Genomic DNA, 55,621 nt, shown 5'->3' on the forward strand with positions numbered 1-55,621 from the left:
CCTGGGAGCTGATCAAGCGCGTCGACGTACCGTACCGCGTGGTGATCAACGAAGGCGTGGAACTGGCCAAGGTCTTCGGTGCCACCGACGGCCACAAGTTCGTCAACGGTGTGCTGGACAAGCTCGCCCCGGCCCTGCGTGAAGCAGAAGTCAAGGCGAACAAGCGCTGATCCTGGCGCTGCCTGCCCATGGGTGAGTTCGAGCTGATCAACCATTACTTCGCCGCCGCGCCCTGTGCGCAAGGCGGTGAGGGCGTGGCCCTGGGCATTGGCGACGACTGCGCCCTGCTGGACCTTCCACCCGGTGAACAACTGGCGGTGTCGACCGACACCCTGGTCGCCGGCGTGCATTTCCCCTCCGTGTGCGACCCGCTCCTGCTGGGCCAGCGCTCGTTGGCCGTGGCGGCCAGCGACCTGGCGGCCATGGGCGCGACCGCCATCGGCTTCACCCTCGCCCTGACCCTGCCCGACGTCGGCCCTGACTGGCTGGCAGCCTATGCCGACGGCCTCAGCCGCATGGCCCACCGTTGCCGCATGAGCCTGATCGGCGGCGACACCACCCGTGGCCCGTTGAGCATCACCGTGACCGTGTTCGGCCGGGTGCCGGTTGGCCAGGCGCTGCGCCGCAGCGGTGCGCGCCCCGGTGACCTGCTGTGCGTTGGTGGCTCGCTGGGCAGGGCGGCGGGGGCCTTGCCGCTGGTGCTGGGCGAGCGTGAAGCACCGGCCGAGCAGGCCGAAGCGTTGCTGAACCAGTATTGGTCGCCGATGCCCCAGCTCACCCTCGGCCAACTGCTGCGTGGCAAGGCCACGGCGGCGCTGGACATCTCCGATGGCCTGCTCGCCGACTGCGGGCATATCGCCAAGGCATCGGCGGTAGCGCTGGAGGTGAACCTGGTGCAGGTGCCAGTGTCTCCTGCTCTGGAGGCATTCCTCGGGCTGCACGCGGCCCGCCAGGCAGCGCTCACCGGCGGTGACGACTACGTGCTGGCCTTCACCCTGCCGCCTGCGGCGCTAGCCTCGCTGACGGGCCTAGGCGTGGTCGAGGTGCACGTCATCGGCCGTGTGCTCGAAGGCCAGGGCGTGACCCTGCGCGATGCCCAGGGCCAGGACATCACCCCCGCCCAGCGGGGTTATCAACATTTTAGGGAGACACCGTGACCGACCACCCGAACCAGGTGCCTGCGGAGTTCGTTCCGCCATCGGTCTGGCGCAACCCGTGGCACTTCATCGCCTTTGGCTTCGGCTCCGGCACCCTGCCCAAGGCCCCCGGCACCTGGGGCTCGATGGTGGCGATTCCGTTCATCCCGCTGTGGCAGATGCTGCCAGACTGGGGCTACTGGTTGCTGCTGGGCGTCATGATGCTGTTCGGCTTCTGGCTGTGCGGCAAGGTCGCCAACGACTTGCGCGTGCACGATCATGAAGGCATTGTCTGGGATGAGATGGTGGGCATGTGGATCACCCTTTGGCTGGTGCCGGAAGGGTGGCAGTGGATCCTTGCCGGGTTCCTGATGTTCCGTTTCTTCGACATCCTCAAGCCATGGCCGATTCGCTGGATCGACCGGCATGTGCATGGCGGTGTCGGGATCATGCTCGACGATATCCTGGCCGGTGTGTTCGCCTGGCTGGGCATGCAGCTGCTGGTGTGGGCGGTGGGCTGAAACAAGGAGTGCTTCGATGGCCATAAGGACTGTGCTGCTGGCAATGATGCTGGGCCTTGCCCCCTGGGCAGGGGCGGCCGACGCTGTTCCGAAGCAGGTCCACCTGGTCAGCGAAGAGTGGATCGACTACACCAACGCCGACGGCACCGGGGTGGCCTGGGACGTGCTGCGCAAGGTATTCGAGCCGGCCGGGGTCAAGGTGATGACCCAGAGCGCGCCGTACAGCCGCGCGGTCGGGCTGGTCAAGCGCGGCGAGGCCGATGCCTGGGTGGGCTCGTACAAGGACGAGAACGACGACAACCTGTACCCGCGCTGGCACTTCGACATGGACCACATCTACGCCCTGGGGCTTGCCAGCAAGCCGGTGCCGACCCTGGACACCGTGGGCCAGTTCCGCCTGGCCTGGGTGCGTGGCTACGACTACGCCAGCTACCTGCCCAACGCGCACAACTTCCGCGAAATCCAGCGCCGTGAAGGTATCCTGCCAATGCTTGAGCATGAGCGGGTGGACTTCTACATCGACGCCCAGACCGAGGTCGACTACGTGCTCGGCCAAGCACCCCAGCCACAGCGTTTTCGCCGTACCCACGTGGCCGAGTTGCCGCTGTACCTGGCGTTTTCCCGCAACGACCAGGGCAAAGCCCTGCGCGACCTGTTCGACAAGCGCATGGCCGAGCTGGTGCACAGCGGCGAATTGAAGCCGATTTTCGAGCACTGGAAGCAGCCGTATCCGTTCACTGCCGACAGCAAGCCGCAATAACACCAAGGGTTTATGGCCTGGAGCGGCCTTTGTGGGAGCGGGCTTGCCCGCGAAGAAAGCGACGCGGTGCCTGGCACGGGCTTCGCCCGTGTTCGCGGGCAAGCCCGCTCCCACAGGGATCGCGCCTATTTCAAACGCTGTGCAAGTAAAGATAAGCATCGAACTTTTCGATCTTACCCCTCGGTATTCAGCCTGCGCACAGTCGCCAACCTGCTGATACAATCGGCTCACGAGAATTTTCCTACTTGCACCAGGAGCACAACGTGCCCGTCGTCTTTGTCGCCGCCTCAAAACTCCCGACTCCCTTTGCGATCTTCACCATGCATGGCTTCCTCGATGAAGCCACCGGCCGCGAGCACGTGGTGCTCAGCCTGGGTGATATTGCCGACGGCGAGCCGGTGCTGGGGCGCCTGCACTCCGAGTGCCTGACCGGCGATGCCTTGTTCAGCCAGCGTTGCGACTGCGGTTCGCAACTTGAAGCCGCCCTGCAGGCCATCGCCCGCGAAGGCCGTGGCGTGCTGCTGTACCTGCGCCAGGAAGGCCGTGGCATTGGCCTGTTGAACAAAATCCGCGCCTACGAACTGCAGGATGGTGGTGCCGACACCGTCGAGGCCAACGAGCGCCTGGGCTTTGCCGCCGACCAGCGCGACTACGCCATGTGCCTGCCGATGCTGGAGCACCTGGACGTGAAATCGCTGCGCCTGATGACCAACAACCCGCGCAAGGTCAAGGCCCTGACCGACATGAACATTAAGGTTGCCGAGCGCGTGCCGCTGCACACCGGCCACAACCCGCACAACCGTTATTACCTGGCGACCAAGGCCGGCAAGCTTGGCCACATGCTGGGTAACGAACACCAGGGCGAGGTGCCCCAGGCGTGACACGCGCCGAGGTGAAGCGGCGCCTGGCGCTGGCCTGGTGGCAATACCTGGCGGTTGGCCTGGTGCCGCTGCCGGTGATGGCCTGGGCCTTCGGTGGGGGTGATGCACTGATCCCGGTGCTGGCCATGCCGCTGTTCATCGCCGGTGCTGCCACCATGTTCCTCAGCCTGCCGCGCTTCGGTGCCTACAAACGTGCCCTGATCGCCACCTCGAACGTGCTGGGTACGGCTGAAGAGCCGGCCGCCTGGCTCACCCTGGCGCGGGTGCGGCGCATGGCCATGCTGTATGCCTGCTTCCCCGCCTGGGTGGCAGCGTTGTCGGTGCTGGTGGGCCTGGAGGCGGTTGCGCAGATCCTTCTGGCGCTGTCCACTGCCGTGCTGCTCTACCTCTACCGCATTCCCCGCCAGCTCAGCTGATGCGCTGGCTGCTTGGCCTGCTGGCGCTGCTGGCGCTGCTGGCCTGCACCGCGCAGGCTGGTGAACCGTTGCGGGTGGTCAGCCTGGCGCCGTCCATGAGCGAAATCATGCTGGAGCTGCAGGCCGATGACCTGTTGGTAGGCATACTCGACGGCGGCGAACGCCCAGCAGCCCTGCGCGGCCTGCCGTCGGTCGGGCGCCAGGGGCAGCTCGACATGGAACGCCTGCTCAGCCTGCGGCCTGACCTGCTGCTGTTGTGGCCCGGCAGTGTCGCCCCGGCCCAGCGCGACCAGCTCAAGCGCCTGGGTATCGCCACCTACAGCGCCGAACCCCACGACCTGAACCAGTTGCTCGAACAGATCGAAGCGCTTGCCGTGCAGGTTGGCCGTGGCGAGCGGGGCCGCGAGTATGTGCAGGGGCTGCGCGAGCGCCTGCAGCAGCTGCGCCAGCTGTACCGCCGTGACAAGCCGCTGCGGGTGTTCTACCAGGTGTGGGACCGGCCCTTGTATACCCTGGGTGGGCAGCAGGTGGTCAGCGATGCGCTGACGGTGTGCGGGGCGCAGAATATCTTCGCCGACCAGCGCCTGCCGGCGCCGCAAGTGAGCGTGGAGTCGGTGCTGCTGCGCGACCCCCAGGTGATTCTGGCTGGGGACCCGGCGCAGCTTGCCAGTTGGCAGGCCTGGCCGCGGCTCACGGCCGTGGCCCGCAATGGCCTGCTGGTGGTGCCAGACAAAGGCCTGGAGCGGCCCAGCGGGCAGATGATCGAAGCCACCGCGCGCCTGTGCGCGCTGCTGGCGGCTAAAGTGCCGGCGTCCAGGTGACGCTGAACAAGGCCGTGCGGCCTTCTTCGCGGTAGCCGTAGCCGCTCCCCTCATAACTGTACAGCGCCCGGCTGTAAGCCTTGTCCAGCAGGTTGTCCAGTTTCACTTCCAGCTTCACTTCGTCGGTTGCCATCCACCCGGCACGCAGGCCGAGCAAGCCGTAGCCGCCCAGGCGGTTGCGGTTGGCTTCATCGTCGTAGCTGGCGCTGACGGCCTGCCAGCTGGCGCCCAGGTTGAAGCGCGCGAGCTGGCGGTCCACATCCAGGCTCAGGGTGCGCCGGGCACGGCGGGCGAGGGTATGGCCGCTGTCGCGGTCGCGCGGGTCGGTCAGTGCCAGGCCCAGCTGGCTGTGCCACTCGCCCCAGCGCTGATCCAGCGCCAGCTCTAGGCCATTGATGCGGGCGGCGGCGACGTTTCGCGGGATCGAGCCCTCGCCGAAGATGATCGCGTCACGCAGGTCGGTACGGTACAGCGAGGCTTCCAGGCGGCTGTCACGGGTCAGCTGGCTGCGCCACTGCAGCTCGTAGCTTTTCGAGCGTTCGGGCTTGAGGCCCGGGTTGCTGAAATCCGGGTAGTACAAGTCATTGAAGGTCGGCGCACGGAACCCTTCGCTGTAGGACAGCAGCACGTCGTTGTGCGGGTTCAGCGGCACGCTCAGGCTGCCGCTCCAGGTGGTCTGGCCACCGAACTGCTGGTTCTGGTCACGGCGTACGCCCAACTCGGTGGAGAATGCCTCGCCGCTGTAGCGGTGCTGGATGAACGCGGCGCGGTTCCAGCGGCTGTCCTGGCTGAAGTCGGTGCTGCCGTGCACGCGGTCCTGGTACCAGTCGCCGCCGACCAACAGGTTGTGCCGCTCGCCCAGGGCCAGGTCGTTCTGCCAGGTGAGCTGGTCACGGTAGGTGTTGAACACGAAGCGCTCGTCGCTGAGCGTGTCGCGCTTGTCGTCGCGGTTTTCGCTGTGGCCCAGTTCCAGGCGCGAGTGCCACTGGTCGGTGAGCTGGGCGTCCAGGTAGCTGCCCAGGCTGCTGACGTTGAAATCGGTGTAGGGCTTCTGCCCGACGCTTTCGAAGCTCACCGGGTCGAAGCGGCCGAACGGGTTGTCGTATTCGCTGCGGCCCTGGCTGTCGAGCAGGTTCAGGCCGGCCTCGAAGCGTTCGCTGAAGGTATGGCTCAGGCTCAGGTTGAACGAGCGGTTGCGGTAGGCGTCATGGTCGCCATCGCTGGCGAACGACGGGCCGGTCGAGTCGATGCCGGCGGTTTCGTCCAGGCTGGCGCCAAGGTTGAAGCGGGTGGCGGCATCGCCGCCAGACAGCCCCAGGCTGCGCTGGAACGTCTGGTTGCTGCCGGCGGCCAGGCGCAGGCGCGGTTGCAGCCCGGGGCCGCTGCTGCGGCGGGTGAAGATCTGGATCACCCCGCCGATGGCATCGCTGCCGTACACCGCCGAGCGCGAGCCGCGCAGCACTTCGACGCGCTCGATCTGGTCGATGTCGAGAAACTGCAGGCCGCTGTCGCCGGAGGTGGCATTGGCGATGCGCACGCCGTCGACCAGCACCAGGCTCTGGGCGGCCTTGGTGCCGCGGATGAAGATGCCCGGCAGGCTGCCGCGCCCGCCCGTTGGCGCCACTTGCACGCCCGGCACGCGGGTGAGCAGGTCGGTGACACTGCTCGGTTGCAGGCGGTCGATGTCGGCGCGGGTGAAAACGGTGTTGGCGGCACTGGTGGCGGTGCGCGATTCGACCTGGCGGTTGGCGCTGATCAGGGTGTCGGGGAGCTTGAGGGCGTCGTCGCGTTCAGCGGCCAGCAAGGGCAGGGGGAGGCACAGCAGCGGGGCAAAGGTCAGAATTTTCATGGGCAGTACACTAGCATTCGCGGGGCAAGCCCGCTCCTACAGATGTGTCATCGACCATTTGTGTGTAGGAGCGGGCTTGCCCCGCGAAAGGGCCCTAGAGCCCAAGCTTGGCCATGCGAGCTTTAACAGCCGCTTCGATGCCAGCCGCATCCAGCCCACATTCGGCCAGCATCTGCGCAGGCTTGGCATGCTCGACATAGATATCCGGCAACCCCAGGTGCAGCAGCGGCTTGACCACGGCCTCGTTGGCCAGGAACTCGCCGACGGCAGCGCCAGCGCCGCCCATGATGGCGTTTTCCTCGATGGTCACCAGCAGTTCATGCTTGGCGGCCAGCTCCAGCACCAGGGCCTCGTCCAGCGGCTTGACGAAGCGCATGTCGACCACTGTGGCGTTGATCTGCTCGGCCACCTGCAGGGCTTCGGCCAGCTGCACGCCAAACACCAGCAGGGCAACCTTTTCGCCCTGGCGGCGAACCACGCCCTTGCCGATTTCCAGCGGTTCGAGGTCGCTGCTGATCGGTGCGTTCGGGCCGGTGCCACGCGGGTAGCGCACGGCGGCCGGGCCGTTGTAGAGGTGGCCGGTGCTGAGCATCTTGCGCAGCTCGTTTTCGTCGCTTGGGGTCATCACCAGCATGCCGGGGATGCAACGCAGGTACGACAGGTCGTAGCTGCCCGCGTGGGTCGGGCCGTCTTCGCCCACCAGGCCTGCGCGGTCGATGGCGAACAGCACATCGAGGTTCTGCACGGCCACGTCGTGAATCAGCTGGTCGTAGGCGCGCTGCAGGAAGGTGGAGTAGATCGCCACCACCGGCTTGCTGCCTTCGCAGGCCATGCCGGCGGCCAGGGTAACCGCGTGCTGCTCGGCAATCGCCACGTCGAAGTAGCGCTGCGGGTAGCGTTCGCTGAAGGCCACCAGGTCGGAGCCTTCCTTCATGGCCGGGGTAATGCCCACCAGGCGCTTGTCGGCGGCGGCCATGTCGCACAGCCACTGGCCGAACACCGCGGAATACTTGGGCCCGCTGGCCTTCTTCGGCGCCGCCGGCTTGTCGGCCGGTTCAAGCTTGGTGATGGCGTGGTAGCCGATGGGGTCGACCTCGGCCGGGGCGAAGCCCTTGCCCTTCTTGGTCACCACATGCAGGAACTGCGGGCCCTTGAGGTCGCGCATGTTGCGCAGGGTGGCGATCATGGTCGGCAGGTCGTGGCCGTCGATAGGGCCGATGTAGTTCCAGCCCAGCTCTTCGAACAAGGTGCCGGGCACCAGCATGCCCTTGGCGTATTCCTCGGTGCGGCGGGCAATTTCCCAGGCCCCGGGCAGGCGCGACAGCACTTTCTTGCTGCCTTCGCGCATGCTGGCGTAGGTGCGGCTGGAGAGGATCTTGGCCAGGTAGTTGGACAGGCCACCGACATTGCGCGAAATCGACATGTCGTTGTCGTTGAGGATCACCAGCATGTCGGCGTTGACTTCCTGGGCGTGGTTCAACGCCTCGAAGGCCATGCCGGCGGTGAGCGCACCGTCACCGATCACCGCGATCGACTTGCGCGCGCTGTTTTGCAGGCGGGCGGCGATGGCCATGCCCAGGGCGGCGCTGATCGAGGTGCTGGAGTGGCCGACGCCAAAGGTGTCGTACTCGCTTTCGCTGCGCCGCGGGAAGGCGGCGATGCCGTCCTTCTGGCGCAGGCTGAGCATGCGGTTGCGCCGGCCGGTGAGGATCTTGTGCGGGTAGGCCTGGTGGCCGACGTCCCACACCAACCGGTCGTCCGGGGTGTCGAAGACGTAGTGCAGGGCGATCGTCAGCTCGATGACACCCAGGCCGGCACCGAAATGCCCACCGGTCTGGCCAACGGTGTAGAGCAATTCCTGGCGCAACTCGTCGGCCAGGGTCTCCAGGTCGGCTTCGGCCAGCCGGCGCAGGCCGGCAGGCGTGTCAGCGCGGTCGAGCAACGGCGTGACCGGGCGTTCGCGGGGGATCTCTTGAAACGTCGTGGGCATCAGGCGAGTCGTTATAGGTGTGTGAAGACGCGGCAGTTTACCCCATTGTGGGAAATACTGCCCATTCATGCGGGTGCTACTGGGGCTGCTGTGCAGCCCTCCGCGGGCAAGCCCGCTCCCATAGGAGATCACCTATCCCTGCAGGAGCGGGCTTGCCCGCGAAGGGCCGCAAAGCGGCCCCGATCAATCAATGGCGGCGTTCGACGATGTAACGCGCCAGCGCCCGCAGCGGCTCGGCCTTTTCACCGAACCCTTCCAGTGCGACCAGCGCCTGGTCGCGCAGTTCGGTTGCATAGGCCTTGGCGGCGTCCAGCCCCAGCAACGCCGGGTAGGTCGGTTTGTCACGGGCGATGTCCGCGCCCTGGCGCTTGCCCAGGGTGGCGGTATCGCTTTCCACGTCAAGAATGTCGTCCTGCACCTGGAACGCCAGGCCGATGGCCTGTGCATACACCTGCAGGGCATCCAGCTGCGCCGGCTCGGCGCGGCCGCTGGCCAGGGCGCCGAGGCGCACGCTGGCTTCGATCAGGGCGCCGGTCTTGTGCCGGTGCATGTATTCCAGGGCCTGTTGGTCGAGCTTCATGCCTACCGAGCCGAGGTCGATGGCCTGGCCGCCGACCATGCCCGCCGGGCCTGCAGCCTTGGCCAGGGCCTGGACCATGGCCAGGCGGATGCTGTCGGGCTGCGTGCTCAGGCGCGGGTCGAGCAGGGCGCTGAAGGCCAGGCTCTGCAGGCCGTCACCGGCCAGGATCGCGCAGGCTTCGTCAAACGCCTTGTGGGTGGTTGGCTGGCCGCGGCGCAGGTCGTCGTCGTCCATCGCCGGCAGGTCGTCGTGCACCAGCGAGTAGGCGTGGATCAGCTCCACCGCGCAAGCGGCGCCGTTGGCCTGTTCGGCCGGCGCACCCAGGGCTTCGCAGGCGGCGTAGGCGAGCAGCGGGCGCACCCGCTTGCCGCCGTTCATCACGCTGTAGCGCATGGCCGCGTAGAGCCGTTCCAGCTCTTTGGACGGGGCGACGAACAGCGGGTCGAGGGCTGCGTCGACGCGCGCCTGGCAGCTGGCCTGGTACTCGCCGATCATGCTTCGGGCTCCGCGTCGAACGGCTGGGCAGCCAGCTCGCCGTCACGCTCCAGCAGGATTTGCACTTTCTGCTCGGCCTGGGCCAGGGCGCCCTGGCAATCGCGGGTCAAGGCGATGCCTTGCTCGAAGGCGGCCAGCGAGTCTTCCAGCGACAGTTCGCCGTTCTCCAGGCGTTCGACCAGGGCTTGCAGGTCGGCGAGGGATTGTTCGAAATCGAGGGAGGCTTTTTTGCGGGCCATGGCGACAGTCTCGGTGGCGGGTCGGAACGGCGCGACGTTAGCAGAGCGGGGCTAGGGGAGCAAACTTCCGCTGGATTTGCCGGCCCATTCGCGGGCTGCCTGACGTGCGCGCGCCCCGGTAGGAGCGAGCGCAGCTCGCGATTGGGCCGCAAAGCGGCCCCATACGCTCAATCAGGCCGGCTCGGCCTCCAACGCCACCATGGCCTCACGGCACCGCGCCAACTCTTCGATGGTCAGCACCGGCAGGTTGTACTGCCGTGCATACACCGCCACCTGCTCACCACGGGCCATGCTGCCATCGGGGTTCATCAGCTCGCACAGCACCGCCGCCGGGCGCAACCCGGCCAGCCGCGCCAGGTCCACCGAGCCTTCGGTGTGCCCACGGCGGGCCAGCACACCACCGTCGCGCGCACGCAGCGGGAACACATGGCCTGGGCTGACGATATGGCGTTGCTCGGCGGTGGAACGCAGCGCCGCCTCGATGGTGGTGATGCGGTCCTGGGCCGAAACCCCGGTGCTCACGCCTTCGGCCGCTTCGATGGTGACGGTGAAGCCGGTGCCATGGCGGGCCTGATTGTTCTGCACCATTGGCGCCAGTTGCAGGGCGTCGACGGTGGCCTCGTCCAGGCACAGGCAGACGATGCCGCTGCAGTCGCGGATCATCATGGCCATGGTGTCCAGCGACAGGTTCTGGGCGGCGGCCACGATGTCGGCTTCGTCCTCGCGGTCGTCATCGTCGAGCAGCAGCACGGGGCGGCCGGCCTGGAAGGCGGCAATGGCGGCGGATACGTTGGGGAATTGTTTGTGCAGCAAAGGGGACATGAAACGCTCCTCGTGAATGATCGATGAACGTCTCGGGGCGAACAAAATGCGCGCGCAGGGGCGCCCGGATGGCCCCTGCTTTACGCCTTCTTTCATCCGGACTATGACCGTCGGCTCTGGAGTTGCACCAGATCTGCTGACCTCCGGCATGGCCGGAGCGCTCGCGGGCTCATCTTTCGATTTACCGCCGGTGGGGACTTTCACCCCGCCCTGAAGACCGGGGCAGCATACAACATCTGTGCGCCCCCCGGTAGGCGCGAGCGCAGCTCGCGATCAGGGCCGATGCTGGCTTACCGAGCCATCTCGTCAATCACCCTGCCCAGCGAAGCCGGCAACATCGCCCCATGCCCCAGCCCCTCGAACCGCTCATAGCGCACCTGCACCCCAGGCACCTTGGCCAGATCATCCGCCAGCGCCACCGCTGGCCGCTCCGCCCCCGGCTGCAAAGGCCCACGTGGGTTCGCTGGTTCCTCGCTCCCACGCATCAGCAACACGCGTGGCCGGCTATTCCCCAGGCGCTGCGGCAACCCCTGCGCCTCGCGCACGATCGCCCCGTCATGCCACCACAGCGAAGGGCTGGCTGCGGCATAGTCGCTAAACGCCTCGGGCCGGGTGAACAGCGCATGCAGCACCGCCAACCCGCCATAGGAATGCCCCCACAACGTTTGCCGCGCCAGGTCAATCGGCGCCACACCTGCCACCCTCGGGCGCATCTTGCTCACCAGCAGGTCGAGAAACGCATCCACGCCACCGCTGGGCTCACCGGTCAGCGGGTCGCGCTGCTCGGCATTGCCTGGCAGCCTGGGGGTGTAATCGAAGGTACGCCCGGTACGCTCGATGCGCTGTTCGGTCTGGTACCCCACCGCCACCAGCAATGGCGCCTGGCCAGCCGCCAGGCGGTCAAGCTGCTGGCGGCCAAGTGCCCCTAGCGCGGCATTGCCGTCGAGCATCCACAGCACCGGATAACCTGCGGCCGGTGCCGGGCGATTCGGCTTGCCAATCCACAACCGGTAGTGCCGCTGGCCGTCGGCCGAATCCAGGTCGAGCTGGCTGAAGCGGTAGGCCAGGTCCTGGCGCTGCAGCAGTGACGTGTCCATCTTCTGCTCGTGCTCCGGCTGGGCCAGGGCGACGGGGGCCACCAGGGCCAGCGTCAAGGCCAGGGACAGGGTCATCTTGCTCATCGGGAGTCTCATCGGCGCCGTGCGGGAAGGGCCCGATGATAATCAGTACCGATTGAGCGTAAAGCGCCTTAACTTTCTAAACACTCCTCGCTCGCGGGCAGCAGTACATGCAGGCACAGCCCGGGGTGCGCGTTGCTGGCCCAGAGCTTGCCGCCCTGCAGTTCGATGGCGCGGCGGGCGATGGCCAGCCCCAGGCCAAAGCCTGCACCACTGTTTTCAAGGCGCTGGTAGGGCTTGAAGATGCGCTCAAGGTCCGCGTGCGGTACGCCGGGCCCCTGATCGCTGACGCGCAGGTGCCAGTAGCCTGCTTCACGCCAGCCATCGAGGCTGACCCGCCCGCCTGCGGGTGAGTGGCGGATGGCATTGCGCATCAGGTTTTCCAGCGCCTGGGCCAGGCTGTCGAGGTGCACTTGCACCCGGCAGTCGGTGCCCAGCGAGCAGGGCAGGCGGGCAGGGGCCCAGCCGCTTTCGAAGCAGATGTCCTGGCACAGGGCCTCCCACACCGACACCATCAGCACCGGCTCGGTGGCCAGCTGCGGTTGCTCGGTGTCCATCCAGGCCAGGTCCAGGGTGTCTTCGAGCAGCTTCTGCATGTCATTCACCTCACGTTCCAGGCGCTCGCGCAGTTGCGCTGGCGGCAGGTCGCTGTCATGGGCGATGCGCAGCCGCGCCAGGGGCGTGCGCAACTCGTGGGACAAGGTGCGCAGCAGCAGGCGCTGCTGCTCCAGGCTCTGGCGCAGGCGCCCGGCCATGTGTTCGAAGGCCTGGGCCAGCTCACCCAATTCGTCGCGGCGCTCTTGCAGGGGCAGGCCCGGGCTTTCCAGGTCGTCGGCGCGCAGGGCGTCGGCGCGGTCGCGCAGGCGGTTCAGCGGCACCACCAGGTGACGGTACAAGGCCAGGCCCAGCAGCAGCGCCAGCAGCGTGGGGGCCACACCGTGGGTGATGACGTGGGTCCAGGGCGTAAGGCCGGTGGGCAGCAGGCGCTCGGGCAATTGCAGCACCAGGCGGCCGGCCTCGGGGTGCTGCGGGAACTCGATGCTGACGTAGGGCAGCTCGTCCTGCAGGCGCCGGCTCATCGGCCAGTCGAGCTTGCGCATGAAGGTCAGGTGGCTGGCCTCCTCGGCGTCCAGCGGCGTGGTGCCGAGGCTTTGCAGGTGCGGGCCGAGCAACACCACCCAGGTGTCCTCGGCCTTTTCCAGCTGCCGGCGAAAGGCCTCGGCGCCGTTGGCGCCGCCCGCTTGCCAGGCGTCTTCGGCCTGCTGGGCGTAGCGCGCCAGGTAGTCCTGGTCGGCCTGGGACAGGAAGTAGGTGCTGCGTTCCACCGACAGGCCCCAGGTCCAGATCAGCCAGGTCAGCAGCAGGCAGAAGCTGACTTGCAGGGCGGCGAGTTTCCACAGCAGGGGGTGGCGACGCATCAGGCTTGTTCCGTGTTGACCAGCAGGTAGCCCTGGCCACGCACGGCCTGGATCTGCACATGCTGGGCGGCGATGTCGACCAGCTTGCGGCGCAGGTTGCACACGTGCACGTCAAGGCCGCGGTCCAGGCGGGTGTAGGCCCGGTGCAGCACGGTCTGGTAGAGGAACGGCTTGCTCAGGGCTTCACCGGGGTGGGCGCTCAAGGTGGCCAGCAAGCGAAATTCCGAGGCCGTAAGGCCTGCGGCCTTGCCCTGGTGCAGCACGTCCTGCAGGTCCTGGTCGAACACCAGCTGGCCGGTTTCGGCCTGCGCAGGGGTGTTGCGCCCGAAGGCCACGCGGCGCAGCAGGGCGTCCACCCGGGCATCCAGCTCGGCCAGGCTGAAGGGCTTGGGCAGGTAGTCGTCGGCGCCACGGGTAAAGCCGCTGATGCGGTCCTGCTCGGCGCCCAGCGCCGACATCAGCATCACCGGCACGGCCTGCTGGCGGCGCAGCTCGTCGAGCAGGCTGAGGCCGTCGATGCCCGGCAGCATGATGTCCAGCAGCACCAGGTCGAAGTGGCTCTGGCGCACCGCGCTCAGGGCCTGGGTGCCGGTGGCGCAGTCATGCACCTGGAAACCGCGGTTCAGAAAGTGGCGCTGCAGGTCTTGGCGCAGGCGGGGGTCATCTTCGACGAGCAGGAGAGAGGTGGGCATCGGGCGTCTTGAATGAGAATTCATATCAGTTGGCGATCATCCCATTGTGGGCAGGCGAGGGCAATCGTCCCGTGCCCACGGCATGTGTTAAGAAGGTTAATCCTGCTGCACCCCTGGTTTTGCTCCGGTATCGTTCGCAAAAAGCAACGTGTTTCGTTTGCGATTCAATATCATTTGGGCTAGGGGCGTGTCATGAGTGGTTGCAAAGGTATGGGGAACCCGGGGCGGGTTCGTGGATGGCTGGTGCTGGGCTTGCTGGCGCCGTTTTCAGTGTCGGCACTGGCTGAAACGGTCGCGAACCAGGCTGCGGCCGACGGCTCGCTGGACCTGCCGGCACTGACCATCGAGGGCAACCGCCTGTACGACATGCTGCCCTCCGAAGCCACCGGCGGCTACAGCGTCGACGCTGCCACCGTGGGCACCAAGACGCCGGCTGCGCTCAAGGACATCCCCCAGTCGATCACCGTCTACACCCAGGACTACGTCAAGGACCGCCAGTTCGTGCACCTGGACGACCTGGCCAAGTACACCGCCGGCCTGCGTACCCTGACCAACGACAGTGGCCGTTCGTCGATCTACGCCCGTGGCTACGAGTACAGCGAGTTCAACATCGACGGCCTGCCGGCACCGATGGCCAGCATCTTCGGCACCGTGCCGTCATTGGCAGCCTTCGACCGGGTCGAGATCATGCGCGGCCCGGCGGGGCTGTTCAGCAGCACCAGCGAGCTGGGTGGCGTGGTCAACATGGTGCGCAAGCGCCCCACCGCCGAATTCCAGGGCCACATCGAGGGCAGCTATGGCACCTGGGACACCAACCACGAGGAAATCGACCTGAGCGGGCCGCTGGATGAGGCCGGCCGCGTGCGTGGGCGCTTCATTGCCTCGCGTGACGACACCAATGGCGAGGTCGACTACAACGCCAACACCAGCAATAGCTACTATGGCGCGCTGGACATCGACCTGGACGCAGACACCACCCTGTCGTTCGGCCTGATCCACGAGGTGAAGAACATCACCCCGCACAACGGCTACCCGGCCACGTTGTCCGGCGAGGTGCCCGACTTCAGCCACTCGCGCTTCCTCGGTGCCGACTGGAACTACTTCGATGGCAAGACCACCGACCTGGTCGCTGAGCTGACCCATCGCTTCGACAACGGCGGCTACGGCCGGGTCGCTGCCCGTGGTTCGCACCGCGACACCAACTACCTGTATGCCTTCACCGCGACCAACGCCACCACCGGGGCCAACTCCGAGCGTGCCAGCGCCCGTGACTTCACCCAGGACACCTACTCGCTCGACGCCAGCTACAGCCAGCCGTTCGAAACCTTCGGCCAGGTCAGCGAATTCGTGGTGGGTACCGACTACAAGAACTACGACACCGAATACCTGAACGGCACCACCAACCTGGGTAGCATCAACGTCAACACCTACTCGCCGACGCGCTTCAACAAGCCATCGCCGAACTACAGCACCGAAACCGGCATGCAAGAGCAAGAGTACGGCCTGTACTCCAAGGTCACCTTCCGCCCGGTCGAGCGCCTGGCGCTGATCGCCGGTGGCCGTTTCAGCTGGTACAGCGGCGATTTCTACACCACGACGCTGAGCAGCGGCTCGACGGTCGACGACAGCAAGCGAGTGAGCGGCCGCTTCACCCCCTATGGCGGTGTGGTGTACGACCTGACCGACAACCATGCGCTGTACGCCAGCTACTCGCAGGTGTTCAAGCCGCAGTCGGACACCGACGGCAATGGCCGGGTGCTCAAGCCGCGCCAGGGCGAGCAATATGAGTTCGGCCTCAAGAGCAGCTACTTCGGTGGCGACCTGAACACGCGCTTCTCGGTGTTCCGCCTGACCGACAAGAACCGCGCCAGCACCGAATACGATGCTGACGGTGTCGATACCGGTTTCTCGGTGGCCTCCGGCAAGACCCGGGTCAAAGGCGCCGAAGTGGAAGTGAGCGGCAAGTTGACGCCGAACTGGGAGCTGCTGGCCGGTTACACCTGGATGGAAACCGAGACGGTCAAGGGCGATGCGGAGACGACGTTCTTCATCATGCCGCGCAACCAGGCATCGCTGTGGAGCAAGTACACCATCAGCCAGGGGCCGCTGACCGGTTTGGCCATTGGCGGTGGGGTGTCGGCGATGAGCAACTTCTACGCTGAGAACGGTGGGGTGCGCATCGATGCGCCGGGGTATGCGACCGTGGATGCGATGTTGTCGTACCCGGTGACCTCGAAGCTGACCGCGACCTTCAACGTCAACAACCTGTTCGACCGGGATTACCTGTCGCGGGTGGGGTCGACCTCCACGTTCAACTTCTATGGGCCGTCGCGCAGCATGATGGTCGGGGCGCGGTATGACTTCTAAGTTCAGGTGTTCGTCGGCAGATGTGCAGCGCCTATGACATCGAGCGCCGCCCGCGCGGCGCATCGCGAGCTGCGCTCGCTCCTACGGTTTCTGCACAAATCCGGTAGGAGCGAGCAAAGCTCGCGATGCGCCGCGCAAGCGGGGCTCTATCTGACGGGCATTAAAAAGCCGGCTTGTGGCCGGCTTCTCGGGGACGGTTCCGACTAATTTATGGTAAGCCGCAACCGCCTTAACTGTGTGGCCATCAAGGGCCTGAAAGAGATGGCTGACGGTCGTGTGGAACGTCGCCGAGCCCTCTGGAACGCGGTTTGCACCGGCCGGGGCTGAATGTGCCGCGTAGCATACAAGGGCTGGGCCAAGATGCCCAGCAAAAATTGGCACACGTTGTGTCACCCCGGGCGGCGCTGGCGGAAATGCGACCAGTGGAATACCCAACCCAGCACTTCCAGGCCCTGCACCAGGCATTGCGTGGGGGTGTAGCGCTCCACCATGTAGTTGCCCTGGTTGTGGCTGTGCAGGCACAGCAGGCGGTTATGCCCGATGCTCAAGCTGTGTACCCGCAGCTTGCCATTGTGGCGCAGGGCGTAGGTTTCGCCGTCGACCACCTCGGTCTGGCTCAGGTCCACTGCCAGGATCGCATCGCGAGGAATCCACGGGGCCATGTTGGCTGCCGGCATGGCCACGCAGATGGCGCTGTCTTCCGGCACGCCCAATACCTGCAGCGCTTCGGCCGGTAGCACCATGTGATAGCCGTCGACCCCCACCAACTCGCCTTCGTGCACCACATGGTAGGGCACCTGCAACAACGGCGCCCCAGGGCTGGTCAGGGTGGTTGGCGCCACCTCCCGGGCCGGGCGCGACGGGCTCATGCGCAGCAGCGGGTTGGGGTGCTTGGGGCCTTCGCCGGTGCGCAGCCAGCGCCGGTGCACACTGAACAGGTCGGCCAGCTCATCGATGCGGGCCAGGGGAATGCCGCGCTTGAACCAGTTGTTCACGTGCTGCGACGTGACGCGGCGCTGGGCGGCGAAATCGGAAGGGGACAGGCCACATTCTTGGAGCAGGGCCTTGAGGCGATCACCGGATGTGTTCATGGCGGCGAGTGTAGCGGCGCGGTGCCAGCAGGGGTATCAACCCAATGTTGACGCAGGCTGTAGGAAAACGCCCAAGATGTAGGAGGCTGGTGTAGGACGCCGTAGGAATTTTTACCTTTTACCTGCAAAACGCCCATAAAAAACCCCGCCGTAGCGGGGTTTTCCTGCAAAACGGTATCAGCCTTTGTAGGCAGCAACCGATTTGGTGATCGCAGCGCGGGCGGCGTCAGCGCCTTCCCAGCCTTCGATCTTGACCCACTTGCCCTTCTCCAGATCCTTGTAGTTGGCGAAGAAGTGCTCGATCTGCTGGATCAGCAGGGCTGGCAGGTCGGTGTATTCCTTCACGTCGACATACAGCTGGCTCAGCTTGTCGTGAGGAACGGCGATGACCTTGGCGTCGCCGCCGCCGTCGTCGGTCATGTTCAGCACGCCAACTGGGCGCGCGCGGATCACCGAGCCAGGGGCAACCGGGTACGGGGTGACGACCAGCACGTCGAGCGGATCACCGTCGTCGGCCAGGGTGTTCGGGATGAAGCCGTAGTTGGCCGGGTAGAACATCGGGGTGGCCATGAAGCGGTCGACGAACAGGGTGTCGCTGTCTTTGTCGATTTCGTATTTGATCGGCGCGTGGTTGGCCGGGATCTCGATGGCGACGTAGATGTCGTTCGGCAGGTCTTTGCCCGCCGGAATCTTGCTGTAGCTCATTGGGCAGTGCCCCCGTGTTTGATCAAAAAAGTGGCGGCGATTATAGGCACATTCCGCCAGGCCATGCCACGCCTGGCCTGATCTGCGGCGTGAGTGGCGGGCGCATCAGGCGTGGCTTTCACGGTACTCCGGGTGCTCGGCCTGCAACTGCTCAAGGCGCGCCAGCGGGTCTTGCCGGTAGAACAGCGACAGCTGCTGGTACACCTGTGGATACGCCTGGTGCAGCAGGTCGGGGGCGCTGAAAAAGTACTCGCTGGTGACGGCGAAGAACTCCGCCGGGTTTTCCGCGGCGTACGGGTCGATGGCGGTTTGCGCGTCGGGGTCGGCGTCGAGCTGGCGGTTGAGGTCATCGAAGGCCTGTTGCATGGCCGCCGCCCAGTCTTCCACACGCATGCCTGGGTGCAACGGCGGCAGGCCGTTGGCGTCGCCGTTGAGCATGTCCAGCTTGTGCGCCAGTTCGTGAATCACCAGGTTGTAGGCTTCCCACCCGCCGCTGGCCAGTACCCCGGCCCAGGCCAGGATCACCGGGCCTTGTTGCCAGGCCTCGCCACTGTGCTCGGCGTCCCACACATGCTCCACGCCGCTGGCGTCGCGGTGGCGCTGCGGGCTCTTGAAGTCGTCGGGGTAGAGGATGATCTCGTGGAAACCCTGGTACCAGTTCAGCTCGCCCAGGTGCAGCAGCGGCAGCTGGGCCTGGGCGGCGAGGAACAGCCGCTGCTGGTCGTCCAGTTCCACCCCGGGCAGGGTGGTCAGGTGCTTGTCGAGCAGGAACAGGATGCAGGCCTCACGCAGCCACTGGTCTTCGGCGGCGCTGATGCCATCGAGCATGGGCAGGCGCTCGCGGATGGCCTGCCATTGCTGCGGCGCCACCGGGTAGCGCGCCAGGGTACGCTTGCGCCGCCAGGCGCTGAACGACCACATGCCCGGTCAGTGGGCCGCCGTGCGGCTGAAACGCCCGCGCAGCAGGCCGAGGATCATCGGTACCAGCGACAGCACGATGATGCCCACCACCATCAGCGACAGGTGCTGCTTGATGAACGGCACGTTGCCGAAGAAGTAGCCCAGGGTCACCAGGCCGCCGACCCACAGCAGGGAACCTGCCACGCTGAAGGTCAGGAAACGTGGGTAATGCATGTGGGCGATGCCGGCGACGAACGGTGCGAAGGTACGCAGGATCGGCAGGAAGCGCGCCATGGTCACGGTCTTGCCGCCATGGCGGTCATAGAACTCGTGGGTGCGCTGCAGGTAATCGCGGCGGAAGATCTTCGAATTGGGGTTGCTGAACAGTTTTTCCCCCGTGGTGCGGCCAATGATGTAGTTGGTGCTGTCGCCCAGGATGGCCGCTGCCATCAGCAGGCCCGCCAGCAGGACAGGGTCCATGCCGCCACCGGCGGCCACGGCGCCGGCAATGAACAGCAGCGAGTCGCCCGGCAGGAACGGCATCACCACCAGGCCGGTTTCGCAGAAGATCACGGCGAAGAGGATGGCGTAGATCCAGGGGCCGTAGTTGGTGACCAGCAGATCGAGGTAGGTATCGAGATGCAGGATTAAGTCCAGCGGGTTGAATTCCATGTACAGCACCTGTGTTCTGACCCGCCGATACGGGCACGCAATGACGGGCTATGCCCTGGGTGTTGGCATCATTTCCTGGCGTGGGGGTAAAAATTCACACGCGACAGAGGGGCATTATACGGCGAAGTGGAAAACCTGCCCGGTGAGTTTGTAGCGGGGGGTTACCGCATGAGCCTGCACCAGCCTCTTCGCGGGCTTGCCCGCGAAGAGGCCGGTGCAGGTCACTCGTGGCTGATCGGCAATACGTAGTTTTCGAACTCGGTGTCCTTGCGGAAGCCGATCGACTCGTAGGTCTTGCGCGCCACCTCGTTGTTGGCGGTGGTCGATACCCGCATGCGCACGGCCTGGGTTTCCCGGGCCATCTTCTTGGCTTCACGCATCAAGTGGTCGGCCACCAGCATGCGCCGCGAGTCCTCGGCGACGAAGATGTCGTTGAGAATCCAGACCCGTTTGAGCGAAAGCGAGGAAAAACTCGGGTACAGCTGGCAAAAGCCAAGCAACTTGCGCTCATCGTCCAGGGCTATGGCCAGGTAGATCACCGATTCGCCACGCTTGAGGCGCTTTTCCAGGAAGGCGCGTGAGCTGTCTGGGTAGGGAAGCTCACCATAGAACTCGCGATAGCGGACGAACAGCGGGGTGAGCAGGTCGAGGTGTTCCAGGGTTGCCTTGATAATGCGCATGTGCGGCCCTCAGAGTCCATTTGGGGAAACAGCGGATTGCCAGCGGTTCTACAGGGGGGAATCCTGCCCCAATGCTGGCCTTCTGCGCAATCCGCCTTCCGTGACAGCTTGTTTACCCTTCACCAAGCAGGAAATTGCCGCGGGCACCTGCCGGTTGCTCGCTGGCGATACTGTGGACTTCGGCTTCATCCTTCAGGTTCACGCCCGACAGCTGCCGGCGGCAGGCTTCGCGCATCAGGTATAGCAGGCGGTGGGCGGCCATGCCGTAACTCAGGCCCTCCAGACGAATATTGGAAATGCAGTTGCGGTAGGCGTCGGTCAGGCCAACTTTCGGCGCATAGGTGAAGTAAAGGCCCAGGCTGTCGGGTGAACTGAGGCCTGGGCGCTCACCGATCAGTATCACGGTCATGCGTGCCCCCAGCAGTTCACCCACTTCATCGGCCACCGCCACCCGGCCTTGCTCCACCAGCACCACCGGCGCGCTGCGCCAGCCATCGGCGCTGGCCTGCTCCTCGAAGCGCGCCAGGAACGGCAGGGTATGACGGTGCACGGCCAGGGCCGAAAGGCCGTCGGCGACCACGATGGCCAGGTCGACGCCCCCGGGGTTGGCCTGGGCATGCTGGCGCAGCGTGGCGGCGGAGTCGTCGCTCAGGCGCCGGCCCAGGTCTGGGCGCTGCAGGTATTGGTGGCGATCGCTGGCGGCGCTGTGCAGTACCAGGCTGTCACGGCCGCGTGCCGTGAGCTGTTCGCACAGCGCCGCGTGGTCGAAGGCCAGGTGTACGGCATCGCGGGCCTGGGCATGGGCGAACTGGAAATCCAGTTGTGCGGCGGTGGGCAGGCTGGTGCCGCAGCGGCCCAGGGCGATACGCGCCGGGGTCAGGTCGCGCAGGGCCAGCCAGGGGCTTTGCGGGTGCGAGGTGGGCGTACGGTGTGCCATGGTCAGCTCCTATGCCAACTGCGCCAGGGCCTGGCGGAACGCCGGCGGCAGGTTGTCGCCAAAGCGCACGCGGCCATCGGCCTGGGTGAAGATGCCGGTGCGCTGCAGCCAGGCCTCGAATTCCGGCCCGGGCTTGAGGCCCAGGGTCTGGCGCGCATACAGCGCGTCGTGGAACGAGGTGGTCTGGTAGTTGAGCATGATGTCGTCCGAGCCCGGAATGCCCATGATGAAGTTGATCCCGGCCACGCCCAGCAGGGTCAGCAGGGTGTCCATGTCGTCCTGGTCGGCTTCGGCGTGGTTGGTGTAGCAGATGTCGCAGCCCATCGGCACACCGAGCAGCTTGCCGCAGAAATGGTCCTCCAGGCCTGCGCGGATGATCTGCTTGCCGTTGTACAGGTATTCCGGGCCAATGAAACCGACCACGGTGTTGACCAGGAACGGCTTGAAGTGGCGGGCCACGGCGTAGGCGCGGGTTTCGCAGGTTTGCTGGTCGACACCGTGGTGGGCATTGGCCGACAGGGCGCTGCCCTGGCCGGTTTCGAAATACATCAGGTTCTGCCCCAGGGTGCCGCGCTTGAGCGACAGGCCGGCTTCGTAGCCTTCCTGCAATACATTGAGGTTGATGCCGAACCCGGCGTTGGCTGCCTCGGTACCGGCAATCGACTGGAACACCAGGTCCAGCGGCACGCCGCGGTTGATGGCCTCGATCGAGGTGGTGACGTGGGTCAGCACACAGGCCTGGGTGGGGATGTCGTAGCGCTGGATGATGGCGTCGAGCATTTCCAGCAGGGCACAGATCGAGGCGATGCTGTCGGTGGCCGGGTTGATGCCGATCATGGCATCGCCGTTGCCGTACAGCAGGCCGTCGAGGATGCTGGCGGCGATACCGGCCGGCTCGTCGGTGGGGTGGTTGGGCTGCAGCCGGGTCGACAGCCGCCCGCGCAGGCCCATGGTGCCGCGAAAGCGTGTGACCACGCGGATCTTCTGCGCCACCAGCACCAGGTCTTGCACGCGCATGATCTTCGATACCGCGGCGGCCATTTCCGGGGTCAGGCCGGGGGCCAGGGCGCGCAGGCTGTCCTCATTGGCCTCATCGCCCAGCAGCCAGTCACGCAGGCCGCCAACGGTCAGGTGGCTGACCGGGGCGAAGGCCTGGGCATCGTGGGTGTCGACGATCAGCCGGGTGATCTCGTCCTGTTCGTAGGGGATAAGCGCTTCATTGAGAAAGTGCTTCAGGGGGATGTCGGCCAGCGCCATCTGCGCGGCCACCCGCTCGCCGTCGTTGGCCGCGGCGACCCCGGCCAGGAAGTCGCCGGAACGGGCCGGGCTGGCCTTGGCCATCACGTCCTTGAGGCTGTCGAAGCGGTAGACCAGCTGGCCTACCGTGTGTACGAAAGCTGTCATACAGAATCTCCAGGGCCGCGGGCTGGCCCGCGGCAGGTGGCGGCAATCAGTGCAAGGCTTGTTCGGCCTTCTGGATCGCGGCGAATTCCTCTTCCGGTGTGCCCGCCACCAGGTGGTGGCGGCTGTAGAACGCAAAGTAGGCGATCAGCACGGCGTAGATCACCGCTGCGCCAATCACCACCCGTGGGTCGACCAAGAAACCCGCGACCACGGCAATGCAGGCCAGCACCAGGGCCAGGCCCGAGGTGAAAATGCCGCCCGGGGTGCGGTAGGGGCGTTCCATCTTCGGCCGGCGAATGCGCAGGGTGATGTGCGCGGCCATCATCAGCACATAGGACAGTGTGGCACCGAATACCGCCACCAGGATCAGCAGGTCGCCCTGGCCGGTCAGCGACAGGGCAAAGCCGATGATCCCGGGAATCACCAAGGCCATGACCGGCGCCTTGCTCTTGTTGGTTTCCGAGAGTTTGCGCGGCAGGTAGCCGGCGCGCGACAGGGCGAAGATTTGCCGCGAATAGGCGTAGATGATCGAGAAGAAGCTGGCGATCAGGCCCGCCAGGCCAACCAGGTTGACGAAGCCGCCCATCCAGGTGGAACCGCCGTAGGCCTTGGCCAGTGCCTCGACCAGTGGGTTGCCCGAGGCTTTGAGCGCTTCGGAACCGGCGCCGCCGGGGCCGACAACGAGAATCAGCAGGGCAAAGGCCAGCAGCACCAGCATCGCGCCGATCAGCCCGCGTGGCAGGTCGCGCTTGGGGTTCTTGGTTTCCTCGGCCGCCAGTGGCACGCCTTCGACCGCCAGGAAGAACCAGATCGCGTAGGGAATCGCCGCCCACACCCCGACATAGCCGAACGGCAGGAAGCTGCTGGCACCCGCGGCGTTCGTCTGGGCGATGTCGAACAGGTTGGCTGCATCAAAATGGGGCACCATCGCCACCAGGAACACGGCCAGGGCGATGGCGGCGATGGCGGTAATGATGAACATCAGCTTCAGCGCCTCGCCGACGCCGAAAATGTGGATGCCGATGAACACCACGTAGAAGGCCAGGTAGATCATCCAGCCACCGATGCCGAACAGCGACTGGCAGTAGGCGCCGATGAACGTGGCGATGGCGGCGGGGGCGATGGCGTATTCGATGAGGATCGCCGTGCCGGTGAGGAAACCGCCCCAGGGCCCGAAGGCGCTACGGGCAAAGCCGTAGCCACCGCCGGCGGTGGGGATCATCGACGACAATTCAGCCAGCGAGAAGCACATGCACAGGTACATGGTGGCCATCAGCAAGGTGGCGAGGAACATGCCGCCCCAGCCGCCCTGGGCCAGGCCGAAGTTCCAACCGGCGTAGTCGCCGGAAATCACGTAGGCCACGCCCAGGCCCACCAGCAGCACCCAGCCGGCGGCGCCTTTTTTCAGTTCACGTTGCTGGAAATAGTCGGAACCGACCTTTTCGAAGTCGACGGAAGACCCTGCCGGCGCGCCGGCGGAATGATCGCTTGGCATAGTTTCACCTGTTCTTTTTCTTGGTGGCCGGAGGGGTTCCGGGCCGATGGTGATGGGTAGTGCAGGAAGCGGGCCAGGGCTGTAGGGGCTCTGGGTTGTGGTTTTGCAGGCCAGGCCTCATCGCGGGCAAGCCCGCTCCTACAGGGGTTACGCAATCCCCTTGTAGGAGCTGGCTTGCCTGCGATGGGCTGCAAGGCAGCCCCCGAGGCCCTGCCAGGATTTAGAAGAAGCCCAGCGGGTTGATGTCGTAGCTCACCAGCAGGTTCTTGGTCTGTTGGTAATGGTCGAGCATCATCTTGTGGGTTTCACGGCCAACCCCGGACTTCTTGTACCCGCCGAACGCGGCATGCGCCGGGTACAGGTGGTAGCAGTTGGTCCACACCCGGCCGGCCTTGATGCCACGGCCCATGCGGTAGGCGCGGTTGATGTCGCGGGTCCACACCCCGGCGCCCAGGCCGAACTCGGTGTCGTTGGCAATGGCCAGGGCTTCGGCTTCGTCCTTGAAGGTGGTGACGCTGACCACCGGGCCGAAGATTTCTTCCTGGAACACGCGCATGCGGTTGTTGCCCTTGAGCAGGGTGGGCTGGATGTAGTAACCGGTGGCCAGCGCCCCTTCGAGTTTTTCCACCTTGCCGCCGGTCAGCAGCTCGGCGCCTTCCTTCTGGGCGATGTCGAGGTAGGAGAGGATTTTCTCGAACTGCTGCTGCGAGGCCTGGGCGCCGACCATGGTGTCGGTGTCCAGCGGGTCGCCACGCTTGATCTGCAGCACCTTCTTCATCACCACTTCCATGAACTGCGAGTAGATCGACTCCTGCACCAGGGCGCGCGACGGGCAGGTGCACACCTCGCCCTGGTTGAAGAACGCCAGCACCATGCCTTCGGCGGCCTTGTCGATGAAGCTCGGCTCGGCCTGCATGATGTCTTCGAAGTACACGTTGGGCGACTTGCCGCCCAACTCGACGGTGGACGGAATGATGTTCTCGGCGGCGCACTTCATGATGTGCGAGCCCACCGGGGTGGAGCCGGTGAAGGCGATCTTGGCGATGCGCTTGCTGGTGGCCAGCGCTTCACCGGCCTCGCGGCCATAGCCCTGCACCACGTTCAGTACGCCTTTGGGCAGCAGGTCGCCAATCAGCTCGACCAGCACGCTGATGCCCAGCGGGGTTTGCTCGGCGGGCTTGAGCACCACGCAGTTGCCGGCGGCCAGGGCCGGGGCGAGCTTCCACGCGGCCATCAGGATCGGGAAGTTCCACGGAATGATCTGCCCAACCACACCCAGCGGTTCGTGGATGTGGTAGGCCACGGTGGTTTCGTTGATTTCGGCCGCGCCGCCTTCCTGGGCGCGGATGCAGCCGGCGAAGTAGCGGAAGTGGTCGACGGCCAGTGGAATGTCGGCGTTCAGGGTTTCGCGGATCGGCTTGCCGTTGTCCCAGGTTTCGGTGATGGCCAGCACTTCGAGGTTCTGCTCGATGCGGTCGGCGATGCGCAGCAGGACATTGGAGCGGTCCTGGACCGAGGTGCGGCCCCAGGCGTCGGCTGCGGCGTGGGCGGCATCCAGGGCCTTGTCGATGTCTTCGGCAGTGGAACGGGGGAATTCGGCAATCGGCTGGCCGTTCACCGGGGACGTATTGGTGAAGTATTCACCCTTTACCGGAGGAACGAACTCACCACCGATGTAGTTGCCGTAGCGGCTCTTGAAGGAAACCTTCGCGCCTTCGGTACCGGGATGTGCGTAACGCATGGTGTGTCTCCTGGCTGTTATGTTTGTTGAGGAGTTGAAAAGCGTAGAGCAAAGGTTGGGCCAGCGTGGTGCACGCCTGTGGAATCAATGGCTTAGGCCTCGTTGCGGGGCGCGCTGAAGGGCCTGTGTGCCAGCCCTGGCACGCCCTGGGTGACACTTTGTGCCGTTTGCGACACGTTGCAGGTGGCTGCATTGCAAAGGCTGCGCGGGTGGAGGATGCTGGGGGAAGTCTCTATCTGCGGAGAACAACAACACCATGCAGAGCAACCCCTTCAGCCGCCATGCCCAGCAGGTGCACACCGTGGCGCGTGGCCAGGCCGACAGTGACCCCTCGATTGCCCGCTCGTGGCTGCGTTGCCTGGACGACTATCACCTCGACCCTTCGGTCAGCGAGGCGCCGGTGGTGCTGGAGCATGGCCGCTTGCTGGAAAGCCGCGAGCGCCTGCGCCAGGTGCTGAAAATTGCCGACCACGAGATGAACAGCCTGCACCAGCAATTATCCGGTGCTGGCCACGCGGTGTTGCTGACCGACGCCCGTGGGGTGATTCTCAACTGTGTCACCGCCCCCAATGAACGGCGCAACTTCGAGCACGCCGGGCTATGGCTGGGTGCAGACTGGAGCGAGGCGCGCGAGGGCACCAATGGCATTGGCACCTGCCTGGTCGAGCGCCAGGCCCTGACCATTCACCAGAACGAGCACTTTCGTGGCCGCCACACCGGGCTGACGTGCTCGGCCAGCCCGGTGTTCGACCCCCACGGTGAGCTGCTGGCCGTGCTCGACGTGTCCTCGGCGCGGCCGGATGTGTCGCGCCAGAGCCAATTCCACACCATGGCGCTGGTCAACCTTTCGGCGAAAATGATCGAAAGCTGTTACTTCCTGCGCCATTTCGAGCAGCACTGGTTGTTGCGTTTTCACTTGCAGGCCGAATCGGTGGGCCTGTTCAGCGAAGGCTTGCTGGCGTTCGATGGCGATGGCCGGATCTGCGCCGCCAACCAAAGCGCGCTGAACCTGCTGGGCACCGTTCGTGGCGGTGTGCTGGGCAAACCGTTGGACAGGTTCTTTGCCTGCAGCCATGACGAACTGTTCAGCCGCGCCACCCCTGGCGGCAGCACTGCCTGGCCGCTGCGCACCCGTGATGGCCGCCAGGTGTTCGCCAGCCTGCGCGGGCAGGCCAGGGTGCCGGTGTGGTCAGTGCCGGGCAGCCTTGCCGAGGCCCGGGCACCGGCGCAGCCGGGCATTTGCCTGTTGGACCCGGCGCTGCAACAGGACTTTCACCGTGCGGTGAAGGTGTTCGAGCGTGACGTTCCGTTGCTGCTGCGCGGTGAAACCGGCTGCGGCAAGGAAGCATTCGCCCAAGCCGTGCACCGGGCCAGCCAGCGTAGCGCCAAGCCGTTCGTGGCGGTGAACTGCGCGTCGATACCCGAAAGCCTGATCGAGAGCGAGTTGTTCGGCTACCGCGGCGGCAGCTTCACTGGTGCGCGCAAGGAGGGCATGCGCGGCAAGTTGCTGCAGGCCGATGGTGGCACCTTGTTGCTCGACGAGATCGGCGACATGCCCCTGGCCCTGCAGACCCGCCTGTTGCGGGTGCTCGAAGAGCGCCAGGTGGTGCCCATCGGCGGCGAGGCCCAGGCGGTGGATGTGCGTATCGTCAGTGCCACCCACCGGGATTTGCTGGAGCGGGTGGAGCAGGGCAGTTTCCGTGAAGACCTGTACTACCGGCTCAATGGGCTGGAGGTGGCGCTGCCGGCGGTGCGTGAACGCACTGACAAGGAGGCGTTGCTGGATTTCCTGCTGCACCAGGAGGCGCACGGGCAGGGGGTTCGCCTGGCGCCCGAGGCACGGCAGGCACTGCTGGCGTTTGCCTGGCCGGGGAACGTGCGGCAGATGCGCAATGTGTTGCGTACCCTGGTGGCCCTGTGCGAAGACAACCTGATCCGCCTCCCTGACCTCCCCGCCATTGTAGGAGCGGGCTTGCCCCGCGAATGCGTCCAACCAGGTAATGAAGCTGTCGAGTCAGCCCCTTTCGCGGGGCAAGCCCGCTCCTACAAGGCAGGTGGTGAACTGCTGCAGGACGCCGAGCGCCAGGCGTTGATGGAAATACTGGAGGCAAAACACTGGCACCTGACCCGGGTCGCCGAGCACTTGGGCATCAGCCGCAATACCTTGTATCGAAAACTGCGCAAACACGGCATCGCCAGGGGCGCCTGAGCAAAACACCGGGTGCGAATTCCTGCGCCCTGGGCTACCCTGCCTCGAAGTTTTGCGAGGTCGACCATGCACATTCATATTCTCGGTATTTGCGGCACTTTCATGGGTTCGCTGGCGGTGCTGGCCAAGGAACTTGGCCACCGTGTCACCGGCTCCGACGCCAACGTCTACCCGCCCATGAGCACTCAGCTCCAGGCCCAGGGCATCGAGCTGACCCAGGGCTACGACCCGGCCCAGCTGGACCCGGCACCGGACCTGGTGGTGATCGGCAACGCCATGTCGCGGGGCAACCCAGCGGTGGAATATGTGCTGAACAAGGGCCTGCCCTATGTTTCCGGCCCGCAGTGGCTGGCCGACCATGTGCTGCAGGGCCGTTGGGTATTGGCCGTGGCCGGCACCCATGGCAAGACCACCACCAGCAGCATGCTCGCCTGGGTGCTGGAGCACGCTGGCATGAGCCCGGGCTTTTTGATTGGCGGTGTGCCACAGAACTTCTCGGTGTCGGCGCGCCTGGGCGGCACGCCGTTCTTCGTGGTCGAGGCCGATGAATATGACAGCGCCTTCTTCGACAAGCGTTCGAAGTTCGTGCACTACCACCCGCGCACGGCGATCCTCAACAACCTCGAATTCGATCACGCAGACATCTTCCCAGACCTGGCATCGATCGAGCGGCAATTCCACCACCTGGTGCGCACCATTCCAAGCGAAGGCCTGGTCATTCACCCCACCACCGAGCACGCCCTGGAGCGGGTTATCGGCATGGGTTGCTGGACCCCGGTACAGACCACTGGCGCCGGTGGCCAGTGGCAGGCGCGCCTGCTCAGTGACGACGGCTCGCGCTTCGAAGTGCTGTTCGAAGGTGAAGCCCAGGGCGTGGTGGACTGGGGCCTGACCGGCCAGCACAACGTCGCCAACGCCCTGGCCACCTTGGCCGCTGCCCGCCACGTGGGCGTGGTGCCAGCCATGGGCATCGAAGGCCTGAGCGCGTTCAAGAGCGTCAAGCGGCGCATGGAAAAGGTTGCCGAAGTGCAGGGCGTAACCATCTATGACGACTTCGCTCACCACCCGACCGCCATCGCCACCACCCTCGACGGCCTGCGCAAGCGCGTCGGCGAGGCGCCGGTCATCGCCATCATCGAGCCACGCTCCAACTCCATGAAGCTGGGTGCCCACCGTGATGGCTTGCCGGAAAGCGTCAACGATGCCGACCAGGTCATCTGGTATGCCCCGGCCAACCTCGGTTGGGACCTGGCCGCCACCGCGGCCCTGTGCAAGGTGCCAAGCGTGGTGGCCGACAGCCTCGAAGGCATCATCGAGCGGGTGAAAGGCCAGGCGCGCCCAGGCACCCATGTGGTGATCATGAGCAACGGCGGCTTCGGCGGCCTGCACGGCAAGCTGGCCGAGGCCCTGAAGTGAGCGGGCCAGAGCGCATCACCCTGGCCATGACGGGCGCCTCTGGCGCACAGTATGGCCTGCGCCTGCTCGACTGCCTGGTGCGCGAGGACCGTGAGGTGCACTTTCTGATCTCCAAGGCCGCGCAGTTGGTGATGTCCACCGAAACCGACGTGGTGCTGCCGGCCAAGCCCCAGGCGATGCAGGCATTTCTCACCGAATACACCGGTGCTGCCGATGGGCAGATCCGTGTGTACGGCAAGGAAGACTGGATGTCGCCGGTGGCTTCGGGTTCGGGTGCGCCAGCGGCAATGGTGGTGGTGCCGTGTTCCACGGGAACGCTGTCGGCCATCGCCACCGGCGCCTGCAACAACCTGATCGAGCGCGCCGCCGACGTTACCCTGAAGGAGCGTCGCCAGCTGATCCTGGTGCCGCGCGAGGCTCCGTTCTCGACCATTCACCTGGAGAACATGCTCAAGCTGTCGCAGATGGGGGCGGTGATACTGCCGGCGGCGCCGGGCTTCTACCACCAGCCGCAAACCATCGATGACCTGGTCGACTTCGTGGTGGCGCGGGTACTCAACCTGCTGAACATACCGCAGGACATGTTGCCGCGCTGGGGCGAGCATCATTACGGGGCGGATGATTGAAGCAGTTGCTGGCCGGGGCGCTGGCCATGCTGGTGCTTGGCGGGTGTGCCACGGTGCGCACCCTGGATGCCGGCAAGCCAGGGGCGCCACTGGTATATGCCGGAACGCGGCTGGACCTGTACGCGATCAATGGCGGGTGTTGCCCGAAGGATCACTTCGGGGCTGAGGCGCCAGCGTATCCGCGGCTGGATCTGCCTGGGAGCATGCTGCTCGATACCTTGCTGCTGCCGTTGTCCTTGCTGACGGCGGCCGGCGTTGGGTTCAACGCGCGGGGTGGTCTGTGAAGGCCCTATCGCAGGCAAGCCTGCTCCTACAGGGTGTAGGAGCAGGCTTGCCTGCGAAGAGGCCCTCACAAGCCGCCATCAATGCTTGCCCAGCTTGCGCAACTCATCCGACTCAACCACCCGCACCCCATCCTCTTCCTCCAGCGCCAAGCGCCACAGCGCCCGTGCCAGTGTGCAAGCCTCGATCCCCCGGTACCTACCCGGAATCAGCCTGGAAAACGGCGATGCCAACCGCTCGCCCAGCCGTGGCTCGGCCCGCTCACCCAGCAGCAGCGAAGGCCGGACGATGGTCAGCTGTGGCCAGTCCTGGGCCTTGAGCGCTTCTTCCATCTCGCCCTTGACCCGATTGTAGAAAATCGACGACTTGGGGTCGGCCCCAATCGCACTCACCACCAGCAGATGCCGCGCACCCATTTCCCGGGCACGCTTGCTGAACGCCACCACCATGTCCAGGTCGACCGCGCGGAAGGCCTGCTCCGATCCTGCCTGCTTGATCGTGGTGCCCAGGCAGCAATAGGCGATATCCACTCGCCCGGCCAGCTGAGGGAGGAACACCGCCGGGTCACCCACCGGGTTTTCCAGGTGCGGGTGCTCGGCCAGGGGCCGCCTGGTCGGCGCCAGCACGCGGCTGATGGTCGGCTCGTTGAGCAGGCGGTCGAGCAGGTGCTCGCCGGTCAGGCCGGTAGCGCCGGCAAGCAGGACATGCTGAGGCGTCAAATACATGATGTCTCTCCCTTGTTACACACAAGCTTAGTGGCTGGCAGGGCTTTTTGCCTGTTCCTGCGCTTGCGCCTGCGCCGCATTGCGCAAGGCTTCCTCTGCCTGTTGCCGGCGCAAGCGCTGCCAATGTGCCAGTACTGCGGGCGGTGCCCAGAACTGGGGCTCGGAAGCCTCGAAACCTTCCCTGCGTTCTCGTTCGGCAACACTGCTGCGCGCCAGTTCAAACGCCTGTTTCAGGTCGTCTGTCTGGTTCAGCGCTTCGGCGAACAGGGCGTCGCCGAAGTAGGTGAAGTCGGCCTCTTCCGAACAGCCGAACGACACCCGGTCAGCGCGTGCGGCGGTCATGATCAGCGTGCGGTCGTCCTTGAGTGCCGGGATATAGCCCCCTGAATAACAGGCGGAGATGACAATGATCTTGTCGCGGTCCTTGAGGGGGGCGAGGGCGCTGGCCAGTTCGTCGGCGGACAGGTCGGCCAGCTGCAGGCGCGGCTGGTCGAGCACCAGTTGGTGGTCTTCGCTGCCGTGGCTGGTCAGGTAGATGAACACCAGGTCTTCCGGGCCGCTGCGTTCGGCCAAGGTGCGGGCGGCGCGGGTCAGGTTTTCGCGGGTGGCCATGGGCCGGGTCGCCATCTGGTCGCGGTGGTTCACCAAGGTGACCTGGCCGCGGGCGCCGAAACGCACCTTGAGCATGTTGCTCACGTAGTCGGCTTCGCGCAGGAACACGCTCTGCTGGCCGTCACCGGCCAATACCAGGCTGTACAGCTGGATCGGCGCGGCCGAGCGCGGCACCTTGGCCAGCGCTTCGTCGAGCAGGCGGCCCTGGTTGAGCAGGGCCAGGTCCAGCGGGTCGGGCAGCAACTTGCCGTGCTGGTCGCGCACGCGCACGCCGTTGACCCAGTAGCCGCTTTCGACCAGGCCGTTGGCCAGGGTCAACTTGCCCTGGCCTTGGTAGGCGTCGTTGTCGAAACCGCCGACATACTTGCTGCCATCGGGCAGCTGCAGGCTACCCTGGCCAGACAGGTGCCAGTCGGCAAAGCCACCTTTGTAATGGCTGCCGTCGCTGCCCAGCAGTTCGCCTTCACCGAGCAGCGAGCCGTCCTTGAATTCGCCGATCCACACATCGCCATCGGCATTCTCATAGCGGCCGCGGCCTTCCAGGCGGTTATCCTTGAACTCACCGATGTACTGCTCGCCATCGACGCTGTCGTAGGTGCCGCTGCCTTGCAGCTGGCCATCGACGAAGCGGCCGCTGAACTGGTTGCCGCTGGCGTCACTGCGTACGCCGGCCCCATTGGGCTTGCCTTTGGCGAACAAGCCTTGGTAGCGGCTGCCGTCGGCCATTTCGAGCTCGCCGGCACCGTCGTACTGGTCGTCCTTGAACTGGCCACGGTAGCTCTGGTCGGCCTGCTTGAGGGTGCCTTCGCCGTCGCGCCGGCCATGGCTGAAGGTGCCGGCGTAGTGGCTGCCCGGCGTGGTCAGGTCGCCCAGGCCATGGAACAGGCCCTTGTCGAACTGGCCGCGGTAGATCTCGCCATTGCTGCCGCGCCATTCGCCCTGGCCGTGCCACTGGCCGTCCTTGAAGCTGCCGGCGTACCAACTGCCGTTGGGGTAGTCGATCCGCCCCTCGCCCTGCAACAGGCCGTCGACCACCTGGCCCCGGTAGCGGCCGCCATCGGGCAGGCGGGCGTCGGGCGGGGCCAGCGACTCGCCATCGCCACAGGCAGCGAGCATCAGGGACAGCGCGAGGGGGAGCAGTGGACGCATGGCGGAATCCGGGCACAAAGGTTTGCCGAGTATGCCGCAGAATACGGGGCGCAGGTATCTGTGACCCGACGGAAACAGCAGCTGCAACTCTGGTAGGAGAGAGCGCAGCTCGCGATGAGGCCGTCACAGGCAACCGAAATGGTCAGCGCCAGAGAAAGCATCGCGAGCTTTGCTCGCGCCTACGGGGAAGTGGGCAGCCTTTGGGGTCAGACGAAGCAGAGCGATAGCGGTTCGGCGATATAGGCCGGTTTCTCTTCGCCCTCGATCTCCAAGGTAACGGTGGCCTTGAGCAACCACTGCCCCGGTTTCTTCTCGGTCACTTCACCCAGGTCCACCTTCAACCGTACCTTGCTGTCCACTTTCACCGGCTGGATGAAGCGCACGCTGTCGAGGCCGTAGTTGACCACCATCTTCAGCCCCTCGGGCAGCACCAGGATGTCTTCCATCAGCTTGGGGATCAGCGACAAGGTCAGGAAGCCATGGGCGATGGTGGTGCCGAACGGCGTTTTGGCAGCCTTCGCCGGGTCCACATGAATGAACTGGAAGTCGCCCGTGGCTTCGGCGAACAGGTTGATGCGCTGCTGGTCGATCTTCAGCCAGTCGGAACGTCCCAGTTCCTTTCCAACGTACTGCGCAAGCTCGGTAACGGGTACATAGGGCATGGCGACTCTCCGGGTTGTCATTTGGTACGAGTGTGCAAGATCAGCACGCCGAACCGATTCAGTCAAGTTGACCACATTTCGGCGAATATCGGCTTACAGCCAGCCCGTGCTTATAATGGCCGGCATGGCCGAAGGAGATGCTTATGCTGTTGCGTGGTTTGACCTGGCTGGTGCTGTTTCAACTGCTGGGAACGGCGATCAACCACTTGTGCGTGCCGATCATCCCGGGGCCGATCATCGGCCTGCTGTTGCTGCTGTGTTTCCTCATGGCCCGGGGCGAGGTCGGCAAACCGTTGAACGAAGCCGCCAGCAGCCTGCTGCGTTACCTGCCGCTGTTGCTGGTGCCGCCAGCAGTGGGGGTGATGGTGTATGCCAAGGACATTGCCGCAGACTTCTGGGCCATCGCCGGCGCCTTGCTGATCTCCTGCCTGCTCACCCTGATATTCGTCGGCGTGCTGATGCAGAAGCTCATGCACCGCCAGGGCAAACACGAGGAGCAGCCATGACCCTTGACTGGCAAGGCGCCCTGGAGGCGGTGATCCACCACCCGCTGTTCGGCATCGGCATCACCCTGGGGGCGTACCAGATCGTCCTGGCGGCCTACGAGAAAACCCGTTGGATCTTCCTCCAGCCCGTGCTGGTGTCGATGCTGCTGGTGATCGGCGTGCTGCTCGCCTGCGGCATTGGCTATGGCGAATACCGCAAGAGCACCGAGATCATGAACATTCTGCTCGGCCCGGCCACCGTGGCCCTGGCCGTGCCGCTCTACCTCAACCTGCGGCGTATCCGCCAACTGTTCTGGCCGACTTTTACTACGCTGGTAATCGGAGGCCTGTTCGCCACGGTCTGCTGCCTGCTGCTGGGCTGGTGGTTTGGGGCCGAGCACATGATCCTGATGACCATGGCGCCGAAGTCGGTGACTTCGCCAATCGCCATGCTGGTGGCCGAGCAGATTGGCGGGGTGGCGGCCCTGGCGGCGGTGTTCGTGTTGATTACCGGGGTGATCGGGGCGATCTTCGGCCCGGCGCTGCTCAGCCGCCTGGGGGTGCGCAGCCCTGAGGCGCGCGGCATGGCGCTGGGTGTGACGGCGCATGCCGTGGGCACCTCGGTGGCTTTGCAGGAAAGTGACGAGTGCGGCGCCTTCGCCGCGTTGGCGATGAGCCTGATGGGGGTGGCCACGGCGGTGTTCCTGCCGTTGGCGGTCAGCCTGGTGGCTTGAGGAGTTGTGATGACGCTACCGCTGTTTCCTCTCAATACCGTGTTGTTTCCAGGGTGCCTGCTGGACTTGCAGATCTTCGAGGCGCGCTACCTGGACATGATCAGCCGCTGCATGAAGCAGGGCAGCGGCTTTGGCGTGGTGTGCATCGTCGAAGGCGAACAGGTGGGCAAGGCGCCGCCGGTGGTGGCGTCGATCGGTTGCGAGGCGCTGATTCGCGATTTCGTCCAACAGGACAACGGCCTGTTGGGCATCCGTGTGGAAGGCGTGCGGCGTTTCGAGCTGAGCCAAACCGAGGTGCAGAAGGACCAGTTGCTGCTGGGCGAGGTGCACTGGCTGGCGGAGCAGGCCGACAGCCCGCTGACCGAGCACGACGACGACCTGCTGGCGCTGCTGGTGGCACTGGGCGAGCACCCGATGGTCGAGGCGCTGGACATGCCCCGCGAGGTGGACGGGCGCCAGGCCCTGGCCAACCAGTTGGCCTACCTGCTGCCGTTCATGGAAGAGGACAAGCTTGATCTGCTGGCCATCGACTCACCGGGTGAGCGGCTTGAGGAAATCCAGAAGTTGCTGGAGCGGATCCAGGGTGAGTTGTTTGCCTGATCCGGCCCCGCGAAAGGGCCCGCCCAGGCAACCTCAATACTGATAACGAAGCAGCGCATGCGGCAACGCATGCAGGGCAAAGAACGCCAGCAACGCCACGCACGCCGGCAATATCAGCCACCACACCCGCTGCGGCATTGCCGTCAGCGGCTGGCGGTACTGCACCAGGGTCAGGCTAAGCGCACACACGCAGCAGGCCAGCAACGCGCCAGCCATGATGTCGGTCGGCCAATGCGCCCCCAGGTACACCCGCGACAAGGCAATCGCCAGTGCCGGAATGCAGCCCAGCAGCACCCAGGTCAGGCGCATGCGCGGGGGCATGCCGCGCCCGGCCAGCACCGCCAGGGTCAGAAAGAACGCAAACGACGCCGAACTGTGCCCACTGGGCATGCTGTAGCTGGTCAATGGGTCGCTCAGTACCTCCGGCCGGGCGCGGGCGAACAGCCATTTCAGCGAGCCATTGGCCAGTGCAGTGCCTATCAGCGTGCCGCCGGCGAACAGGGCATGGCGCCACTGCCGGGTGAGCAGCAGCAAGCCCGTCAGCACGCCACCCAGGTAGAACTGGGTCTTGAAGTCGCCTAGCCGCGTTACCAGCACCACGGCGCCGTCGATCATCTGGCTGCGGTGTTCCTGCACCAGTGTCATCACCCCCTGGTCGAAAGCCTGCAGGTACGGCCAGCCGAGGAACACTGCCGTCAAGGCAATGAAGCTCAGCCCGGCGATCAACCGGGTCCCGTGGCGCTGGTCACGCACGCTGCTGTTGAGGCTCAGCCCGATCAGCACCGCCAGGGTGCCGGCAATGATGCCTGCATCCAGCCAGAACCCGTCCGGCAGCGGCAGGCGCATCGCAGCGCCCGTGGCCCAGCCGGGCAACAGGTACGCCACCGACCAGCCGGCGGCGGCCAACAGGCTCACCGCGATGAAGCGCGGCAGCGGCATGTCGAACATGCCGGCCACCATCGGCAACATCGGCCGCAACGGGCCGATGAAACGGCCTACCAATAGGCTGGCAACGCCATAGCGCTGGAAGTAGGTTTCGGCGCTGCCTATCCATTCCGGGTGATGGCGCAGCAGGGGCAGGCGGCGGATGTTCTGGTGGAAATATTTGCCGATGGTGTACGACAGCGCATCGCCCAGCAAACCACCGAGAAAGCCCAGCAGCAAGGTTTCGCCAAGGCTGAACGCGCCGCTGCCGGCCAGTACCGCAACGGCGAACAGCAGCACCGTGCCGGGCACGATGATGCCGGCGATGGCTAGGCATTCCACGCAGGCAACCAGGAAAATCGCCAGGCCAAGCCACTGGGGGTTGGCGCTGAGCCAGCCGGTCAGGCTGTCGAGCCATTGGCCCATGGTTCAGGTTCCTTGTTCGAGGATAAAAAAGTCCCGCCCTTCGACTTGCCCACGGCGCAGCGGGTTCCGGGTACAGAAGCGGGCGTATTCGGCGTCAACGAAACGGTAGGGCAGGTGTTCGTCGCGGCCATGGGGAATGCCCAGGCGTGCAGCCTGGATGATCCGTGGCACGGCAATGGCGCAATCTTCGACGTACAGGCGCTCGGGGTCGAAGCGTTGCGCATCCCACTGTGGCACCTTCAGGCCCATGGCCTTGCACAGCAGGGTTTGCCCGGCGCACAGGCGTTCGGCCGGGCGCAGGTTGCCGCTGGCATCGGGGTTGTTCAGTTGCATCTGCGCCAGGCTGTTGGCATCGGATAGCCCATCGAGCCATGGGTAGGCGGACTTGATCAACACCGCATTCCCCGGGCCTTGGGCACTGAAATTGAGTGAATCGCCACCGCGTGCGTAGTACATGTAGATGTGCCCGCCGTCGAGGAACAGCGCCTTGCGTTTCTCGGTATAGCCGAGGGAGGCGTGACTACCCTTGTCGATGAGGTAGTAAGCCTCGGTTTCGATGATGCGCGCGGCCAGCCACAGGCCGCCGTGGCGGTGGCGGATCACCTTGCCCAGCAATGCCTTGGCCAGGGTTTGGGCGTCGCGGTCGAAGAAGCTGTCGGGCAGGGCACAGGCTGGCATGCTGGCGATTCATGAGGAAGAAGGCCGGGATGATAGCAATGAATGGCTTAACCCTGGCTGAAGCGGCTGAGCCATTCATTGGTGTCTGGACGTTTCTAGGGGAAACAGTGCTCGGTAGCAGCGGGCGCAGCTCGCGATCCGCCCGGCAAGTGGCGCCCGGCCACCGATTTTCTACCATCCGCCACCCGCCGCTGGGCGTACACCTGCGCGACAGTTATAATCAGCCGATTTCCCCTTCGCCAAGACACCGAACCCATGACTGAGTCCGTTCTTGACTACATGGCCCGCCTGGGTCACGCCGCTCGCCAGGCTTCGCGGGTGATTGCCCGTGCCAGCACCGCGCAGAAGAACCGCGCCCTGCAGGCCGCCGCCGACGCGCTGGACGCCGCCCGTGCCGAGCTTACCGCCGCCAACGAACTGGACTTGGCCGCTGGCCGCGCCAACGGCCTGGAACCGGCGCTGCTCGACCGCCTGGCGCTGACCCCGGCGCGTATCGACGGCATGATCACCGGCCTGCGCCAGGTGGCCAGCCTGCCGGACCCGGTGGGTGCCATTCGCGACATGAGCTACCGCCCGTCGGGCATCCAGGTGGGCAAGATGCGTGTGCCGCTGGGGGTGATCGGGATCATCTACGAGTCGCGCCCGAACGTGACCATCGATGCAGCCAGCTTGTGCCTGAAGTCGGGCAACGCCACCATCCTGCGCGGTGGCTCCGAGGCCATCCACTCCAACCGCGCCATCGCCACCTGCATCCAGCGTGGCCTGGCCACGGCTGGCCTGCCGGCTGCCGTGGTGCAGGTGGTCGAAACCACCGACCGTGAAGCCGTCGGCGCGCTGATCAGCATGCCCGAGTTCGTCGATGTCATCGTGCCGCGCGGCGGCCGTGGCCTGATCGAGCGCATCAGCCGTGATGCCCGCGTACCGGTGATCAAGCACCTGGACGGTATCTGCCACGTCTACGTGGCCGAGCATGCCGACCTGGAAAAAGCCTGGCGCGTGGCGTTCAACGCCAAGACCTACCGCTATGGCATCTGCGGCGCCATGGAAACCCTGCTGGTCGACCAGCGCGTAGCCGAAGGCTTCCTGCCGGAAATGGCCCGCCGCTTCATCGAGAAGGGCGTCGAGCTGCGCGGCTGTGAACGCACCCGCGCACTGATCGACGCCAAGCCGGCCACGGAAGACGACTGGCACACCGAGTACCTCGACGCGATCCTGTCGATTCGTGTGGTCGACGGCCTGGACCAGGCCATCGAGCACATCAACCACTATGGCTCGCACCACACCGATTCGATCCTCACCGAACACCAGGGCCAGGCCCGCCAGTTCATGGCCGAAGTCGACTCGGCGTCGGTGATGCTCAACACCCCAACCTGCTTCGCCGACGGCTTCGAATATGGCCTGGGCGCGGAAATCGGCATTTCCACCGACAAGCTGCATGCCCGCGGCCCGGTCGGCCTGGAAGGCCTGACCTGCGAGAAGTACGTGGTGGTCGGTGACGGCCAGCTGCGCGGCCAGGAGTCCTGCTGAGTTGAGCAAGGCCCAGGCAGCCCGGCGCATCGGCATTCTTGGCGGTACGTTCGACCCCGTGCACATCGGCCACCTGCGCAGCGCGCTGGAAGTGGCCGAGTTCATGGCGCTCGATGAGTTGCGCCTGCTGCCCAACGCCCGCCCGCCGCACCGCGACACCCCGCAGGTGGCAGCGCAGGATCGCCTGGCCATGGTGCGTGAAGCGGTACAGGGCGTTGCCTGCCTGAGCGTCGATGCCCGCGAGCTTGCACGTGACAAGCCGTCGTACACCATCGACACGCTGGAGTCGGTTCGCGCGGAGCTGGGCGCCGACGACCAGCTGTTCCTGGTGCTGGGCTGGGACGCCTTTTGCGGCCTGCCGGGTTGGCACCGCTGGGAAGAATTGCTGCAACACTGTCACATCCTGGTATTGCAACGCCCGGATGCCGACGTTGAACCACCCGACGAGCTGCGCAACCTGCTGGCTGCGCGCTCGCAGAGCGATCCCACCGCCATGTCCGGCCCGGCGGGGAATATTTCGTTCGTCTGGCAGACACCGCTTGCGGTGTCGGCTACACAGATCCGACAGCTGCTGGCCAGCGGCAAATCGGTGAGGTTCCTGGTGCCGGACGCCGTACTGGCCTACATCGAGGCGCATGAACTGTATCGTGCGCCCAACTGACGGTGCCCCAGGGCGCCTCATCCAAACGAGTTGAAGAGTTTTATATGAGCAAGCAGAAAATCAATGGCGAAGCACTGGTCAAACTGACCATCAGCGCTCTGGAAGACGTCAAGGCCCAGGACATCCAGGTCATCGACGTGCGTGAAAAGCACAGCCTGACCGACTACATGATCATCGCCACCGGTACCTCCAACCGCCAGATCAACGCGATGCTGGAAAAGGTCCGTGAAGCGGTCAAGAAAGAGGGCGCGCAGCCACTGGGCGAAGAAGGCAAGGGCGACAGCGACTGGGTACTGCTGGACCTGAACGACGTCATCGTCCACATGATGACCGCCGCTGCCCGCCAGTTCTACGACCTGGAGCGCCTGTGGGCCGGTGCCGAGCAAAGCCGTGCCGCCGATGCCAAGCACCACAGCCCGGAAAACGCCAGCGACTACTTCACCGACAAGCTCAAAGACCGGGAATAAGGAAGCGTCGTGCGTCTGCGCCTGATCGCGGTCGGCTCGCGCATGCCCAAGTGGGTCGAGGAAGGCTGGCATGAATATGCCAAGCGCCTGCCCCAGGAGCTGTCGCTTGAGCTGGTGGAAATCCCGCTGAACACCCGTGGCAAGAATGCCGACGTCGCCCGCCTGATTCGTCAGGAGGGCGAGGCCATGCTGAGCAAGGTGCAGCCAGGGGAACGCATCGTCACCCTGGAGGTCCATGGCAAGCCCTGGAGTACCGAGCAGCTGGCCACCGAGCTGGACCGCTGGCGGCTGGACTCGCGCACGGTGAACTTGATGGTGGGCGGCCCGGAAGGGCTGGCGCCGGAGGTCTGCGCGCGCGCCGAGCAACGTTGGTCGCTGTCGCCGCTGACCCTGCCGCACCCGTTGGTAAGGATACTCATCGGCGAGCAGATCTACCGCGCCTGGACCGTGTTGTCCGGGCATCCGTACCACAAATGAGCCTGTAAGCCGCCCGATGTCGCAGCCGATCCGTCTGAAGGACCACGAGAAAGACGCCCGCCTGGTGCGTAACCGCGTCGTTGTCGGCGCCGTGGCGGTGATGCTGCTCATCTGCGTGTTGGTCGCGCGGCTGTATTACCTGCAGATCATCCAGTACGACTATCACTCCACGCTTTCGGAAAACAACCGGGTGCATGTGCAGCCGATTCCGCCAACCCGTGGCCTGATCTTCGACCGCAACGGGGTGATCGTCGCCGACAACCGGCCAAGCTTCAGCCTGTCGATGACCCGCGAACGTGCGGGTAACTGGCAGGAAGTGCTGGATACCATCGTCGAAGTGCTGGAGTTGACCGCCGACGACCGCGCCCTGTTCGAAAAACGCATGAAGCAGGGCCGCCGGCCGTTCGAGCCGGTGCCGATCCTGTTCGAGCTGAACGAAGAGCAGATCGCCCGGGTAGCCGTGAACCAGTTCCGCCTGCCGGGGGTGGAGGTGGTCGCCCAGCTGGTGCGCCACTACCCACAGGGCGCGCATTTTGCCCATTCGGTCGGTTATGTCGGGCGCATCAACGAAAAAGAGCTCAAGACCCTCGACCCGGTCAACTACAGCGGCACCCACCATATCGGCAAAACCGGCATCGAGCGTTTCTACGAGCCCGAGCTGCATGGCCAGGTGGGGTACGAGGAAGTAGAAACCAACGCCCGTGGCCGCGTGCTGCGGGTGCTCAAGCGCACCGACCCGAAGCCGGGCAAGGACATCATCCTGAGCCTGGACATCAAGCTGCAGGAGGCCGCCGAGGCCGCCCTGGGCGGGCGCCGTGGCGCGGTGGTGGCGCTCGACCCGCGCACCGGCGAAGTGCTGGCGATGGTCAGCCAGCCAAGCTTCGACCCCAACCTGTTCGTGACCGGCATCAGCTTCAAGGCCTATGCCGAGCTGCGCGACTCGATCGACCGGCCACTGTTCAACCGCGTCCTGCGCGGCCTGTACCCGCCGGGCTCGACCATCAAGCCAGCAGTGGCCATCGCCGGCCTGGACAGCGGCGTGGTCAACGCCAGCAGCCGGGTGTTCGACCCGGGCTATTACCAGTTGCCCAATTACGACCACAAGTACCGTAACTGGAACCGTACCGGTGACGGGTGGGTCGACCTGGACACCGCGATCATGCGTTCCAACGACACCTACTTCTACGACCTGGCCCACAAGATGGGCATCGACCGGCTGTCCAGCTACATGAACCGGTTCGGCATCGGCCAGAAGGTGGCCCTGGACATGTTCGAGGAATCGCCCGGGCTGATGCCGTCGCGCGAATGGAAACGCGCCACCCGGCGCCAGGCCTGGTTCCCGGGGGAAACCCTGATCCTCGGCATCGGCCAGGGCTACATGCAGGCCACGCCACTGCAGCTGGCCCAGGCCACCGCGCTGATCGCCAACAAGGGCGTGTGGAACCGCCCGCACCTGGCCAAGTCCATCGAAGGCCAGCCACCGGTGGACCCCAACCCCATGGAAAACATCGTCCTGCGTGACAAGTCCGACTGGGCCAAGGTCACCCATGGCATGGAACAGGTGATGCACAACGCCCGCGGCACCGCCCGCAAGGCCGCCGCCGGCGCCCAGTACCGCATTGCCGGCAAGAGCGGCACCGCCCAGGTGGTGGCGATCAAGCAAGGCGAGAAATACGACCGCAACAAACTTCAGGAGCGCCACCGCGACCACGCGCTGTTCGTTGCCTTCGCCCCGGCCGACGATCCGAAGATCGTGGTTTCGGTGATGGTCGAGAACGGTGAGTCCGGCTCGGGCGTTGCCGCCCCCGTGGTGCGGCAGATCATGGACGCCTGGCTGCTCGACGAGAACGGCCGGCTCAAGCCTGAATTCGCTCCTGCCACCGTCGCCCAGGAAACGGCTCCGTGAAAAACAATTTCGATCGCATGCTCTCCAGCGAGGACGTGATGCGGCGGCGCGCCAGCTTTCTGCAGCGCATCCACATCGACGGCCCCTTGCTGGTCATCCTGCTGACCCTTGCGGCCGGCAGCCTGTTCGTACTTTATTCGGCCAGCGGCAAGAACTGGGACCTGCTGCTCAAGCAGGCCACCTCGTTCGGCATCGGCCTGGTGTCGATGTTCGTCATCGCCCAGCTGGAGCCGCGCTTCATGGCGCGCTGGGTGCCCCTGGCGTACCTGGTGGGGGTGTTCCTGTTGGTGGTGGTGGACGTCATGGGCCACAACGCCATGGGCGCCACACGCTGGATCAACATCCCCGGGGTGATTCGCTTCCAGCCCTCGGAATTTCTCAAGATCATCATGCCGGCGACCATCGCCTGGTACCTGTCCAAGCGCACCTTGCCGCCACACCTGAAACATGTGGCAATCAGCCTGGTGTTGATCGGCGTGCCGTTCATTCTTATCGTGCGCCAGCCGGACCTGGGTACGGCCTTGCTGATTCTGGCCTCCGGTGCGTTCGTGCTGTTCATGGGCGGGCTGCGCTGGCGCTGGATCCTCAGCGTGCTGGCGGCCACTGTGCCGGTGGCGGTGGCGATGTGGTTCTTCGTGATGCATGACTACCAGAAGCAGCGGGTACTGACCTTCCTCGACCCGGAAAGCGACCCGTTGGGCACCGGTTGGAACATCATCCAGTCCAAGGCGGCCATCGGCTCCGGCGGGGTGTTCGGCAAGGGCTGGCTGCTCGGCACCCAGTCGCACCTGGACTTTCTGCCCGAAAGCCACACCGACTTCATCATCGCCGTGCTCGGCGAGGAGTTCGGCCTGGTTGGTATCTGCCTGCTGTTGATCGTCTACCTGCTGCTGATCGGCCGCGGGCTGATGATTACCGCGCAGGCGCAAACCCTGTTCGGCAAGCTGCTCGCGGGCAGCCTGACCATGACTTTCTTTGTGTACGTGTTCGTCAATATCGGTATGGTCAGCGGCCTTCTGCCCGTGGTGGGCGTGCCGCTGCCCTTCATCAGCTATGGCGGAACATCGTTGGTGACGCTGTTGTCAGCGTTTGGCGTTCTGATGTCGATCCATACGCACCGCAAGTGGATTGCACAGGTTTGAAAAAGGTGAAGAATTTCATGCAAGCAGTGCGTAACTGGGCTGCCCGTTGTGCGCCGTGGGTCGGCGCGGTGGGCCTGTTCGGCGCTGTACAACTGGCCCATGCCGGCGATTACGACGGTTCGCCACAGGTGGCCGAGTTCATCGGCCAGATGAGCCGCGACTATGGCTTTGCCAGCGAGCAGCTGCAGGGCGTGTTCCACGAGGTGCAGCGCAAGCAGTCGATCCTCGATGCCATTTCGCGCCCGGCCGAACGGGTCAAGCCGTGGAAGGAATACCGGCCGATGTTCATCACCGACGCGCGCATCGCCCGGGGTGTGGATTTCTGGCGCCAGCATGAAGCCGTGCTGGCCCGGGCTGAGCAGGAATATGGCGTGCCGGCCCAGTACATCGTGGCGATCATCGGCGTGGAGACGTTTTTTGGCCGCAACACCGGCAATTACCGGGTAATGGATGCCTTGTCGACCCTGGCGTTCGACTACCCGCCGCGTGCCGAATTCTTCCGCAAGGAACTGCGCGAGTACCTGCTGCTGGCCCGTGAGGAACAGCTCGACCCGCTCACCCTGAAAGGCTCCTACGCCGGTGCCATGGGCCTGCCGCAGTTCATGCCAAGCAGTTTCCGCAACTATGCGGTGGACTTCGACGCTGACGGCCATATCAACATCTGGAACAACCCCGACGATGCCATCGGCAGCGTGGCCAGCTACTTCAAGCGCCATGGCTGGGTGGCCGGCGAGGGCGTGGTCAGCCGCGCCCAGGTCAGTGGCCCGCGGGCCGACGAGGGCCTGACCAGCGGCATTGAGCCGGTGAAAACGGTCGGGGAGTTGCGGGCGCTGGGCTGGTCGAGCCATGATGCGTTGCGCGATGATCTGCCGGTGACTGCCTTCCGCCTGGAAGGTGACAACGGCCCCGAGTACTGGATGGGCCTGAAGAACTTCTACGCGATCACTCGCTACAACCGCAGCGTGATGTATGCCATGGCGGTGCATCAGCTTGCCGAACAGCTGGTCCAAGTACGGGGCATCAAGTAATGCGCGCAATGTTCTCTGCCAACACCTTGAAGCTGCTGACCTGCATGACCGTGGGCATGCTGCTGGTCAGCTGTTCCTCCAGCCGCCCGACCTCCCAGGGTGGCGGCAACGCCGTGCGCTCCCAGCCGGGCCTGGATATCAACCGGGCGCACAAGGACGGCGCGCCGTGGTGGGACGTGGACGTCAACAAGATCCCCGACGCCACGCCGACCGTGCACACCGGGGCCTACAAGGCCAACCCGTACACCGTGCTGGGCAAGACCTACTACCCAATGCAGGACGCGCGCAACTACCGCGCCGAGGGCACCGCGTCGTGGTACGGCACCAAGTTCCACGGGCAGAACACCGCCAACGGCGAGCTCTATGACCTGTACGGCATGAGCGCGGCGCACAAGACCCTGCCGCTGCCGGCTTACGTTCGGGTGACCAACCTGGCCAACGGGCGCAGCGTGATCCTGCGGGTCAATGACCGTGGCCCGTTCTATTCCGACCGCATCATCGACCTGTCCTACGCGGCGGCGAAGAAACTGGGCTACGCCGAGATCGGCACCGCCCATGTGCGCGTGGAAGGCATCGACCCGCAACAATGGTGGGCGCAGAAGGGCCAGCAGCCGCCGCTGATGCTCAAGGAGCCACAGGTCGCCCAGACCCAGGCGATCCCGGCCAGCACCGGGCGCGTCGAGCAGTGGACGCCACCGCCGCAGCAGCACGCAGCCCCGGTGGTGCCGGTGCAGGTGGCCGGCGGCAGCGTACCGGCTGGCGGTGCCGGCAATGTCCTGCAGGTGGGCGCCTTCGCCAACCCCGATGCCGCCGAACTGCTGCGCTCCAAGCTCAGCACCATGGTCAGCGCGCCGGTGTTCATCAGCTCGATCGTGCGCAACCAGCAGACCCTGCACCGCGTGCGCCTGGGGCCGTTCAACAGCCAGGGTGAAATCCAGCAGGCACAGAACAGCATTCGCCTGGCGAACCTTGGGCAGGCCAAGCTGGTCACAGCTGACTGACCGCGTCGCGTTCTTCGCGGGCAAGCCCGCTCCCACAGCGTTTCGCGTTTCCTGTGGGAGCGGGCTTGCCCGCGAAGAAGGCGACACCAAACTGTCGGTTTTGTCATGAATTGTCGAACGCGGGCATGTACACTGTTCGCTTTTGCCCGTAGCGACATCAGGTCGCACTTTGCGGGCCAGGCCTGCGGCCACTAAAACTAGACTGACTGGCGCTGGGCACACGATGTGGCCCAGGGAACATCAGACCATTAGCGATTTTCGAGAGACGGATGAACATCACCAACCTTGCCAAACGACTTTGCCTGCCCGTACTGCTGATGCTCACGCCCGCTGCCTTCGCGGCGGAGCAGATGATGCCTGCACCTCCGCAGCTGGCTGCCAAGTCCTACGTACTCATGGACGCGTCCAGCGGCAACGTGCTGGTCGAGAACAACGGTGACGAGCGCCTGCCACCGGCCAGCCTGACCAAGCTGATGACCGCCTACATCGCCACCGTCGACATCCGTCGTGGCCAGATCGGCGAGAACGACCCGGTCACCGTCAGCGAGAACGCCTGGCGCACCGGCGGTTCGCGCATGTTCATCAAGGTTGGTAGCCAGGTTACCGTCAGCGACCTGCTGCACGGCATCATCATCCAGTCGGGCAACGACGCCTCGGTCGCCCTGTCCGAGCACATCGCCGGCAGCGAAGACGCCTTCGCCGACATGATGAACAAGACCGCTGCCGAACTGGGCATGTCCAACAGCCACTTCATGAACCCGACCGGCCTGCCGAACCCGGAGCACTACTCCTCGGCCCACGACATGGCCCTGCTGGCCCGCGCGATCATCAACATCGACCCGGCCCACTACGCCATCTACTCGCAGAAAGAGTTCTTCTGGAACAACATCAAGCAGCCTAACCGTAACTTGCTGCTGTGGCGTGACAAGACCGTCGACGGTCTGAAAACCGGCCACACCGAAGAAGCCGGCTACTGCATGGTGGCATCGGCCGTGCGTGACGGTCAGCGCCTGATCGCCGTGGTGTTCGGCACCAACAGCGAGCAAGCCCGCGCCGCCGAAACCCAGAAGCTGCTGACCTACGGTTTCCGCTTCTTCGAAACCCAGACCTTCTACCAGAAGGGCACCGAGCTGACCCAGGCGCCGGTATGGAAGGGCGCCACTGGCCAAGTCAAGGCTGGCCTGGCCGACGACCTGACCATGACTATGCCTAAAGGCCAATTGAAGCGCCTGCAGGCTTCGATGACCATGAACCCGCAGCTCACCGCACCAATCGCCAAAGGTGACGTGATCGGCAAAGTGGAAGTCAAACTGGACGAGCAAGTGGTTCACAGCGCCGACCTGATCGCCCTCGACGGCGTTGAGGAAGGTGGTTTCTTCCGCCGTATGTGGGATAGCATCCGTCTGTTCTTCTACGGGTTGTTCAACTGATACGTGACCTGCACGCCCCCGTAACTCCTGCGGGGGCGCTGTTGTTGCCACGCCTTACGAGGGCGTTTGCGCCATGAGCGAACCTGACGTCAAGTCGCACAAAATCGAATTCCCCTGCGCCGATTACCCGATCAAGGTCATCGGCGATACCGTTGTCGGCTTCAAGGACACGGTCATCGAAATCCTCAGCAAGCACGCCAAGGTCGACCTTTCCACCCTGGCCGAGCGCCAGAGCAAGGAAGGCAAGTACACCACCGTGCAACTGCACATCGTGGCCGAAAGCGAAAACCAGCTGCACGACATCAACAGTGCCCTGCGTGCCACCGGCATCGTGAAAATGGTGCTGTGATGTCCCTTTGCCTCGGTGTTCGCGAGCTTGGCCTGCAGCCCTATGAACCGGTGCTGGAGGCCATGCGTCGCTTCACCGAGCAGCGTAGCCCGGACAGCCAGGATGAAATCTGGCTGGTCGAGCACCCCGCGGTCTTCACCCAGGGCCAGGCCGGCAAGGCCGAGCACCTGCTGGTGCCGGGCGACATCCCGGTGGTGCAGACCGACCGCGGCGGCCAGGTGACCTACCATGGCCCCGGGCAGTTGGTGGCCTACCTGCTGCTGGACGTACGCCGCCTGGGCTTTGGCGTGCGCGAACTGGTCAGCCGCATCGAGCGCACGCTGATCGACCTGCTCGCCAGCTACGGCGTGGTTGCCGTGGCCAAGCCCGATGCGCCGGGTGTCTATGTCGACGGAGCGAAAATCGCCTCCCTCGGCCTGCGAATCCGCAACGGCCGTTCTTTCCACGGCCTTGCTCTGAACGTGGACATGGACCTTGCGCCATTCCGCCGAATCAACCCCTGTGGGTATGCGGGGCTGGCCATGACCCAGCTGCGCGACCTGGCAGGCCCGATCGAACTCGACGAGGTCAGGACAAGGCTGCGCGGACAGCTGGTCAAGCACCTCGACTATGCTGAGCAGACGACCCTCATGGGCGGAATCGACTGAATATGACAACTGTGCAAGAAGCCGTGCCGAACCTGATACCCACCCAGGATATCACACCGCGCCCCGCGCCGAAGAAGGTGGAAGCTGGGGTAAAACTGCGTGGCGCCGAAAAGGTCGCGCGCATTCCGGTGAAGATCATCCCCACCGAAGAACTGCCGAAAAAGCCCGACTGGATCCGCGTACGCATTCCGGTTTCCCCGGAAGTCGACCGTATCAAGCAACTGCTGCGCAAGCACAAGCTGCACAGCGTGTGTGAGGAAGCGTCCTGCCCGAACCTGGGTGAGTGCTTCTCCGGTGGTACCGCCACCTTCATGATCATGGGCGACATCTGTACCCGTCGCTGCCCGTTCTGCGACGTCGGCCACGGCCGGCCGAAGCCGCTGGACCTGGACGAGCCGAAGAACCTGGCCGTGGCCATCGCCGACCTGCGCCTGAAGTATGTGGTGATCACCTCGGTTGACCGCGACGACCTGCGCGACGGTGGTGCCCAGCACTTTGCCGACTGCATCCGCGAAATCCGCGCGCTGTCGCCAGGCGTGCAGCTGGAAACCCTGGTGCCGGACTACCGCGGCCGTATGGACGTGGCGCTGGAAATCACCGCGCAAGAGCCGCCAGATGTGTTCAACCACAACCTGGAAACCGTACCGCGCCTGTACAAGGCTGCGCGTCCGGGGTCGGACTACGACTGGTCGCTGGACCTGCTGCAGAAGTTCAAGCAAATGGTACCGCATGTGCCGACCAAGTCCGGCCTGATGCTGGGCTTGGGCGAAACCGACGAGGAAGTGATCGAGGTGATGCACCGCATGCGCGAGCACGACATCGACATGCTGACCCTCGGCCAGTACCTGCAGCCGTCGCGTAGCCACCTGCCAGTGCAGCGTTTCGTCCACCCGGACACCTTCGCCTGGTTCGCCGAGGAAGGTTACAAGATGGGCTTCAAGAACGTGGCCTCCGGCCCGCTGGTGCGTTCGTCGTACCACGCCGACCAGCAAGCCCACGAAGCCAAGATCAAGCTCTGATCCTGGCGTGAGCCGAACATGCCGATGCGCGCTGTAAGGCGGCATCGGCATTTTTGTTTTTGCCGTTTCACCAAGGAGCCACGATGAATTGCGCCGAACCCCTTGAATCCCGTTTGCCCAGGGCGCTACCGGGCAACGCCTGCTTCGCCATCGTCGCCCCGGCAGGCCCGGCGCGGCTGGATGTGCAGAGGGCCAGCCAGTGGTTCAGCGAACGGGGCTACCGCTGCCAGGTGTACCCGGGCGCGCAGCAGGCCGATGGCTACCTGGCAGGGAGCGATGAACAGCGGCTGCAGGACCTGCATGCCGCCTTTGCCGATCCCGCTGTCGACGCGATCCTGTGCATGCGTGGGGGCTATGGCAGCATGCGCCTGCTGGATCGCCTCGACTTCGACCTGATCCGCCGCCACCCCAAGCCGCTGATCGGCTACAGCGACATCACCGCGTTGCACATGGCGCTGTACCGGCATGCCGGGTTGATTACCTTCCACGGCGCGATGCTCAACGCCGACCTGTTGGGCGGCAAGCTGCAGCCCACCGAGGCATCGTTGCTGGCGCAACTGGGCGGGCAGGTGGGGGCGGGTGATGCCATCGCCCACCCTGGCGAGTTCGCCCTGCAGTGCGTGGTGCCTGGAGTGGCCAGCGGGCGTTTGCTGGGGGGGAACCTGTCGATGCTGGGGGCGACCATGGGTACCTTGGCGGAAATCGACACCCAGGGGTGCATCCTGTTCATCGAGGACGTCAACGAGCCGCTGTACCGGGTGGACCGGTTGCTGACCCAGCTGCGCCTGGCGGGCAAGCTGCAAGGGGTGAAGGGTGTGCTGGTGGGGGATTTCGCCGGGATTACCGTTGCGGCGCTGACGCCGTTGCTGGAGCAGACCTTTGCGCCGTTGGGGGTGCCGGTGCTGGCCGGGTGGCGCAGTGGGCATTGTGATCCGAATGTGTGTTTGCCGCTGGGGGCGGTGGTTCGGCTTGATAGTCGGGCGCAGACATTGGTTTTGGAGCAGGGTTTGTTCAAGGGTTGAGGCAGCTGGGGCTGCTTTGCAGCCCATCGCGACTTGGCAGTCGCTCCTACCGGGGGGGAATCGCGTTCATTCCTCCTGTAGGAGCGACTGCCAAGTCGCGATGGGCCGCAGAGCGGCCCCAGGGTTATCAGCGAGCCCGCAAGCTCTCAAGCAATTTGTGGGTCGGATACCCATCCGCCGGCCACCCCAGCCCCTGCTGGGCATTGCGAATCGCCTTGCGGGTATTGGCCCCGATAATGCCATCGGCATTGCCCGCGTCATGCCCGCTGGCATTGAGCAAATTCTGCAGCTCCATGCGCTCGCTGCGGCTTAGCGGTAAATCTTCCTTCGGCCAGCTCCCGGCGATGAAGCCCCACCCCGAGAATCGATCGCCCAGCAAGCTCACCGCCAGGGCATAGGACGACGAATTGTTGTACTTGAGGATCGCGCGGAAGTTGTCCAGCACCAGGAACGCAGGGCCCCGGGCGCCTGCCGGCAACAGCAGGGCCGCCGACAGCTGGTTGCTGCCTGCTGGCAACTGGGTGCCCGCCGGCAGCTTCACGCCCAACTGCAGCCACTCGCTCACCGGCTTGCGCAGCGAGCCATCGGCCAGCCAGTAATCGAAGCCAGCCGGCACCTGCACCTCGAAGCCCCAGGGTTGGCCATGCTTCCAGCCCGAGCTTTGCAGGTAGTGCGCGGTCGAGGCCAGGGCGTCTGGCGTGCTGTTCCAGATGTCGCGGCGGCCGTCACCGTCGAAGTCCACCGCGTGGGTGTTGTAGGTGGTGGGAATGAACTGAGTCTGGCCCATCGCACCGGCCCAGGAGCCACGCATGGCCTCGGGCTGGATATCGCCGTGCTGAATGATCTGCAGGGCGGCGATCAGTTGGTCCTGGGCGAATTGCGGGCGGCGGCCTTCGTAGGCCAGGGTCGCCAGTGAGCGAATCACCGACTTGTTGCCCTGGAACTGGCCGAAGTTGCTCTCCATGCCCCACACCGCGACCAAGGCCTGGCGGTCGACGCCATAGCGCTGCTCGATGCGGGTCAGCAGTTCAGCATTCTGCTCCAGCAATTTCTTGCCGTTGCGCACGCGCAGGGGCGAGAGGGCGCCGTCCAGGTATTCCCACACCGGGCGGGTGAATTCTGGCTGGCTGCGGTCGGCCTTGATCACGTCCAGGTCCGGGGTCACGCCCAGGAACGCGCGGTCGAAGGTGCTCGGGGTAATGCCGGCCTGCAGCGCCAGCTGGCGGAAGTTGGCCTGCCATTGGGCGAAGGTTTGCAGGGGCTGGATGTCAGTGCTGACGTCGGGCGTGGCGCTGGGCAGGGTCACGACCGGGGCGGGCTGGGCAGGGGCCAGCGGCAGGGCGTCGGCGGCGGTGGGTTTCTCCGCGCAGGCGACGAGCAGGATGAAGCTGGAGGCCGCGAGCAACTGGCGGGAATTCCAACGGGGGAGAAGACTCAAGAGCATGCACAGATCCAGAATTGCAGGTCAGATGCCGACCATACCACGCCTGCGCTTGCGATGCTTTCATGCCGCCAAAAAGTAAGAAGCCTCCCAATCTCTCGATTGGAAGGCTTCGCGGCGGTAGCTGCCTTTGCCCTTGCTTGGTTGTTCCTGGCGGCAGCGGAACAGCGGTTGGGCGATGATTGACTTGGCCTTGTTGGGGCCGTGCTTTTTCGGCTTTTTGCTCATGGCGGCGTTCCCGATTGGGGTGGATTTCGCGGCGCACTTTAGGCCTTGGGGGAGGGTAGGGCCAATTGATTGTGTTTATGAGCAGGAGCCCCGTTATTCCGGGGGCAACACCAGCCGTTGCCCGGCCATCAACAGCGCCAGGCGCGACAACCCGGTCCAGGGCGACCCTTCGGCCTGCCCCTTGATCTGCGCATCGATTCGCTGGGCATCCTGCAGCAACTGCGCCCAGCGCTGCGCCGAAAGGCGCTGCAACGCCTTGCTGACCAGTGGCCGACGCTTGTCCCACACTGGCGGGCGGGCTTGGCTGAAGGCTTTGTCCAGCGGCACGCCCTGGGCAAACTGCTGGGCAAGCCCTGCCAGCAAGCGCAACTCGCGGGCCAGCGCCCAGAGAATCACCGGCGGCTCCACACCCTCGCCACGCAAGCCTTCAAGCATGCGCAGGGCATGCGCGGCCTCGCCATTGAGAATGGCATCGACCAGCCCGAACACATCGAAGCGGGCACTGTCGGCCACTGCCGACTGCACCGTTTCCACGGTGATCTGGTTGCCTTCGGCAAGCAGCTTGAGCTTTTCGATTTCCTGGGCGGCAGCCAGCAGGTTGCCCTCGACCCGTGCGGCGATCAGGTCGACCGCATCGCGCTGGGCCGAGAGGCCAGCCTGGGACAGGCGCTGGTTGATCCATTGCGGCAGCTGCTGGGCATCCACCGGCCAGATCTGGATGAACTGGCAATGGGCACCTTCGATCAGCGCCTTGCCCCACTTGGTTTTTTGCGCACTGCCATCGAGTTTGGGCAGGCTGACCAGCAACAGGGTGTCTTCGGCGGGGTTGGCGCAGTATTCCATCAAGGCCGCAGCGCCCTTGTCGCCGGGCTTGCCCGACGGCAGGCGCAGTTCCAGCAAGCGCCGCTGGGCGAACAGCGACAGGCTGGCCCCGGCCTGGAGCAGGGTGCCCCAGTCGAAGTTGGCGTCGGCGCTGAACACCTGGCGTTCATCGAAGCCCTGCTGGCGTGCCGCGTTGCGAATGGCGTCGGCGGCTTCCTGGCACAGCAGCGGGTCGTCGCCGCTGACCACGTAGACCGGTGCCAGGGCGCCTTGCAGGTGTTTGTTGAGTTGGGCGGGAGCGAGCTTCATGGGAGCAGGCGGGGCACCGAAGTGCCCCGCACGGGCTTACTTGCCCGGGATTTCCAGTGGCGACTGCTGCGGCGTTTCTGCCTGCTGGCGGCGCGCGGCCTCCAGGGCATCCGCTTCGGCCTTGGCGCGGGCGTCGGCCTTGACCTGCAGCTCGTCCAGTTTTGCCGGGGTGAGGATTTGCAGGCGCGATACCATCATCTGCACCAGGTCACGGCGCATTTCCTCGCGGGTGCGGCTGGCGTCCTGGTCGGAACCGGTGATGTTCGAACCGTCACGCACGTAGACCTTGCGCACTTCCACCTTGTCGCTCAGCAGTTCCAGCTGGTTCTGGCCTTGGATGCTGTAGTTCAGGGTGGTGAACAGCTCGTACTCGGCGGCGCGGTTGCCACCGGTGTAGCTGGCCGAACGCTCGGTTTCCTGTTCGTTGGTCAGCACCAGATGGTAAGGCGCGCCGGTGTGCACGTTGACACCGCTGTGCTCCAGGGCCTGACGCAGCTGCTTCACGGTCTGGCCGTAGGCGTTGCGCGCGCTGACGTCCATTTCCTTGACGCTCATCTCGTTGGTGCCGGTGCCGCGCAGCTGGAAACCGCAGGCGCTGAGCATCACGGCCAGGCCCATTACCAGCAGATTGCGTTTGATCATGTTGTTGCTCCCTTGTGGGCCGATTACGCCCGCCCGCATTGCCTGCGGGCGGGCGCTGCCATCAGTTGGCGACGATGTTGACCAGCTTGCCCGGAACCACGATGACCTTGCGGATGGTCAGGCCATCGATGAAGCGCAGGACATTTTCGTTGCTACGGGCGGCGGCTTCGATTTCCTCGCGGCTGGCGGCGGCAGGCATTTCCACCTGGCCACGCAGCTTGCCGTTGACCTGTACCACCAGGACGATGCTGTCCTGCACCAGGGCGCTGTCGTCCACGGCCGGCCAGCCGGCGTCGATCACGGCCTGATCGTGGCCCAGCTGCTTCCACAGTTCGTGGGAGATGTGCGGGGTGATCGGTGCCAGCAGCAGGGTCACGGCTTCCAGGCCTTCCTGCAGCAGGGCGCGGTCCTGTTCGGTGGCTTGCGGGGCTTTTTCCAGCACGTTCATCACGGTCATCACCTGGGCGATGGCGGTGTTGAACTTGTGGTACTGGCCCACGTCGGTGCTGGCCTGCTTGATCGCAGCGTGAATGGCGCGGCGGATGACCTTTTGCGCATCATCCAGGGCGGCAACATCCAGCTTGCCCGGCAAGCCCTGGGCCACATGGGCCTGGGCCAGGCGCCAGACGCGGCGCAGGAAGCGGCTGGCACCCTCGACGCCGGAGTCGGACCACTCAAGGCTCGCGTCAGGCGGCGAGGCGAACATCATGAACAGGCGGCAGGTGTCGGCGCCGTACTGGTCGATCATCGACTGTGGGTCGACGCCGTTGTTCTTCGACTTCGACATCTTCTCGGTGCCGCCAATTTCCACCGGCAGGCCGTCGGTCTTCAGGCGGGCGCCGATGATCTTGGCCTTGGCATCGCGCTCGATTTCGACGTCGGCCGGGTTGAACCAGTCCTTGCCGCCATTGCTGGCCACGCGGTAGTAGGTTTCGGCAACGACCATGCCCTGGGTCAGCAGGTTCTTGAACGGCTCGTTGGAGGTTACCAGGCCTTCGTCGCGCATCAGCTTGTGGAAGAAGCGCGCATACAGCAGGTGCAGGATGGCGTGTTCGATACCGCCGATGTACTGGTCCACCGGCAGCCAGTGGTTGGCCGCTTTCGGGTCGACCATGCCGCCCTCGTAGTTCGGCGAGGCGTAGCGGGCGAAGTACCAGGACGATTCCACGAAGGTGTCCATGGTGTCGGTTTCGCGCTTGGCCGCGGCGCCGCATTTCGGGCAGCTGCAGGCATAGAACTCGGGCATGCGCGCCAGGGGCGAGCCGGCGCCGTCCGGCACCACGTTCTCTGGCAGGGTGACCGGCAGTTGGTCTTCCGGCACTGGCACGTCGCCGCACGACGGGCAGTGGATGATCGGAATCGGGCAGCCCCAGTAGCGCTGGCGGCTGATACCCCAGTCACGCAGGCGGAACTGGGTGCGCGACTTGCCGAGCTCCTTGCGCAGCAGCGCCGCTTCGATGGCGTCGAAGGCGCCGGCGAAGTCCAGGCCGTCGAACTCGCCGGAGTTGATCAGCTGGCCGTGCTCGCCGTAGGCGTCCTGCCACTCGCTGCCCACTTCATCGCCAGCGCTGGTGCGCACCACGGCCTTGACCGGCAGGTTGTACTTGTGGGCGAACTCGAAGTCGCGCTCGTCGTGGGCCGGTACGGCCATCACGGCGCCATCGCCGTAGTGCATCAGCACGTAGTTGGCGACCCAAACCGGCAGTTTCTCGCCGGTCAGCGGGTGCTGCACGAACAGGGAAGTGGGCATGCCCTTCTTCTCCTGGGTGGCCATGTCGGCCTCGGCAACGCTGCCGCTTTTGCATTCTTCGATGAACGCCTGCAGCGCCGGGTTGCCCTGGGCGGCCTGGGTGGCCAGCGGGTGCTCGGCGGCGACGGCGACGTAGGTGGCGCCCATCAGGGTGTCGGCACGGGTGGTGAAGACTTTCAGGGTGCCTTCGTGGCCGATGCTGGCCTGGTCGTACGGGAACTGCACTTCCATGCCGCGCGACTTGCCGATCCAGTTGCGCTGCATGGTCTTGACCTGCTCAGGCCAGCCCGGCAGTTCGTCGAGGCTTTCCAGCAGCTCGTCGGCGTAGTCGGTGATGCGGAAGTAGTACATCGGAATTTCGCGCTTCTCGATCAGCGCGCCCGAACGCCAGCCGCGGCCGTCGATGACCTGCTCGTTGGCCAGTACGGTCTGGTC

General features: G+C 65.1%; 55 protein-coding genes and 1 riboswitch (2 of these 56 cut by a window edge). Of the genes, 28 read left to right on the forward strand and 27 right to left on the reverse strand.

Going from position 1 to position 55,621, the window contains the following annotated elements:
• The 7 genes from nusB to F3J45_RS14015 all read left to right on the forward strand — a co-directional run.
• Nucleotides 1-170: the 3' end of a transcription antitermination factor NusB gene (gene nusB / locus F3J45_RS13985; RefSeq protein ID WP_167063260.1), read on the forward strand. Its footprint begins 331 nt before the window's first position; the window shows 170 of its 501 coding nt (coding positions 332-501); the start codon falls outside the window, past its left edge; it ends in the stop codon at nt 168-170.
• An 18-nt stretch (nt 171-188) separates the two neighbouring features.
• Nucleotides 189-1,157 (forward strand): thiamine-phosphate kinase, encoded by a 969-nt coding sequence (gene thiL, locus F3J45_RS13990; protein ID WP_167063263.1) that lies wholly within the window; start codon nt 189-191, stop codon nt 1,155-1,157.
• Nucleotides 1,154-1,657, forward strand: coding sequence for a phosphatidylglycerophosphatase A (locus F3J45_RS13995; RefSeq protein ID WP_167063266.1), 504 nt, complete (start codon nt 1,154-1,156; stop codon nt 1,655-1,657). Before thiL ends, F3J45_RS13995 begins: the two co-directional genes overlap by 4 nt.
• 16 nt (nt 1,658-1,673) lie before the next feature.
• A complete protein-coding gene (locus tag F3J45_RS14000) occupies nt 1,674-2,417 on the forward strand; it encodes an ABC transporter substrate-binding protein (RefSeq protein WP_167063269.1) in 744 nt (247 codons plus the stop codon).
• A 263-nt stretch (nt 2,418-2,680) separates the two neighbouring features.
• The gene (gene ribA / locus F3J45_RS14005) at nt 2,681-3,298 is read left to right on the forward strand and encodes a GTP cyclohydrolase II (RefSeq protein ID WP_167063272.1); all 618 of its coding nucleotides are present in this window, start codon (nt 2,681-2,683) and stop codon (nt 3,296-3,298) included.
• Nucleotides 3,295-3,714, forward strand: coding sequence for an MFS transporter (locus tag F3J45_RS14010; protein ID WP_167063275.1), 420 nt, complete (start codon nt 3,295-3,297; stop codon nt 3,712-3,714). Before ribA ends, F3J45_RS14010 begins: the two co-directional genes overlap by 4 nt.
• A complete protein-coding gene (locus F3J45_RS14015; RefSeq protein ID WP_167063278.1) occupies nt 3,714-4,535 on the forward strand; it encodes a cobalamin-binding protein in 822 nt (273 codons plus the stop codon). Before F3J45_RS14010 ends, F3J45_RS14015 begins: the two co-directional genes overlap by 1 nt.
• Here F3J45_RS14015 and F3J45_RS14020 read toward each other — a convergent pair.
• From F3J45_RS14020 to F3J45_RS14055, 8 genes are all read right to left on the reverse strand, one after another.
• Entirely contained in the window at nt 4,513-6,384 is a 1,872-nt protein-coding gene (locus F3J45_RS14020; protein WP_167063281.1) for a TonB-dependent receptor domain-containing protein, read from the reverse strand. The genes F3J45_RS14015 and F3J45_RS14020 overlap by 23 nt on opposite strands.
• A 94-nt stretch (nt 6,385-6,478) precedes the next feature.
• Complete coding sequence (gene dxs / locus F3J45_RS14025) at nt 6,479-8,374, reverse strand: 1-deoxy-D-xylulose-5-phosphate synthase (protein WP_167063284.1); 1,896 nt, start codon at nt 8,372-8,374, stop codon at nt 6,479-6,481.
• A 187-nt stretch (nt 8,375-8,561) separates the two neighbouring features.
• Nucleotides 8,562-9,449 carry a (2E,6E)-farnesyl diphosphate synthase gene (gene ispA, locus F3J45_RS14030; RefSeq protein WP_167063287.1) on the reverse strand — a complete coding sequence of 296 codons (888 nt, stop codon included), beginning with the start codon at nt 9,447-9,449 and terminating at the stop codon, nt 8,562-8,564.
• On the reverse strand, nt 9,446-9,688 hold the full coding sequence (locus F3J45_RS14035) for an exodeoxyribonuclease VII small subunit (RefSeq protein WP_027594918.1): 243 nt from the start codon (nt 9,686-9,688) through the stop codon (nt 9,446-9,448). Before F3J45_RS14035 ends, ispA begins: the two co-directional genes overlap by 4 nt.
• Nucleotides 9,689-9,859: 171 nt before the next feature.
• Entirely contained in the window at nt 9,860-10,510 is a 651-nt protein-coding gene (ribB, locus tag F3J45_RS14040) for a 3,4-dihydroxy-2-butanone-4-phosphate synthase (RefSeq protein WP_167063290.1), read from the reverse strand.
• A gap of 80 nt (nt 10,511-10,590) precedes the next feature.
• Nucleotides 10,591-10,732, reverse strand: a riboswitch (FMN riboswitch).
• 68 nt (nt 10,733-10,800) lie between these two features.
• Nucleotides 10,801-11,691 (reverse strand): alpha/beta hydrolase, encoded by an 891-nt coding sequence (locus F3J45_RS14045; RefSeq protein WP_167063293.1) that lies wholly within the window; start codon nt 11,689-11,691, stop codon nt 10,801-10,803.
• 68 nt (nt 11,692-11,759) lie between these two features.
• The gene (locus F3J45_RS14050; protein WP_167063296.1) at nt 11,760-13,106 is read right to left on the reverse strand and encodes a sensor histidine kinase; all 1,347 of its coding nucleotides are present in this window, start codon (nt 13,104-13,106) and stop codon (nt 11,760-11,762) included.
• Nucleotides 13,106-13,798, reverse strand: a complete 693-nt coding sequence (locus F3J45_RS14055) for a response regulator transcription factor (RefSeq protein ID WP_167063299.1) — start codon at nt 13,796-13,798, stop codon at nt 13,106-13,108. Before F3J45_RS14055 ends, F3J45_RS14050 begins: the two co-directional genes overlap by 1 nt.
• A gap of 192 nt (nt 13,799-13,990) precedes the next feature.
• Here F3J45_RS14055 and F3J45_RS14060 point away from each other — a divergent pair, with 192 nt between their 5' ends.
• Complete coding sequence (locus tag F3J45_RS14060; RefSeq protein WP_167063301.1) at nt 13,991-16,165, forward strand: TonB-dependent siderophore receptor; 2,175 nt, start codon at nt 13,991-13,993, stop codon at nt 16,163-16,165.
• Between the two features lie 389 nt (nt 16,166-16,554).
• On the opposite strand, the gene F3J45_RS14065 is transcribed toward F3J45_RS14060, so the two are convergent.
• The 9 genes from F3J45_RS14065 to F3J45_RS14105 form a co-directional block, all read right to left on the reverse strand.
• Nucleotides 16,555-17,256 carry an XRE family transcriptional regulator gene (locus F3J45_RS14065; protein WP_167063304.1) on the reverse strand — a complete coding sequence of 234 codons (702 nt, stop codon included), beginning with the start codon at nt 17,254-17,256 and terminating at the stop codon, nt 16,555-16,557.
• Nucleotides 17,257-17,433: 177 nt separating this feature from the next.
• A complete protein-coding gene (gene ppa / locus F3J45_RS14070; protein ID WP_003255365.1) occupies nt 17,434-17,961 on the reverse strand; it encodes an inorganic diphosphatase in 528 nt (175 codons plus the stop codon).
• Nucleotides 17,962-18,066: 105 nt separating this feature from the next.
• A complete protein-coding gene (locus F3J45_RS14075; protein WP_167063307.1) occupies nt 18,067-18,882 on the reverse strand; it encodes a zinc-dependent peptidase in 816 nt (271 codons plus the stop codon).
• A gap of 6 nt (nt 18,883-18,888) precedes the next feature.
• Entirely contained in the window at nt 18,889-19,533 is a 645-nt protein-coding gene (locus F3J45_RS14080) for a DedA family protein (RefSeq protein WP_167063310.1), read from the reverse strand.
• A 221-nt stretch (nt 19,534-19,754) separates the two neighbouring features.
• Nucleotides 19,755-20,213 carry a GNAT family N-acetyltransferase gene (locus F3J45_RS14085; RefSeq protein ID WP_167063313.1) on the reverse strand — a complete coding sequence of 153 codons (459 nt, stop codon included), beginning with the start codon at nt 20,211-20,213 and terminating at the stop codon, nt 19,755-19,757.
• 112 nt (nt 20,214-20,325) lie between these two features.
• Entirely contained in the window at nt 20,326-21,150 is an 825-nt protein-coding gene (gene eutC / locus F3J45_RS14090) for an ethanolamine ammonia-lyase subunit EutC (protein ID WP_167063316.1), read from the reverse strand.
• Between the two features lie 9 nt (nt 21,151-21,159).
• Nucleotides 21,160-22,554: an ethanolamine ammonia-lyase subunit EutB gene (locus tag F3J45_RS14095; RefSeq protein ID WP_167063319.1), complete on the reverse strand. Its 1,395-nt coding sequence runs from the start codon at nt 22,552-22,554 to the stop codon at nt 21,160-21,162.
• 46 nt (nt 22,555-22,600) lie between these two features.
• A complete protein-coding gene (gene eat / locus F3J45_RS14100; protein ID WP_167063322.1) occupies nt 22,601-24,049 on the reverse strand; it encodes an ethanolamine permease in 1,449 nt (482 codons plus the stop codon).
• Nucleotides 24,050-24,269: 220 nt separating this feature from the next.
• Nucleotides 24,270-25,790: an aldehyde dehydrogenase family protein gene (locus tag F3J45_RS14105; RefSeq protein WP_167063325.1), complete on the reverse strand. Its 1,521-nt coding sequence runs from the start codon at nt 25,788-25,790 to the stop codon at nt 24,270-24,272.
• Nucleotides 25,791-26,046: 256 nt separating this feature from the next.
• Between F3J45_RS14105 and F3J45_RS14110 the strand changes: the two genes are divergently transcribed.
• The 4 genes from F3J45_RS14110 (at nt 26,047) to F3J45_RS14125 (ending at nt 30,325) form a co-directional block, all read left to right on the forward strand.
• Nucleotides 26,047-27,999 carry a sigma-54-dependent Fis family transcriptional regulator gene (locus tag F3J45_RS14110; protein WP_167063328.1) on the forward strand — a complete coding sequence of 651 codons (1,953 nt, stop codon included), beginning with the start codon at nt 26,047-26,049 and terminating at the stop codon, nt 27,997-27,999.
• A gap of 66 nt (nt 28,000-28,065) precedes the next feature.
• A complete protein-coding gene (mpl, locus tag F3J45_RS14115) occupies nt 28,066-29,415 on the forward strand; it encodes a UDP-N-acetylmuramate:L-alanyl-gamma-D-glutamyl-meso-diaminopimelate ligase (RefSeq protein ID WP_167063331.1) in 1,350 nt (449 codons plus the stop codon).
• A complete protein-coding gene (gene ubiX / locus F3J45_RS14120) occupies nt 29,412-30,041 on the forward strand; it encodes a flavin prenyltransferase UbiX (RefSeq protein WP_167063334.1) in 630 nt (209 codons plus the stop codon). The genes mpl and ubiX overlap by 4 nt, the downstream gene beginning before the upstream one ends.
• The gene (locus tag F3J45_RS14125; RefSeq protein ID WP_167063337.1) at nt 30,038-30,325 is read left to right on the forward strand and encodes a YceK/YidQ family lipoprotein; all 288 of its coding nucleotides are present in this window, start codon (nt 30,038-30,040) and stop codon (nt 30,323-30,325) included. The genes ubiX and F3J45_RS14125 overlap by 4 nt, the downstream gene beginning before the upstream one ends.
• 78 nt (nt 30,326-30,403) lie before the next feature.
• Here the strand turns inward: F3J45_RS14125 and F3J45_RS14130 are convergent, their stop codons facing one another.
• The 3 genes from F3J45_RS14130 to F3J45_RS14140 all read right to left on the reverse strand — a co-directional run bounded on the left by F3J45_RS14130 (nt 30,404) and on the right by F3J45_RS14140 (nt 33,471).
• Nucleotides 30,404-31,048 carry an oxidoreductase gene (locus F3J45_RS14130; RefSeq protein ID WP_167063340.1) on the reverse strand — a complete coding sequence of 215 codons (645 nt, stop codon included), beginning with the start codon at nt 31,046-31,048 and terminating at the stop codon, nt 30,404-30,406.
• A 27-nt stretch (nt 31,049-31,075) separates the two neighbouring features.
• A complete protein-coding gene (locus F3J45_RS14135; RefSeq protein ID WP_167063343.1) occupies nt 31,076-32,809 on the reverse strand; it encodes a C13 family peptidase in 1,734 nt (577 codons plus the stop codon).
• 206 nt (nt 32,810-33,015) lie between these two features.
• Nucleotides 33,016-33,471 (reverse strand): MaoC family dehydratase, encoded by a 456-nt coding sequence (locus F3J45_RS14140; protein WP_167063346.1) that lies wholly within the window; start codon nt 33,469-33,471, stop codon nt 33,016-33,018.
• Nucleotides 33,472-33,614: 143 nt separating this feature from the next.
• On the opposite strand from F3J45_RS14140, the gene F3J45_RS14145 reads away from it, so the two are divergent.
• The 3 genes from F3J45_RS14145 to F3J45_RS14155 are packed head-to-tail and all read left to right on the forward strand — an operon-like array spanning nt 33,615 to nt 35,290.
• Nucleotides 33,615-33,977 carry a CidA/LrgA family protein gene (locus tag F3J45_RS14145; protein ID WP_167063349.1) on the forward strand — a complete coding sequence of 121 codons (363 nt, stop codon included), beginning with the start codon at nt 33,615-33,617 and terminating at the stop codon, nt 33,975-33,977.
• Entirely contained in the window at nt 33,974-34,690 is a 717-nt protein-coding gene (locus F3J45_RS14150; RefSeq protein ID WP_167063352.1) for an LrgB family protein, read from the forward strand. The genes F3J45_RS14145 and F3J45_RS14150 overlap by 4 nt, the downstream gene beginning before the upstream one ends.
• 9 nt (nt 34,691-34,699) lie before the next feature.
• Nucleotides 34,700-35,290, forward strand: coding sequence for an LON peptidase substrate-binding domain-containing protein (locus F3J45_RS14155; RefSeq protein ID WP_167063355.1), 591 nt, complete (start codon nt 34,700-34,702; stop codon nt 35,288-35,290).
• Nucleotides 35,291-35,323: 33 nt separating this feature from the next.
• Here F3J45_RS14155 and F3J45_RS14160 read toward each other — a convergent pair whose 3' ends face one another.
• Together F3J45_RS14160 and F3J45_RS14165 are read right to left on the reverse strand one after the other, a co-directional pair.
• Nucleotides 35,324-36,640, reverse strand: coding sequence for a bifunctional DedA family/phosphatase PAP2 family protein (locus F3J45_RS14160; protein ID WP_167063358.1), 1,317 nt, complete (start codon nt 36,638-36,640; stop codon nt 35,324-35,326).
• Nucleotides 36,641-36,643: 3 nt separating this feature from the next.
• Entirely contained in the window at nt 36,644-37,318 is a 675-nt protein-coding gene (locus F3J45_RS14165) for a DNA-3-methyladenine glycosylase (RefSeq protein ID WP_167063361.1), read from the reverse strand.
• 255 nt (nt 37,319-37,573) lie between these two features.
• Here F3J45_RS14165 and F3J45_RS14170 point away from each other — a divergent pair, with 255 nt between their 5' ends.
• The 13 genes from F3J45_RS14170 (at nt 37,574) to F3J45_RS14230 (ending at nt 49,994) form a co-directional block, all read left to right on the forward strand.
• Nucleotides 37,574-38,845, forward strand: a complete 1,272-nt coding sequence (locus tag F3J45_RS14170; RefSeq protein WP_167063364.1) for a glutamate-5-semialdehyde dehydrogenase — start codon at nt 37,574-37,576, stop codon at nt 38,843-38,845.
• Nucleotide 38,846: 1 nt separating this feature from the next.
• Nucleotides 38,847-39,506, forward strand: coding sequence for a nicotinate-nucleotide adenylyltransferase (gene nadD / locus F3J45_RS14175; RefSeq protein ID WP_167063367.1), 660 nt, complete (start codon nt 38,847-38,849; stop codon nt 39,504-39,506).
• Nucleotides 39,507-39,550: 44 nt separating this feature from the next.
• Nucleotides 39,551-39,973, forward strand: a complete 423-nt coding sequence (gene rsfS, locus F3J45_RS14180; RefSeq protein WP_167063370.1) for a ribosome silencing factor — start codon at nt 39,551-39,553, stop codon at nt 39,971-39,973.
• A gap of 9 nt (nt 39,974-39,982) precedes the next feature.
• A complete protein-coding gene (gene rlmH / locus F3J45_RS14185) occupies nt 39,983-40,450 on the forward strand; it encodes a 23S rRNA (pseudouridine(1915)-N(3))-methyltransferase RlmH (protein ID WP_008090421.1) in 468 nt (155 codons plus the stop codon).
• A 16-nt stretch (nt 40,451-40,466) separates the two neighbouring features.
• A complete protein-coding gene (gene mrdA / locus F3J45_RS14190; protein ID WP_167063373.1) occupies nt 40,467-42,356 on the forward strand; it encodes a penicillin-binding protein 2 in 1,890 nt (629 codons plus the stop codon).
• Entirely contained in the window at nt 42,353-43,498 is a 1,146-nt protein-coding gene (gene rodA, locus F3J45_RS14195) for a rod shape-determining protein RodA (RefSeq protein ID WP_370526375.1), read from the forward strand. Before mrdA ends, rodA begins: the two co-directional genes overlap by 4 nt.
• Nucleotides 43,499-43,515: 17 nt before the next feature.
• Nucleotides 43,516-44,526, forward strand: coding sequence for a lytic murein transglycosylase B (gene mltB, locus F3J45_RS14200; protein ID WP_167063376.1), 1,011 nt, complete (start codon nt 43,516-43,518; stop codon nt 44,524-44,526).
• An 8-nt stretch (nt 44,527-44,534) separates the two neighbouring features.
• On the forward strand, nt 44,535-45,527 hold the full coding sequence (locus F3J45_RS14205; RefSeq protein WP_205299911.1) for a septal ring lytic transglycosylase RlpA family protein: 993 nt from the start codon (nt 44,535-44,537) through the stop codon (nt 45,525-45,527).
• 269 nt (nt 45,528-45,796) lie between these two features.
• The gene (locus F3J45_RS14210; RefSeq protein ID WP_167063382.1) at nt 45,797-46,957 is read left to right on the forward strand and encodes a D-alanyl-D-alanine carboxypeptidase family protein; all 1,161 of its coding nucleotides are present in this window, start codon (nt 45,797-45,799) and stop codon (nt 46,955-46,957) included.
• Between the two features lie 73 nt (nt 46,958-47,030).
• Nucleotides 47,031-47,306, forward strand: a complete 276-nt coding sequence (locus tag F3J45_RS14215) for a DUF493 domain-containing protein (protein WP_009685832.1) — start codon at nt 47,031-47,033, stop codon at nt 47,304-47,306.
• Nucleotides 47,306-47,953: a lipoyl(octanoyl) transferase LipB gene (gene lipB, locus F3J45_RS14220; protein WP_167063385.1), complete on the forward strand. Its 648-nt coding sequence runs from the start codon at nt 47,306-47,308 to the stop codon at nt 47,951-47,953. Before F3J45_RS14215 ends, lipB begins: the two co-directional genes overlap by 1 nt.
• A 2-nt stretch (nt 47,954-47,955) precedes the next feature.
• Nucleotides 47,956-48,972, forward strand: coding sequence for a lipoyl synthase (gene lipA, locus F3J45_RS14225; protein ID WP_167063388.1), 1,017 nt, complete (start codon nt 47,956-47,958; stop codon nt 48,970-48,972).
• 83 nt (nt 48,973-49,055) lie between these two features.
• Nucleotides 49,056-49,994 (forward strand): LD-carboxypeptidase, encoded by a 939-nt coding sequence (locus F3J45_RS14230; protein WP_167063391.1) that lies wholly within the window; start codon nt 49,056-49,058, stop codon nt 49,992-49,994.
• A gap of 127 nt (nt 49,995-50,121) precedes the next feature.
• On the opposite strand, the gene F3J45_RS14235 is transcribed toward F3J45_RS14230, so the two are convergent.
• The 5 genes from F3J45_RS14235 to leuS form a co-directional block, all read right to left on the reverse strand.
• Nucleotides 50,122-51,438, reverse strand: coding sequence for a lytic murein transglycosylase (locus tag F3J45_RS14235; RefSeq protein WP_167063394.1), 1,317 nt, complete (start codon nt 51,436-51,438; stop codon nt 50,122-50,124).
• Between the two features lie 60 nt (nt 51,439-51,498).
• Nucleotides 51,499-51,663 (reverse strand): alternative ribosome rescue factor ArfA, encoded by a 165-nt coding sequence (gene arfA, locus F3J45_RS14240; protein ID WP_167063397.1) that lies wholly within the window; start codon nt 51,661-51,663, stop codon nt 51,499-51,501.
• A gap of 93 nt (nt 51,664-51,756) precedes the next feature.
• Nucleotides 51,757-52,794 carry a DNA polymerase III subunit delta gene (holA, locus tag F3J45_RS14245; RefSeq protein WP_167063400.1) on the reverse strand — a complete coding sequence of 346 codons (1,038 nt, stop codon included), beginning with the start codon at nt 52,792-52,794 and terminating at the stop codon, nt 51,757-51,759.
• A 36-nt stretch (nt 52,795-52,830) separates the two neighbouring features.
• Complete coding sequence (gene lptE / locus F3J45_RS14250) at nt 52,831-53,436, reverse strand: LPS assembly lipoprotein LptE (protein WP_167063403.1); 606 nt, start codon at nt 53,434-53,436, stop codon at nt 52,831-52,833.
• A 61-nt stretch (nt 53,437-53,497) separates the two neighbouring features.
• Nucleotides 53,498-55,621 carry the 3' portion of a leucine--tRNA ligase gene (gene leuS, locus F3J45_RS14255; protein WP_167063407.1) on the reverse strand. The gene runs 483 nt beyond the window's last position, so 2,124 of the gene's 2,607 nt are visible here — the last part of the coding sequence; its start codon lies off the right edge, out of view — the gene reads right to left on this strand; the stop codon is at nt 53,498-53,500.

Origin of the sequence: Pantoea sp. Ap-967, assembly GCF_011752565.1 — a bacterium.
Classification (GTDB): Bacteria; Pseudomonadota; Gammaproteobacteria; order Pseudomonadales; family Pseudomonadaceae; genus Aquipseudomonas.

Excerpts from the sequence above, each read along its gene's own strand:
- F3J45_RS14105 (WP_167063325.1), bottom strand. The coding sequence starts at position 25,790 with ATGCGTTACGCACATCCCGGTACCGAAGGCGCGAAGGTTTCCTTCAAG.
- holA (WP_167063400.1), bottom strand. The coding sequence starts at position 52,794 with ATGAAGCTCGCTCCCGCCCAACTCAACAAACACCTGCAAGGCGCCCTG.
- F3J45_RS14000 (WP_167063269.1), top strand. The coding sequence starts at position 1,674 with ATGGCCATAAGGACTGTGCTGCTGGCAATGATGCTGGGCCTTGCCCCC.
- ppa (WP_003255365.1), bottom strand. The coding sequence starts at position 17,961 with ATGAGCTACAGCAAGATTCCGGCGGGCAAAGACCTGCCGAACGACATC.
- eat (WP_167063322.1), bottom strand. The coding sequence starts at position 24,049 with ATGCCAAGCGATCATTCCGCCGGCGCGCCGGCAGGGTCTTCCGTCGAC.
- lptE (WP_167063403.1), bottom strand. The coding sequence starts at position 53,436 with ATGATCAAACGCAATCTGCTGGTAATGGGCCTGGCCGTGATGCTCAGC.
- F3J45_RS14165 (WP_167063361.1), bottom strand. The coding sequence starts at position 37,318 with ATGCCAGCCTGTGCCCTGCCCGACAGCTTCTTCGACCGCGACGCCCAA.
- F3J45_RS14045 (WP_167063293.1), bottom strand. The coding sequence starts at position 11,691 with ATGAGCAAGATGACCCTGTCCCTGGCCTTGACGCTGGCCCTGGTGGCC.
- eutC (WP_167063316.1), bottom strand. The coding sequence starts at position 21,150 with ATGGCACACCGTACGCCCACCTCGCACCCGCAAAGCCCCTGGCTGGCC.
- dxs (WP_167063284.1), bottom strand. The coding sequence starts at position 8,374 with ATGCCCACGACGTTTCAAGAGATCCCCCGCGAACGCCCGGTCACGCCG.
- F3J45_RS14150 (WP_167063352.1), top strand. The coding sequence starts at position 33,974 with ATGACCCTTGACTGGCAAGGCGCCCTGGAGGCGGTGATCCACCACCCG.
- F3J45_RS14160 (WP_167063358.1), bottom strand. The coding sequence starts at position 36,640 with ATGGGCCAATGGCTCGACAGCCTGACCGGCTGGCTCAGCGCCAACCCC.
- mrdA (WP_167063373.1), top strand. The coding sequence starts at position 40,467 with ATGTCGCAGCCGATCCGTCTGAAGGACCACGAGAAAGACGCCCGCCTG.
- F3J45_RS14130 (WP_167063340.1), bottom strand. The coding sequence starts at position 31,048 with ATGTATTTGACGCCTCAGCATGTCCTGCTTGCCGGCGCTACCGGCCTG.
- thiL (WP_167063263.1), top strand. The coding sequence starts at position 189 with ATGGGTGAGTTCGAGCTGATCAACCATTACTTCGCCGCCGCGCCCTGT.
- F3J45_RS14015 (WP_167063278.1), top strand. The coding sequence starts at position 3,714 with ATGCGCTGGCTGCTTGGCCTGCTGGCGCTGCTGGCGCTGCTGGCCTGC.
- F3J45_RS14230 (WP_167063391.1), top strand. The coding sequence starts at position 49,056 with ATGAATTGCGCCGAACCCCTTGAATCCCGTTTGCCCAGGGCGCTACCG.
- ribB (WP_167063290.1), bottom strand. The coding sequence starts at position 10,510 with ATGTCCCCTTTGCTGCACAAACAATTCCCCAACGTATCCGCCGCCATT.
- F3J45_RS14095 (WP_167063319.1), bottom strand. The coding sequence starts at position 22,554 with ATGACAGCTTTCGTACACACGGTAGGCCAGCTGGTCTACCGCTTCGAC.
- F3J45_RS14050 (WP_167063296.1), bottom strand. The coding sequence starts at position 13,106 with ATGCGTCGCCACCCCCTGCTGTGGAAACTCGCCGCCCTGCAAGTCAGC.
- F3J45_RS14205 (WP_205299911.1), top strand. The coding sequence starts at position 44,535 with ATGTTCTCTGCCAACACCTTGAAGCTGCTGACCTGCATGACCGTGGGC.
- F3J45_RS14080 (WP_167063310.1), bottom strand. The coding sequence starts at position 19,533 with ATGGAATTCAACCCGCTGGACTTAATCCTGCATCTCGATACCTACCTC.
- F3J45_RS14110 (WP_167063328.1), top strand. The coding sequence starts at position 26,047 with ATGCAGAGCAACCCCTTCAGCCGCCATGCCCAGCAGGTGCACACCGTG.
- lipA (WP_167063388.1), top strand. The coding sequence starts at position 47,956 with ATGACAACTGTGCAAGAAGCCGTGCCGAACCTGATACCCACCCAGGAT.
- F3J45_RS14210 (WP_167063382.1), top strand. The coding sequence starts at position 45,797 with ATGAACATCACCAACCTTGCCAAACGACTTTGCCTGCCCGTACTGCTG.
- F3J45_RS14075 (WP_167063307.1), bottom strand. The coding sequence starts at position 18,882 with ATGTGGTCGTTCAGCGCCTGGCGGCGCAAGCGTACCCTGGCGCGCTAC.
- F3J45_RS14145 (WP_167063349.1), top strand. The coding sequence starts at position 33,615 with ATGCTGTTGCGTGGTTTGACCTGGCTGGTGCTGTTTCAACTGCTGGGA.
- F3J45_RS14060 (WP_167063301.1), top strand. The coding sequence starts at position 13,991 with ATGAGTGGTTGCAAAGGTATGGGGAACCCGGGGCGGGTTCGTGGATGG.
- mltB (WP_167063376.1), top strand. The coding sequence starts at position 43,516 with ATGCAAGCAGTGCGTAACTGGGCTGCCCGTTGTGCGCCGTGGGTCGGC.
- mpl (WP_167063331.1), top strand. The coding sequence starts at position 28,066 with ATGCACATTCATATTCTCGGTATTTGCGGCACTTTCATGGGTTCGCTG.
- F3J45_RS14235 (WP_167063394.1), bottom strand. The coding sequence starts at position 51,438 with ATGCTCTTGAGTCTTCTCCCCCGTTGGAATTCCCGCCAGTTGCTCGCG.
- arfA (WP_167063397.1), bottom strand. The coding sequence starts at position 51,663 with ATGAGCAAAAAGCCGAAAAAGCACGGCCCCAACAAGGCCAAGTCAATC.
- F3J45_RS14065 (WP_167063304.1), bottom strand. The coding sequence starts at position 17,256 with ATGAACACATCCGGTGATCGCCTCAAGGCCCTGCTCCAAGAATGTGGC.
- F3J45_RS14170 (WP_167063364.1), top strand. The coding sequence starts at position 37,574 with ATGACTGAGTCCGTTCTTGACTACATGGCCCGCCTGGGTCACGCCGCT.
- lipB (WP_167063385.1), top strand. The coding sequence starts at position 47,306 with ATGTCCCTTTGCCTCGGTGTTCGCGAGCTTGGCCTGCAGCCCTATGAA.
- F3J45_RS14085 (WP_167063313.1), bottom strand. The coding sequence starts at position 20,213 with ATGCGCATTATCAAGGCAACCCTGGAACACCTCGACCTGCTCACCCCG.
- F3J45_RS14135 (WP_167063343.1), bottom strand. The coding sequence starts at position 32,809 with ATGCGTCCACTGCTCCCCCTCGCGCTGTCCCTGATGCTCGCTGCCTGT.
- ispA (WP_167063287.1), bottom strand. The coding sequence starts at position 9,449 with ATGATCGGCGAGTACCAGGCCAGCTGCCAGGCGCGCGTCGACGCAGCC.
- F3J45_RS14140 (WP_167063346.1), bottom strand. The coding sequence starts at position 33,471 with ATGCCCTATGTACCCGTTACCGAGCTTGCGCAGTACGTTGGAAAGGAA.
- F3J45_RS14215 (WP_009685832.1), top strand. The coding sequence starts at position 47,031 with ATGAGCGAACCTGACGTCAAGTCGCACAAAATCGAATTCCCCTGCGCC.
- F3J45_RS14155 (WP_167063355.1), top strand. The coding sequence starts at position 34,700 with ATGACGCTACCGCTGTTTCCTCTCAATACCGTGTTGTTTCCAGGGTGC.
- F3J45_RS14020 (WP_167063281.1), bottom strand. The coding sequence starts at position 6,384 with ATGAAAATTCTGACCTTTGCCCCGCTGCTGTGCCTCCCCCTGCCCTTG.
- F3J45_RS14035 (WP_027594918.1), bottom strand. The coding sequence starts at position 9,688 with ATGGCCCGCAAAAAAGCCTCCCTCGATTTCGAACAATCCCTCGCCGAC.
- F3J45_RS14055 (WP_167063299.1), bottom strand. The coding sequence starts at position 13,798 with ATGCCCACCTCTCTCCTGCTCGTCGAAGATGACCCCCGCCTGCGCCAA.
- rsfS (WP_167063370.1), top strand. The coding sequence starts at position 39,551 with ATGAGCAAGCAGAAAATCAATGGCGAAGCACTGGTCAAACTGACCATC.